The sequence below is a fragment of the Marinoscillum furvescens DSM 4134 genome (assembly GCF_003386095.1).
Taxonomy (GTDB): domain Bacteria; phylum Bacteroidota; class Bacteroidia; order Cytophagales; family Cyclobacteriaceae; genus Marinoscillum; species Marinoscillum furvescens.
In genome coordinates this window covers 288358-346028 of sequence record NZ_QREG01000003.1, presented here as the reverse complement: position 1 = coordinate 346028, position 57671 = coordinate 288358, and the positions used below count along the sequence as shown (strand labels likewise).

General features: G+C 46.3%; 58 protein-coding genes (2 of these 58 only partly in view). 40 read left to right on the top strand and 18 right to left on the bottom strand.

The annotated features are described in order from the left end of the window. Together C7460_RS05335 and C7460_RS05330 are read right to left on the bottom strand one after the other, a co-directional pair. Positions 1-344, bottom strand: partial view of a hypothetical protein gene (locus C7460_RS05335; RefSeq protein WP_147302861.1) — the start only. Its footprint begins 1780 nt before the window's first position; 344 of the gene's 2124 nt are visible here — the first part of the coding sequence; it begins with the start codon at positions 342-344; its stop codon lies beyond the left edge, outside the window. Between the two features lie 45 nt (positions 345-389). Next, positions 390-1607, bottom strand: coding sequence for a bifunctional alpha/beta hydrolase/OsmC family protein (locus tag C7460_RS05330; protein WP_115867044.1), 1218 nt, complete (start codon positions 1605-1607; stop codon positions 390-392). 152 nt (positions 1608-1759) lie between these two features. Between C7460_RS05330 and C7460_RS05325 the strand changes: the two genes are divergently transcribed. Together C7460_RS05325 and C7460_RS05320 are read left to right on the top strand one after the other, a co-directional pair. After that, positions 1760-2389: a DUF6134 family protein gene (locus C7460_RS05325; protein WP_147302860.1), complete on the top strand. Its 630-nt coding sequence runs from the start codon at positions 1760-1762 to the stop codon at positions 2387-2389. Then, positions 2386-3423: a DUF697 domain-containing protein gene (locus C7460_RS05320; RefSeq protein ID WP_115867042.1), complete on the top strand. Its 1038-nt coding sequence runs from the start codon at positions 2386-2388 to the stop codon at positions 3421-3423. Before C7460_RS05325 ends, C7460_RS05320 begins: the two co-directional genes overlap by 4 nt. Here C7460_RS05320 and C7460_RS05315 read toward each other — a convergent pair. The 7 genes from C7460_RS05315 to C7460_RS23630 form a co-directional block, all read right to left on the bottom strand. Next, positions 3420-3920, bottom strand: a complete 501-nt coding sequence (locus C7460_RS05315; protein WP_115867041.1) for a hypothetical protein — start codon at positions 3918-3920, stop codon at positions 3420-3422. The two genes, C7460_RS05320 and C7460_RS05315, sit on opposite strands and share 4 nt — an antisense overlap. Before the next feature lie 150 nt (positions 3921-4070). Further along, positions 4071-5024, bottom strand: coding sequence for a signal recognition particle-docking protein FtsY (gene ftsY, locus C7460_RS05310; protein ID WP_115867040.1), 954 nt, complete (start codon positions 5022-5024; stop codon positions 4071-4073). Positions 5025-5174: 150 nt separating this feature from the next. Beyond that, positions 5175-5330 (bottom strand): DUF4295 family protein, encoded by a 156-nt coding sequence (locus C7460_RS05305; protein ID WP_115867039.1) that lies wholly within the window; start codon positions 5328-5330, stop codon positions 5175-5177. Between the two features lie 2 nt (positions 5331-5332). Continuing rightward, positions 5333-5515, bottom strand: a complete 183-nt coding sequence (gene rpmG, locus C7460_RS05300; RefSeq protein WP_115867038.1) for a 50S ribosomal protein L33 — start codon at positions 5513-5515, stop codon at positions 5333-5335. 61 nt (positions 5516-5576) lie between these two features. Continuing rightward, complete coding sequence (locus C7460_RS05295) at positions 5577-7025, bottom strand: aminopeptidase P N-terminal domain-containing protein (RefSeq protein WP_115867079.1); 1449 nt, start codon at positions 7023-7025, stop codon at positions 5577-5579. 206 nt (positions 7026-7231) lie between these two features. After that, a complete protein-coding gene (rpmB, locus tag C7460_RS05290; protein ID WP_115867037.1) occupies positions 7232-7471 on the bottom strand; it encodes a 50S ribosomal protein L28 in 240 nt (79 codons plus the stop codon). Between the two features lie 67 nt (positions 7472-7538). Continuing rightward, the gene (locus C7460_RS23630; protein WP_170147896.1) at positions 7539-7694 is read right to left on the bottom strand and encodes a DUF5522 domain-containing protein; all 156 of its coding nucleotides are present in this window, start codon (positions 7692-7694) and stop codon (positions 7539-7541) included. A gap of 88 nt (positions 7695-7782) precedes the next feature. Between C7460_RS23630 and rocD the strand changes: the two genes are divergently transcribed. The 12 genes from rocD (at position 7783) to C7460_RS05230 (ending at position 19514) form a co-directional block, all read left to right on the top strand. After that, positions 7783-9069 (top strand): ornithine--oxo-acid transaminase, encoded by a 1287-nt coding sequence (gene rocD, locus C7460_RS05285; protein WP_115867036.1) that lies wholly within the window; start codon positions 7783-7785, stop codon positions 9067-9069. A gap of 14 nt (positions 9070-9083) precedes the next feature. After that, the gene (locus C7460_RS05280) at positions 9084-9332 is read left to right on the top strand and encodes a hypothetical protein (RefSeq protein WP_115867035.1); all 249 of its coding nucleotides are present in this window, start codon (positions 9084-9086) and stop codon (positions 9330-9332) included. A gap of 94 nt (positions 9333-9426) precedes the next feature. Beyond that, positions 9427-11178: a tetratricopeptide repeat-containing sensor histidine kinase gene (locus C7460_RS05275; RefSeq protein WP_115867034.1), complete on the top strand. Its 1752-nt coding sequence runs from the start codon at positions 9427-9429 to the stop codon at positions 11176-11178. A gap of 107 nt (positions 11179-11285) precedes the next feature. Then, the gene (locus C7460_RS05270) at positions 11286-13097 is read left to right on the top strand and encodes a tetratricopeptide repeat-containing sensor histidine kinase (protein WP_115867033.1); all 1812 of its coding nucleotides are present in this window, start codon (positions 11286-11288) and stop codon (positions 13095-13097) included. A 20-nt stretch (positions 13098-13117) separates the two neighbouring features. After that, positions 13118-13534: an antitoxin Xre/MbcA/ParS toxin-binding domain-containing protein gene (locus C7460_RS05265; RefSeq protein WP_115867032.1), complete on the top strand. Its 417-nt coding sequence runs from the start codon at positions 13118-13120 to the stop codon at positions 13532-13534. Then, positions 13531-13992, top strand: coding sequence for an RES family NAD+ phosphorylase (locus tag C7460_RS05260; RefSeq protein ID WP_115867031.1), 462 nt, complete (start codon positions 13531-13533; stop codon positions 13990-13992). Before C7460_RS05265 ends, C7460_RS05260 begins: the two co-directional genes overlap by 4 nt. 98 nt (positions 13993-14090) lie before the next feature. Next, positions 14091-14753, top strand: a complete 663-nt coding sequence (locus C7460_RS05255) for a response regulator (RefSeq protein ID WP_115867030.1) — start codon at positions 14091-14093, stop codon at positions 14751-14753. A gap of 6 nt (positions 14754-14759) precedes the next feature. Next, positions 14760-15512: a sulfite exporter TauE/SafE family protein gene (locus C7460_RS05250; protein WP_115867029.1), complete on the top strand. Its 753-nt coding sequence runs from the start codon at positions 14760-14762 to the stop codon at positions 15510-15512. 95 nt (positions 15513-15607) lie between these two features. Further along, the gene (locus C7460_RS05245) at positions 15608-16456 is read left to right on the top strand and encodes a hypothetical protein (RefSeq protein WP_115867028.1); all 849 of its coding nucleotides are present in this window, start codon (positions 15608-15610) and stop codon (positions 16454-16456) included. Between the two features lie 102 nt (positions 16457-16558). Beyond that, the gene (locus C7460_RS05240; protein WP_147302858.1) at positions 16559-17566 is read left to right on the top strand and encodes a hypothetical protein; all 1008 of its coding nucleotides are present in this window, start codon (positions 16559-16561) and stop codon (positions 17564-17566) included. A 107-nt stretch (positions 17567-17673) separates the two neighbouring features. Further along, on the top strand, positions 17674-18468 hold the full coding sequence (locus C7460_RS05235) for a glucosaminidase domain-containing protein (protein ID WP_147302857.1): 795 nt from the start codon (positions 17674-17676) through the stop codon (positions 18466-18468). A 2-nt stretch (positions 18469-18470) separates the two neighbouring features. Further along, the gene (locus tag C7460_RS05230; protein ID WP_115867025.1) at positions 18471-19514 is read left to right on the top strand and encodes a polysaccharide deacetylase family protein; all 1044 of its coding nucleotides are present in this window, start codon (positions 18471-18473) and stop codon (positions 19512-19514) included. On the opposite strand, the gene C7460_RS05225 is transcribed toward C7460_RS05230, so the two are convergent. Then, the gene (locus tag C7460_RS05225; protein ID WP_115867024.1) at positions 19515-20408 is read right to left on the bottom strand and encodes an EamA family transporter; all 894 of its coding nucleotides are present in this window, start codon (positions 20406-20408) and stop codon (positions 19515-19517) included. Positions 20409-20482: 74 nt separating this feature from the next. Here C7460_RS05225 and C7460_RS05220 point away from each other — a divergent pair, with 74 nt between their 5' ends. The 10 genes from C7460_RS05220 (at position 20483) to C7460_RS23625 (ending at position 26491) form a co-directional block, all read left to right on the top strand. Beyond that, positions 20483-20854, top strand: coding sequence for a hypothetical protein (locus C7460_RS05220; RefSeq protein WP_115867023.1), 372 nt, complete (start codon positions 20483-20485; stop codon positions 20852-20854). Further along, positions 20851-21393 carry an inosine/xanthosine triphosphatase gene (gene yjjX, locus C7460_RS05215; protein ID WP_115867022.1) on the top strand — a complete coding sequence of 181 codons (543 nt, stop codon included), beginning with the start codon at positions 20851-20853 and terminating at the stop codon, positions 21391-21393. The genes C7460_RS05220 and yjjX overlap by 4 nt, the downstream gene beginning before the upstream one ends. A gap of 124 nt (positions 21394-21517) precedes the next feature. Next, positions 21518-22369: a helix-turn-helix domain-containing protein gene (locus C7460_RS05210; RefSeq protein ID WP_170147895.1), complete on the top strand. Its 852-nt coding sequence runs from the start codon at positions 21518-21520 to the stop codon at positions 22367-22369. Between the two features lie 59 nt (positions 22370-22428). Continuing rightward, complete coding sequence (locus C7460_RS05205; RefSeq protein WP_147302856.1) at positions 22429-22980, top strand: hypothetical protein; 552 nt, start codon at positions 22429-22431, stop codon at positions 22978-22980. Between the two features lie 57 nt (positions 22981-23037). Further along, positions 23038-23628 (top strand): YdeI/OmpD-associated family protein, encoded by a 591-nt coding sequence (locus C7460_RS05200; RefSeq protein ID WP_115867019.1) that lies wholly within the window; start codon positions 23038-23040, stop codon positions 23626-23628. Between the two features lies 1 nt (position 23629). Next, positions 23630-24676 carry a beta propeller repeat protein gene (locus tag C7460_RS05195; RefSeq protein WP_115867018.1) on the top strand — a complete coding sequence of 349 codons (1047 nt, stop codon included), beginning with the start codon at positions 23630-23632 and terminating at the stop codon, positions 24674-24676. 43 nt (positions 24677-24719) lie between these two features. Further along, the gene (hemB, locus tag C7460_RS05190) at positions 24720-25691 is read left to right on the top strand and encodes a porphobilinogen synthase (RefSeq protein ID WP_115867017.1); all 972 of its coding nucleotides are present in this window, start codon (positions 24720-24722) and stop codon (positions 25689-25691) included. 122 nt (positions 25692-25813) lie between these two features. After that, on the top strand, positions 25814-26026 hold the full coding sequence (locus tag C7460_RS05185) for a hypothetical protein (protein ID WP_115867016.1): 213 nt from the start codon (positions 25814-25816) through the stop codon (positions 26024-26026). Positions 26027-26128: 102 nt separating this feature from the next. Continuing rightward, on the top strand, positions 26129-26311 hold the full coding sequence (locus tag C7460_RS05180) for a hypothetical protein (protein WP_147302855.1): 183 nt from the start codon (positions 26129-26131) through the stop codon (positions 26309-26311). Positions 26312-26329: 18 nt separating this feature from the next. Beyond that, a complete protein-coding gene (locus C7460_RS23625) occupies positions 26330-26491 on the top strand; it encodes a hypothetical protein (protein WP_170147894.1) in 162 nt (53 codons plus the stop codon). Here C7460_RS23625 and C7460_RS05175 read toward each other — a convergent pair. Both C7460_RS05175 and rmuC read right to left on the bottom strand, forming a co-directional pair. After that, complete coding sequence (locus tag C7460_RS05175; RefSeq protein WP_115867014.1) at positions 26488-26868, bottom strand: co-chaperone GroES; 381 nt, start codon at positions 26866-26868, stop codon at positions 26488-26490. The genes C7460_RS23625 and C7460_RS05175 overlap by 4 nt on opposite strands. Before the next feature lie 29 nt (positions 26869-26897). Further along, positions 26898-28268, bottom strand: a complete 1371-nt coding sequence (rmuC, locus tag C7460_RS05170) for a DNA recombination protein RmuC (protein ID WP_115867013.1) — start codon at positions 28266-28268, stop codon at positions 26898-26900. Between the two features lie 165 nt (positions 28269-28433). On the opposite strand from rmuC, the gene C7460_RS05165 reads away from it, so the two are divergent. Then, positions 28434-29207, top strand: a complete 774-nt coding sequence (locus C7460_RS05165) for an NRDE family protein (RefSeq protein ID WP_147302854.1) — start codon at positions 28434-28436, stop codon at positions 29205-29207. Next, positions 29191-29661 carry a hypothetical protein gene (locus C7460_RS05160; protein ID WP_115867011.1) on the top strand — a complete coding sequence of 157 codons (471 nt, stop codon included), beginning with the start codon at positions 29191-29193 and terminating at the stop codon, positions 29659-29661. The genes C7460_RS05165 and C7460_RS05160 overlap by 17 nt, the downstream gene beginning before the upstream one ends. A gap of 411 nt (positions 29662-30072) precedes the next feature. Here C7460_RS05160 and gcvP read toward each other — a convergent pair whose 3' ends face one another. Beyond that, positions 30073-32949 (bottom strand): aminomethyl-transferring glycine dehydrogenase, encoded by a 2877-nt coding sequence (gene gcvP, locus C7460_RS05155; RefSeq protein WP_115867010.1) that lies wholly within the window; start codon positions 32947-32949, stop codon positions 30073-30075. A gap of 128 nt (positions 32950-33077) precedes the next feature. On the opposite strand from gcvP, the gene C7460_RS05150 reads away from it, so the two are divergent. The 3 genes from C7460_RS05150 to C7460_RS05140 all read left to right on the top strand — a co-directional run bounded on the left by C7460_RS05150 (position 33078) and on the right by C7460_RS05140 (position 38603). After that, on the top strand, positions 33078-34547 hold the full coding sequence (locus tag C7460_RS05150; RefSeq protein WP_115867009.1) for a M28 family peptidase: 1470 nt from the start codon (positions 33078-33080) through the stop codon (positions 34545-34547). Positions 34548-34654: 107 nt separating this feature from the next. Beyond that, positions 34655-35998 (top strand): dihydroorotase, encoded by a 1344-nt coding sequence (locus C7460_RS05145; RefSeq protein ID WP_115867008.1) that lies wholly within the window; start codon positions 34655-34657, stop codon positions 35996-35998. Positions 35999-36458: 460 nt separating this feature from the next. Next, the gene (locus C7460_RS05140) at positions 36459-38603 is read left to right on the top strand and encodes a tetratricopeptide repeat-containing sensor histidine kinase (RefSeq protein ID WP_115867007.1); all 2145 of its coding nucleotides are present in this window, start codon (positions 36459-36461) and stop codon (positions 38601-38603) included. A gap of 8 nt (positions 38604-38611) precedes the next feature. Here the strand turns inward: C7460_RS05140 and C7460_RS05135 are convergent, their stop codons facing one another. Next, positions 38612-39307, bottom strand: coding sequence for a LytR/AlgR family response regulator transcription factor (locus C7460_RS05135; RefSeq protein ID WP_115867006.1), 696 nt, complete (start codon positions 39305-39307; stop codon positions 38612-38614). 232 nt (positions 39308-39539) lie between these two features. On the opposite strand from C7460_RS05135, the gene C7460_RS23470 reads away from it, so the two are divergent. The 7 genes from C7460_RS23470 (at position 39540) to C7460_RS05105 (ending at position 43679) form a co-directional block, all read left to right on the top strand. Continuing rightward, complete coding sequence (locus tag C7460_RS23470; protein ID WP_147302853.1) at positions 39540-39746, top strand: hypothetical protein; 207 nt, start codon at positions 39540-39542, stop codon at positions 39744-39746. After that, positions 39746-40198 (top strand): DUF2589 domain-containing protein, encoded by a 453-nt coding sequence (locus tag C7460_RS05130; protein ID WP_115867005.1) that lies wholly within the window; start codon positions 39746-39748, stop codon positions 40196-40198. Before C7460_RS23470 ends, C7460_RS05130 begins: the two co-directional genes overlap by 1 nt. A 5-nt stretch (positions 40199-40203) precedes the next feature. Then, entirely contained in the window at positions 40204-40653 is a 450-nt protein-coding gene (locus C7460_RS05125; protein WP_147302852.1) for a hypothetical protein, read from the top strand. Between the two features lie 2 nt (positions 40654-40655). Next, a complete protein-coding gene (locus tag C7460_RS05120) occupies positions 40656-41282 on the top strand; it encodes a DUF2589 domain-containing protein (RefSeq protein ID WP_115867003.1) in 627 nt (208 codons plus the stop codon). Beyond that, positions 41282-41509, top strand: a complete 228-nt coding sequence (locus tag C7460_RS05115) for a hypothetical protein (RefSeq protein ID WP_115867002.1) — start codon at positions 41282-41284, stop codon at positions 41507-41509. The genes C7460_RS05120 and C7460_RS05115 overlap by 1 nt, the downstream gene beginning before the upstream one ends. Continuing rightward, positions 41506-42300, top strand: coding sequence for a glycoside hydrolase family 25 protein (locus C7460_RS05110; RefSeq protein WP_115867001.1), 795 nt, complete (start codon positions 41506-41508; stop codon positions 42298-42300). The genes C7460_RS05115 and C7460_RS05110 overlap by 4 nt, the downstream gene beginning before the upstream one ends. Before the next feature lie 218 nt (positions 42301-42518). Continuing rightward, positions 42519-43679 (top strand): OTU domain-containing protein, encoded by a 1161-nt coding sequence (locus tag C7460_RS05105; RefSeq protein ID WP_115867000.1) that lies wholly within the window; start codon positions 42519-42521, stop codon positions 43677-43679. A gap of 25 nt (positions 43680-43704) precedes the next feature. Here C7460_RS05105 and C7460_RS05100 read toward each other — a convergent pair whose 3' ends face one another. Continuing rightward, complete coding sequence (locus C7460_RS05100; RefSeq protein WP_115866999.1) at positions 43705-44607, bottom strand: hypothetical protein; 903 nt, start codon at positions 44605-44607, stop codon at positions 43705-43707. Then, a complete protein-coding gene (locus C7460_RS05095; RefSeq protein WP_115866998.1) occupies positions 44604-45167 on the bottom strand; it encodes a hypothetical protein in 564 nt (187 codons plus the stop codon). The genes C7460_RS05100 and C7460_RS05095 overlap by 4 nt, the downstream gene beginning before the upstream one ends. A 176-nt stretch (positions 45168-45343) precedes the next feature. On the opposite strand from C7460_RS05095, the gene C7460_RS05090 reads away from it, so the two are divergent. Then, positions 45344-46219, top strand: coding sequence for a phytanoyl-CoA dioxygenase family protein (locus C7460_RS05090; RefSeq protein WP_115866997.1), 876 nt, complete (start codon positions 45344-45346; stop codon positions 46217-46219). Here C7460_RS05090 and C7460_RS05085 read toward each other — a convergent pair. Beyond that, a complete protein-coding gene (locus C7460_RS05085; RefSeq protein WP_115866996.1) occupies positions 46216-47169 on the bottom strand; it encodes an SAM-dependent methyltransferase in 954 nt (317 codons plus the stop codon). The two genes, C7460_RS05090 and C7460_RS05085, sit on opposite strands and share 4 nt — an antisense overlap. Positions 47170-47278: 109 nt before the next feature. After that, entirely contained in the window at positions 47279-48169 is an 891-nt protein-coding gene (locus C7460_RS05080; RefSeq protein WP_115866995.1) for a methionyl-tRNA formyltransferase, read from the bottom strand. A 76-nt stretch (positions 48170-48245) separates the two neighbouring features. Between C7460_RS05080 and C7460_RS05075 the strand changes: the two genes are divergently transcribed. The 3 genes from C7460_RS05075 to C7460_RS05065 form a co-directional block, all read left to right on the top strand. Next, complete coding sequence (locus C7460_RS05075) at positions 48246-49400, top strand: ABC transporter substrate-binding protein (RefSeq protein WP_170147893.1); 1155 nt, start codon at positions 48246-48248, stop codon at positions 49398-49400. An 89-nt stretch (positions 49401-49489) separates the two neighbouring features. Then, positions 49490-50155 (top strand): phage tail protein, encoded by a 666-nt coding sequence (locus C7460_RS05070; protein ID WP_115866993.1) that lies wholly within the window; start codon positions 49490-49492, stop codon positions 50153-50155. 472 nt (positions 50156-50627) lie between these two features. Beyond that, positions 50628-57671, top strand: partial view of a Calx-beta domain-containing protein gene (locus C7460_RS05065; RefSeq protein WP_170147892.1) — the 5' portion only. The gene runs 1140 nt beyond the window's last position; only the first 7044 of its 8184 coding nucleotides appear in the window; it begins with the start codon at positions 50628-50630; the stop codon falls past the right edge of the window.

Below are 57671 nucleotides of genomic sequence, written 5' to 3'. Positions count from 1 at the left end.
TTGGTAAGCCCATTAAATTTCACCTTGAAACGTGCGTATTTTTCAAAAATCAGCAGAGAATCTATCTGAAAAAAGTCACCGGAAGGAATCAGACGAATAGCTTTGGGAGCTTGTTCATCGAAGGTAAGGTAAACTTCGGCAACTTCTTCCTCGTCATTGTAGGCAAAGGCCAGTTGCTCTTTTCCTTGTCGGAAAATGGCATCTCTTTGGTAGGAGTACTCCATGGTGTCTACCAGTAGACGAGCATCTTTGAAGTAGCTTCCCGGAAAAACATTTTGTGCAAAAAGTGGCTGACAGGCAATGCAAACTATCAGCAGGCTAGCGCTTAAAAGTTTTTTCATCATGTGATCCCTTTGCCACAAAGATAGGGCCAGCATGCACACTACTCCTTAAAAATCTTTTACCTCCTGGGTTTCGATCTTAGGGCGGCCTTCCAATGTCTTGTGTACCGGGCATTTGTCAGCGATTTCGATCAGGCGTTTTCGCTGCTCATCTGTAAGCTCTCCTTCCAAAATAACTTTTCGCGCTATGCGGTCAATTTTGTTTTTTTTCTCCTCGGAGTTTTCACCATCCTGGGCGTGTATTTTTTTGTGGGTGAGCTTTACCCGCACTTCTTTTAGGTCTAATTTTTTATGATCGGCATACATGCGTAGGGTCATGGCGGTACAGGTGCCCAGTGCGGAGAGCAGGTAGTCATAGGGTGATGGCCCCAGGTCCGTTCCTCCGCTATTTTTAGGCTCGTCTGCAATGAGTGGGTGCTTGCCGGCAGAGATTTCGGTGAAGAACCCTTCGCTGCCTATACGCGTCCAAACTTCCCCTTCTGGTGCTACCTCCGGCGCTTGCTGGTCAGTAAGGTATCTGGAGGCCCAGGGTCCTACGATGCTGCCTACGTAGCGTGAGTTTTCCGGGTCACTCATCAGGTGATCTGAGCCATCTAGTGTAATGAAACTCTTGGGGTGCATAGCATTTTCGTAGATTTCGGCTGCATTGTCGATTCCCACTATTTCGTCCTGAGGCGAGTGCAGTATGAGGAGTGCTTTGTCCAGGTTGTGGATCACTTCTTTGGAATCCTGAGCTTCCAGGTCATCCAAAAACTGTTTTTTCATTTTGAATGGCCGTCCACCGATGTTTACTTCGGCTTCTCCATTTTCTTTTAGTTTTTCTTCATCTTCAGAAAAGAGCTTTTTGACATGTGTGGGGTCCGCCGGAGCGGCTATAGTCACCACAGCATTTACTGCTTCCATTTGGCCAGCTACATGTAGCACGGCAGCTCCTCCCAGCGAGTGTCCCATCAAAATTTGTGGAGCCTGATGATGCTCGTTTAGGTATTCGTAGGCTTTCACCAGATCGTTGAGGTTGGAGGAAAAGTTGGTGTCGGCAAATGCTCCTTCACTTTGGCCCAGGCCTGTAAAGTCAAATCGCAAGACGGCCATTCCATTTTGGGTGAGTGCATCGCAGATGTTGTCTACCGCTTTTAGGTTTTTGGAGCAGGTAAAACAATGGGCAAATAGCACAAAGGCCTTTGCCGGGCGGGCGAGCGGAAAATCAATCCTACCCGAAAGTTTTTCACCGTCGGCGTTTTCGAAAAATATTTTTTCAGACTTCATATGCGATAGTTAAGTGTCAGGTACTGTTTGTGTTCTTGTCTAAATCAAGTCTTCTGAATATTTGTGTAAAACTCAAAACATGCACTTCATATCCTAAGCTTCATTATATTCGTTAGGTCTTACAGAACATTAACTCATCAATTCGCCTAAAGTTGCTTAAGACTACTGCGCTGTTCATCGGTTTTATCCTAACTCTGACCTTATCTGGTCAGCGACTTACCTATGATGTCATTCGTAATGGCAGCTCCATGGGCGAAACTTTGGTGGAGCGAAAAATAACCGAAGGCCGTGTAAAGCATCACCTGAATACCAAAACGGAGTTTCGCATTTTGTTTTCCTTCAAAGTGGAATATGATCTGGAAGAGACTTTCGAAAACGGAGTGTTGATTTCCGGGACGAGTTTCAACACACTCAATGGCAGTGTGCAAAAAGAGACGAAAATGAAGAAGCTCGCCAACACCTATGAGTTGGTGGTCGATGGGATCACTACCACGGTAGATGAGCCACAAATTACCGAATCTGTTGGGGAGATTTATTTTGAGGAGCCTTTCGATGGTAAAGAGGTGTATTCCGCCTATTTTGCCAGGTATCTGACGTTTGAAAAGGAAGGTGATCATAAGTACTCCCTGACTTCTCCCGATGGCACCAATGTATATACGTATGAAAACGGTATCTGCACGCGGGTAGATATTACTCGTGATTTTGCATCGTTTAGTCAGGTTTTGCAACCTGAGCTGCTGGCAGCCGTGAGAAATAAGAAGATCCTAAACCAAACGAAATGATACAGACCCTGCGAAAAATAGTCTTGCCACTGGCACTTGTTGTGCTTATTGGGTTCGTGTTGTTTTTGGTCAACCAGGTGTCTGGCCTGTATATCCTGCTAGGTGGTATAAATGAATTGCTTGCGCTGGCTGTGGTAGGAGTAGTGAGTGCGGTGCTCCTGGGCTTGCTGCTTTGGCCTTTGGTAGTGTACCTAAAGCTGCCTGCTCCACTCAAACTACCCGGCAATGAGCAGGAACTGGTGCGATACCGCGAAAAGCTGCTTAAAAGGTTGCAAAAAAACACCTTGCTCAAAAGGGAAGATGCAGTGCCTCGTAACGTAGCAGGTCTGGAAAAATCGTTAGAAGTGCTGGATGCCAAAGCCGGCAAAGTCATTCGTGAAACCGCATCGGCTGTTTTTTTGACCACATCAGTATCTCAAAATGGCAAACTGGATGCTCTTACGATTTTGGCTACTCAGTCACAAATGGTCTGGAAAGTAGCGCATGTATACTATCAGCGTCCTACTTTGCGTGAGTTGGTGTATCTGTATGCCAATGTGGCCGGCGCTAGTTTTCTGGCATCAGAAATCGAAGATCTGGACATCTCCCAGCAGATAGAGCCAGTGGTGAAATCTTTTGTAAAAAACTCTGCCGGTCGGAGCCTGCCAGTGGTGGGTCCTACTGCTCATCTCGTGCTGGATTCTTTACTGGAAGGGAGCACTAATGCCTTTTTGACGCTTCGTGTGGGGCATATCGCCAAAAAGTATTGCAGCGCCAATGCAGTGACCCACAAAGGGAAGCTCAAGCGGGAGGCATTCACTGTTGCGGCCAAAGAGCTGAAAGTGATAGTGGTCAATTCCTCTGCGAGCATCATGGCTGGGCTGATGAAGGCCACGCGCAAAGCTGGTTTGGATACCCTCAAATCAGGTTTAGACAGCATCCGTCAAACCGGTGAAAAGGTGGCCGATGGGGTGTCTTCGCTAGGTAAAAAGGTGAATCCTTTCGGTAAAAAAGAAAAGAAGGTAATTGAGGAGAAAGCTTCTGATCCTTCCTAATTTTTTGGTTTATATAACCCATCAAAGCCTGGTGTCCATGTTTTGCCTTCATCTTTCGAGTCTTCGAAAAGCTGTCTTACTGTGCCATCGGCATTGGCAGTGAAAGTCAGTCTGGATCGGAGCAGCTCTCCTTTATTGTTGAGGTATTCACATTCAAACTGCAGCATTCCCGGGCCACTCTCAGTTTCCACATATTCCAATACTCCTCCGTTGCTATCTACCCATACCTGGTGCCATTTTTTGTCTTTTCGGGAGTAGTAGTTGATGCTTTGGCCAGAGTAGCCTGTGGGCGTGGTGTAGCTTTCGTGGAGGGCACATCCTCCTTCAGCTAGTGAGATGATGTTCACTCCTGCTTTTTTGCCTCGTGCAAAGACATCCCACTCGCCAATCCAAAAGTCAAAATGTCGGTAGTTGGAGTCTGCCTCGCAGGGTCGCTGCTGGCCATGCGTTGTGAAGAATGCCAGCAAGAGAATGGGAAGTAAGGTTAGCTGTTTCATAGGATAGGTTTTACTACGAAACAAAGAAGGGAAGAATTACCCTTAGTTTAGTGCTTGCTTTAAAATGATTTTCAGGGAATAGAATGACATTACCCCATGGTTTGCGCATAATTGGCTCCAGTACTTTGTAGGCAAGCCTTGATTGAATGCTTACTTCTTAAAAAACGAGTCAACGAACTCTACTTTGTTGAACACCTGAAGGTCTTCCACTTTTTCTCCCACACCGATGTAACGTACGGGGATTTTAAACTGGTCCGAGATACCGATCACCACACCACCTTTGGCTGTGCCGTCTAGCTTGGTGATGGCCAGAGAGGATACTTCGGTAGCTTTGGTAAACTCTGTAGCCTGAATAAAGGCATTTTGCCCGGTGCTGCCATCGAGCACGAGCATGACATCATGTGGTGCTTCAGGGATAAAGCGCTGAATGACTTTTTTAATTTTGGAGAGCTCATTCATCAGGTTGACCTTGGTGTGTAGCCGGCCAGCCGTATCGATGATCACTACGTCGGCGTTGTTGTCTACGCCATATTTGGCGGCATCAAAAGCTACGGATGCAGGGTCGGTATTCATGCCTTTAGATACTACGGGCACACCTACACGCTCGCCCCACATGATCAGCTGATCTACCGCCGCTGCCCGGAAGGTATCTGCCGCGCCGAGCACTACATTTTTACCAAGAGCTTTAAACTGCGCTGCTAGTTTGCCAATGGTAGTGGTTTTGCCTACGCCATTTACGCCTACTACGAGGATTACATAAGGCCCGTCTACTTTTGGCAGGTCGAAACTTTCGAGATCTGTGGTGTTGTTCTCGGCGAGAAGTGCCGCGATTTCATCTCGTAGAATCTGATTAAGCTCGCCAGCATTGAGGTACTTGTCCTTAGCTACGCGCTCTTCGATCCGGTTGATGATTTTTATGGTAGTATCTACGCCTACATCCGAGGTGATGAGCACTTCTTCTAGTTCGTCGAGCACTTCATCATCTACGGTGGACTTACCCACCACAGCTTTTCCAAGCTTGCTAAAGAAGTTTTCTTTGGTCTTTTCCAGACCTTTATCGAGTGACTCTTTTTTTTCTTTGGAGAAAAAGCTCTTTAAACCCATAATGGTAATGCGAAAAATGTAGACGGAAAATACTAAAACTGCGCTATCAACAACACTTCTGGTGAAGATACTGTTTTGGTCGCAGCTTTTTAAACAAAAAAGTCCCTGCATAGAGGGACTTTGTTTGAAAGAATATTTTTAAAGGCTGGCTTAGTTTTTCTTAGCCAAAACGTTTTTAACCTCTCCTTCAGGAACCATTTCCTCTCTGTAGGCATAATTGCCGTTTTCAGTCTTTACGGCTCTGATTACTTTTGCGAATTTCGCTCCGCCGGGCTGCTTTAGGGTTGCAACTACTTTCTTAGCCATGGTTATTTAATTTCTTTGTGTACAGTATATTTTCTCAAAATAGGGTTGTACTTCTTAAGCTCTATACGCTCAGGAGTGTTTTTCCTATTTTTTGTGGTGATGTAACGTGAAGTGCCTGGCTGGCCGCTGTTCTTATGCTCAGTGCATTCCAGGATTACTTGTATTCTGTTGCCTTTCTTTGCCATATTCTTGTGCCCAATTATTAAAAGGAGTGCAAATGTAGAAAAGAAATTTTATTCACACAACTTATTCTTCCCCCAAACTAGGTAAAATAAAGGCATCTAATGGGCTAGGCTCTTTCATAAGCGCCTCTATTTCATCACTTTTTCGTGGTGCTTTGTCAGAAAGCAGCTCATACCCGTCTTCGGTAATCAGGATGTCATCTTCGATTCGCACAGCTATTCCCCACCATTTTTTTGCACAAGGAGCGCCTTTGGGGATGTAGATGCCCGGCTCAATGGTGATGGCCATGTTGGGCTCCAGATATTCGTAGTTGCCTTTGTCATGAACATCCAGGCCGATATGGTGACCTAGTCCGTGAGGATAGTAAAGATGCTTTTGACTTACGCTATCTATGATGCCCAGCTCTACCAGTCCTTCGTTGATGATGCGGCGCGCGATGGCCATGTCCAGGTCTCTGGCGATGTTCATGCCAGGCTTGCAAGCCTCTATGGCTGCTTGCTGCGCTTTATAGACCAGGTCGTAAATAGCCTTTTCTTCTTTGGAAAATTTACCATCTACAGGAATGGTGCGTGTTACATCTGCCGTATATCCGTGATACTCGGCTCCCAGATCCATCAGGATCATTTCATCACTTTCTATTTCGGGTTTGTAGTTATCTATATAATGAAGGATGCATCCATTGTGTCCGGCGCCTACTATGGAAGGGTAGCCTTCATACTCTGCCTGATATTTTTTGAAGATAAATTCATGGATGCCTTGCACTTCGCGCTCACTCATGCCGGGCCTCATGGCTTTCATGACCTCACGCTGAGCGATGCAAGATATATCCACAGCTTTGCGTAGCAGGTCAATTTCTTCTTTGGTCTTGATGCCGCGCAGATCTTTCATGATTTGATCCAGAGTTTCCATGTCCAGGTTGTTGGCCTTGGGCTCTAGTTCCAAATCGGCTTGCGAGGGATAATTTACCTTTTGCTTGAAGGCTGCTATTAAGTCGTATAGGTCTGCTTTATTGTTAGTGTCGCGTACGTCATTGAAAAAGTCGTAGAACAGTACTTTGTCAAACTTGGTGAAATCAATGTTATAGTCGGCAAATTCGGTGTTGTTGAAAACCGTATTGAGAGCGAGCTGCTCTGATACTCCTGCGGTCCCTAGTCTGCGGCCTGTCCACATTTCAGCCATTTCGTTGCGCGGCTGTACAAAAATAATTTCATCGGTGTTGCCCTCGGGTGTTTCCTGAGGCTCTTTGAATATCAGTAAAACAGCATGTGGCTCGGTATAACCGGTGAGGTAGTAAAAGTTCGGGTCCTGATGGTATACATAGTCTACATCATTGGAGCGGTTGCGCACGGGGTTTGCAAACAATACTGCCACTGAATTGGCAGGCATTTTTTCTCGAACAAGCGCTCGACGCTCTTTATGAAACGCAGAGCTTAAAAAATCATCAGGTTTGTTCTGTGCATTCAGTGCGAATGTCAGTAGTATGAATCCTAAAAGTGCCGTGATGTTTTTCATGGTATGGGTCATTGTTAAATGTTCGTAATTACGTGTTCTAAGCGTTTTGCTAAGATAACGTGTCCGGCCTGGAGAGGGTGATAGTTTTTTATGAGTGGTAGGTGGTGAGGTGAAAAAAATGGACACCTACGATTATAAACTAAGAAAGCCCAATCTCGCTATAGCGAAACAGGGCTTTTCAAATATCTATTTAGGAAAGAGAGGAATTAAAGAGAGGTAGTCCCTTTAAGTCTTGCTTTTTTGATCTCGTTGTAGATTCCGTTTTTGTTGATCGTTCTCAACATAGAAGTAGACACACGGATGGTTACCCATCTATCTTCTTCAGGAATGTAGAATCTCTTTTTCTGAAGATTCGGGTTAAATCTTCTCTTTACTTTATTGTTAGCGTGAGAAACGTTGTTTCCTACTCTTGGTCTCTTTCCTGAAATTTCACAAACTTTCGACATGATTCCTCGATTTTTTAAAAACGGACTGCAAAGATCGTAAGAATGAGGAAATTAACAAACCTTAGTGTTATTTTCTTTTAAATCCATACGGACAGTGTCTGCACCCATTTTTACAGCAGTAGCCTCTTTTGAGGAGATACTTTTCTGTAAATACCATAAAGCCTTCAGGTGTAAAATAGAAATCTTCTTTTTCTAGCTGATTAACTTTCTTTTGCTCTTTCATGCAAGCGCTAAAATAGTACTTTTGAAACCTCAAAGCCGCGGCTTTGTTATGGAGATAAGAGAGCGATTAATTTAACCCGAATAACGAAATGGCAACAACGACAACTAAAAAAGCAACCAGCAAAGATTTTATCGAACTCGAAAATAAACACGGAGCGCACAACTACCACCCCTTACCAGTAGTGCTCGCTAAAGGTGAAGGTGTACACGTGTGGGATGTAGAAGGTAAGAAATATTATGATTTCCTATCGGCCTACTCTGCAGTAAATCAGGGGCACTGTCACCCGAAGATTGTCAATACACTAAAGGAACAGGCTGAGACACTGACACTCACTAGTAGAGCATTTTTCAATGATGTACTGGGGCCTTATGAGCAGTTTATTACCAGGTATTTTGGTTTTGATAAAGTACTGCCGATGAATACCGGTGCCGAGGCAGTGGAAACGGCCATCAAGATCGCTCGGAAGTGGGGCTATGAGAAAAAAGGAGTAGAGGAGAACAAAGGACAAATCGTGGTTTTTGACCAAAACTTCCACGGGCGCACCACCACCATTATTTCTTTTTCGTCCGATGGTGATGCCAAGCGCAATTTTGGTCCTTACACGCATGGGTTTATCAAAGTGACTTACAATGATGTGGATGCCCTTCGTGAGGTGTTTGAGGATAATGACAATATAGTAGGTGTACTAGTGGAGCCTATTCAAGGAGAAGCTGGGGTAATTGTCCCGAGTGAAAACTTCCTCGACAACATCCGCAAGCTCTGTAAGGAAAACAATGCGCTGTTCATGGCAGATGAGATACAGACAGGCATCGGTCGTACAGGAAGCTTACTGGCCGTATGTGGTGATTGTACCTGCAAGGGACACTGCGAAAAGCAATCCTCTTATGTGACGCCTGATATTTTGATATTAGGCAAGGCTCTTTCTGGAGGTGGCTACCCAGTATCCGCAGTGTTGGCCAATGATGAGGTGATGGAAGTAATCACTCCGGGTACGCATGGTTCTACCTTTGGGGGTAACCCACTAGGGGCTAAGGTGGCGATGACCGCTCTGGAAGTGATTCGTGATGAAAAGCTCACACAAAATGCCCGCAAACTGGGGCAAATCTTCCGTGATCGCATGGAAAAGCTCATCACTAAAACAGACCTGGTATGCCTTGTACGAGGAAAAGGCCTGCTCAATGCGGTAGTGATCAACGATCACCCGAGCAGCAGTACCGCATGGGACATCTGTGTGAAGCTGAGCGAGAATGGCTTGCTGGCCAAGCCAACACATGGCAACATCATTCGCTTTGCCCCTCCTTTGGTGATGAGCGAAGAGCAACTGCACGAATGCTGTGACATTATAGAGAAGACTATCTTGAATTTCAAGAAATAAAAATTTCAGGGTCCATGTTTGACGAAAACAAATCGCTGGATCAACTCCAATCTGAGCTGGCAGACAAAAAGGAAGACCTTTTTCTCTGTCAGCAGGATTTGGAAAAGCTACGCAATGAAAACATTGCGCTGAAAAACTTCATCCAAACCCTCTACGAAAGCTGTGAAGGGCTCGAAGGCACAGAGCTTTCCCTGGAGGAGGTGCTGGATAACCTCAAAGACAACATCCGTCGGTTTTCTAAAGACCATCAGATCTACCTGTGAAAATTCATTGGAAAAAATGAATTGATAATCGAATCCTTCTAGGTGAATTAAGGGCAAAGTTATATTTTCGTCACTCGCCGAATATTCGCCTATTATGAAACCTATTGCCTGCCTATTGGTATGCCTGATGCTTTCAGGCAACACTTTTTCTCAATCATTTTATGATCAGTTGGCTGCTGCCAAAAAAGTGTCTTGCCAGGAGACTCTGACTTTTCTACAAAAACAAGATACTGCCCAGCTAGAAGCTCCTGTCCTTGCAGACTGGTTCAAAGAGCTGGGGCTTGCTCACTACTGTCAGGGAGAATTTGCACCTGCGGTGGAGGCATATCAGCGTGCAGTGCTTGCCTATGAGCAAGTGGGTAACTCTGCCCTACAGTGCGAAACCATCAACCTGATCGGGACGCTGATCAAAAAGCAAGGGGATTACGATCAGGCCAGAACCTATTTTGAGGAGGGCTACCAGCTGGCCAGGGAATCGGGAGATGAAATTGGAATGGGAAATAGTCTCAATAACCTCGGGGAAAGTTTTTTACAGCAAAATCAACCTGAAAAGGCCCTGGAGTACTTTTTTCGATCCAACGAACACAAAGAAGCAGCGAAGGATACCTTTGGCTTGAGCTTTAACTACGACAACATTGCTCAGGCATACTCACAGCTTGAATCACATGATCAGGCCATTGTGTACTTTGAGCGAGCAGCTAAATTTAAACTTCTCAGTAAAGATTCTGTAGGCTATGCGATCGTGCAAAATAATATTGGTGAAGCACTCTATCAGCGTCAGCAACTGGAAGAAGCACTTTCTTACTTCCAGAAGGCGTTGCCTATAGCCGAGCGGGCAAACTTTCTGGATTTTGTCCAACATATCTATGGCCAAATGGCCAAAGTCAATGAAGACCTGGGTGATCACCGTGCCGCTCTGGCACACTTTAAGCAGCGTACGGCTGTGCGTGACTCCATTTTTAATATTGCCAAAAACAAGGAATTGCTAGAAATCAATACCCGGTACGAGACAGAAAAGAAAGAACGTCAAATAGCCGAACAAAAAGTGGCATTGCAGCAAAAAAATATACTCACTGCAGGATTGGTGGGGGGGCTGATTGTGCTGGTGGTGGTAGGTAGACTGATGCTGCAGCGCAGGAGACTTAGATACGAAAACCAACTAAAAGAGGAGCAAACACGAACCAAGGAAGCCCAAATAGCGGCATCAATAGCCTCTCAGGAAAAAGAGCGCTCACGGTTTGCCAAAGACCTCCATGATGGCTTTGGTCAGCTAATATCCATACTCAACATCAATTTGAAATCACTGGAAAACGGTGCCAACAACAGGCAAGAAGTCTTTGAGGAATCGGCCAAAGTGCTGGAAGAAATGTACGGCGAACTGAAAAACATTTGCTTTAACCTCATGCCTCAGACACTTATACAGAAGGGACTGCCGGCGGCTTTGAATGAATTTGCTGCACGAGTGTCTGTTGCTGGAAAACTGGTGGTAACCACTGATTTTTTCGGGGTGGAAGAGCGGCTTTCAGACCTCCAGGAAATCTCCCTTTACCGAATCACACAAGAATGGGTAAATAATATTGTGAAATATTCGGACGCCAAAAAAGTCTCCATTCAAATCACGAAAGATGAGCATGAACTAACGCTGATGGTGGAAGATGACGGCTCAGGATTCGATAAGCAAAAGCTAATCAGCGGTTCGGGCAATGGCTGGAAAAACATAAACTCCAGAACAAACCTGATTCACGGAGAACTGGAGTTGGAAACGGTAATTGGCAGGCGCGGTAATTCGCTCATATTGAATGTGCCGGTAGCTGTCCACACTCAGTCAGAATTACGTGAAGCTTAAGATTGCCTTGCTTCTCATTTTATTAGCCACTCTACCCGGAGTTTTTCAAGATGGCTATGAGGTAACTAATCCGTAGAAACCTCCTATCTTTCCTAAAATGTCAACACATGAAAGTTTGGATTTTAGGCCTGGGCGTGCTTTTGTGGTGCGCATGTGAGCAGTCTGGCATGCCACACACCATTACAGATGATGCCAAATGGGTGGATTCAGTGAATACGCACTTTTACAAAATATACAGCCGCAGCTTCGAAGAAGCCAAAGAGCTGACCTCACGGGCAGTGCGCTACTCCCAAAAAAATCAATGGCCAGAGCGTGAAGCCCTTGCCCAAAAGAATCATTCGGTGATTATGTATATGACCGGCCACTACGACCGGGCGCTGGCTGCCGGCCATAGAAGCTATGACCTGTACGACTCGCTCAAGGATATAAGTGGTATGGCCAGAATCTGCAATGAGTTGGGTAATTACTATCGAAAAGCTGGAGATCCATCTAAAGCATTGGCAATGTGGGATGAAGCAGAGCACCTAGCTAAAGAAGCCGGAGATCAAGAAGCATTAGGTACGGCATACGGTATGAAAGGGACATTTTACTGGATCCAGAAGGATTTCGAACGGTCTGATGCCTACTACCTCAAGTCCTATCAAATACGTGTGCAGGAGCAAGACAGTGTCGGGCTGGGCTACGCACTCATAGACCTGGCGGATATGGAGCAGCGGAAGGGAAATCTACAGGGTGCCGAAGACTACTTTCGTCAGTCTAACGATATCCGGTCTAAAATAGGTGACTACCAGGGTCTGGTGGACAACTACAAGATGATGGGAGATATGTACCGAAAAGAGCAGATGTGGCCTGAGGCTATACAAAATTATGAGCAATGCATTGAAGCTTGCAGTGCTTTGGGGTATCCGGATTTGGCCCGAAAATCATACGATTCTTTGGCAAGTATCCACCGTATTGTGGGTGACTATGATCAAGCGTTTTATCATTTGCAAAAAGCTGAAGCGCTGGAAGACAGCCTTTTTAACATTGAAAAATCAAAAGTTCTTGCAGAACTGCAAACCAAATACGAAACTGAGAAAAAAGAGCGTCTTCTCGCTGAGCAGCAGGTAAAAATCCAGCAGAAGGACATGATTACATTGGGTGTGCTGGCGTCTGCATTGATCTTACTCACGTTGGGCTTTCACTATTACAAGCGCAAAAAACTGGCTTTCCAAAACAAGCTAAAAGAAGAACAAAACAAGCTGCGTGAGGCCCAAATCACAGCGGCTATTACTTCTCAGGAAAAAGAGCGCTCTCGGTTTGCGAAAGACCTCCATGATGGCTTTGGTCAACTGATATCTATTCTTAACCTCAACTTACGTTCACTAGAAAACAATGGTGCTGACCGCCAGAGCATTTTTGCCGAATCTGAAAAGGTGCTGGAAGAAATGTATGGCGAACTGAAAAACATTTGCTTTAACCTCATGCCTCAGACACTTATCAAAAACGGGCTGCCAGCGGCTGTTCGGGAGTTTGCCGCACGAGTGTCTGCTTCTGGCAAGTTAAGTGTGCAGGTGGATTTTTTTGGCTTGGAGGAGCGCCTTAGTGATCTCCAGGAGATTTCGCTCTACCGCATCACACAAGAGTGGGTCAACAACATTCTGAAATATTCTGATGCGAGCCGAGTCACTATTCAGCTTACTCGCGATGAGCAGGAATTGACATTGCTCATAGAAGATAATGGCCAGGGATTTGAAAAGGGAAAACTACTAAATGGTAGCGGCAATGGCTGGAAAAACATGAATTCCCGTGCCAACCTGATCAATGGAGAACTGGAATTGGATACGGTGCCAGGCAGAATGGGTAACACGCTGATAGTCAATGCTACACTTGTCGAGGTAAGCGCTGAAAACTTAGAAAAAAGTGTAAAAATACAATGAGTATTGTGTAAATTTACACTATGGCAAAATACTCACAACAACCTGATCCAGTCAATATTCTCTCCGAGCCCACCGTGGCCTATGGCCAGGTGAGTTTCTACACATTGGCAGCCAAGGCCACTAGCAAGTCCTACATCAAATACCTGCTGGGCTTCACCAAAATGACTGTGGAGGAGCTCATTGAGTTGCTGCCTGTCTCTATAGATACCTACAAGCGCAAAAAAGTCTTTCAGCCACCTGTCACCGAGAAAATCCTCGAAATAGAAGAGGTATACCGTGAGGGGTTAGACGCATTTGGAGAAGGATTTTACCAATGGATGCAAACACCAAACATCACGTTTGGTAACGTGCCTCCCAAAAAGCTCTTACAGAATAGCTTTGGCATCCGCATGCTGCTTCAGCAGATAGGTCGTATGCAGCATGGCGTATTGGCATGAGGGAGGTTTATCGTATTTGTCACCAAAAGTATGCAGCCGATCTTAGCGGAAAAGGTGCCGGGCTTTTCGGTGGGCGTTGGAATCCTGTGGGCATGCCCATGCTTTACACTGCGGGTAGTATTGCTTTGGCGTGCCTGGAATATCTGGCGCACAACATGCACCTTTTTCAAGGCGGTGACCTATCGCTGATTACACTGGAGATTCCTGAGGATATCGTTCAACTAGCTTTGTCCGACCTGCCCGACCAGTGGCCGGCTTCCGATTCGGACCATCGAGTCAGTCAGCAAATGGGTGCAAATTTTCTTCAGCAAAATGAATGTCTGGCACTGGAGGTACCATCAGCTATCGTGCCTCAGGAGACGAATGTCTTGATCAACCCAATGCATCCTGAGGCTAGCGAGATAAAGATCACCAATCGAATAGCACCCTTTGTGCTGGACGAGCGCTTGTATCGCTAACAGCATTCACACCCAATATACCCTGCTCAGGGTATGGCAACCGACAAAAAGTTCAGCTTATTTAGCCAATGCGTGTACCCCTAAAGACGAAGCATGCTATGAATTTGCTATCTTTCTTCCAAAAAAACACTGCCTTATCTTATATGCGAATATTTCTGACTGATGATCATGCCGTACTCATTGGTGGCTTACAAAAAATCATTGAGGAACACTCAGAATTTCAGGTTGTGGGCACGGCGGGTACCGTGGCAGATACGCTCGATGCATTTACCCAGCAGCCGATAGACTTGCTCATTACTGACTACAACCTGCCCGACGATGATGGACTTTCGCTCGTGCGAAAAATCAAAAGAAAATATCCGGACACTAAAATACTGGTGCTTAGCATGCATGATGAGGCACACCTGGTAAAAGAAATACTCAAAGAGGGGGTAAATGGCTACCTGATCAAGAAGGACTCACACAAAGAGCTGATCGATGCGATCTATGCCATCAAGCAAGGAAAAACCTATCTCAGTTCTGATGTAAATGCCCTACTCATACATGGACTACACGGTGAAGGCGAGCAGCGCCTGCTCACCGAGCGAGAGCGCGAAGTGCTCAAGCTGATCTCTCAGGAGTTTACGAACAAGCAGATAGCTGAGGAGCTTTTCATTTCGGAGCGAACAGTGGAGACACATCGTAAAAACATCTTTCGAAAGACGAATACTAACAATCTTGTGGGCTTGATTAAGTTTGCCTACGCAAACAATCTCATCTAAGCGCACTTGATCGACCTTTTTTCTTTTCATCTGACTACCGCCGAGGTAGCTCTATTTTTCATTACCGCTTTGCTCATAGGCATGGCCAAAACCGGAGTGCATGGTGCCGGAATGGCTGCCGTTCCTCTGTTAGCTATCGTCTTCGGAGGCAAGCAGTCTAGCGGAATCCTTCTGCCCATTCTGTGCATCGCAGATGTATTTGCGGTGATTTACTATCATAGGCATACCAAATGGGGCCACTTGCTGCGGCTCTTTCCCTGGGCGGCTTTAGGCATTCTTATAGGTACTTATGTAGGCGAACAGATAGACGACCAGATGTTTCGGCTCATCATGGGTGTGATCATCATCGGGAGCCTGGGCATCATGCTGTGGCAGGAGCGCACTAAAAATCCCCATATCCCACAAGGACTATGGTTTGCTGCCTTGCTGGGAGTATTGGGTGGGTTTACTACTATGGTGGGTAATCTGGCGGGTTCTGTGATGGCGCTGTATCTACTGACCATGCGCTTGCCCAAAAACGAATACATCGGCACGGCTGCCTGGTTTTTTATGATCGTCAACTGGTTTAAGATCCCTTTTCATGTTTTTGCGTGGGAAACCATCACCTGGAATTCCTTCATGCTAGACCTGAGTACGATTCCCGCTGTAGCAATCGGTGCCTTTTTAGGAATTGTCGTGGTTCGGAAAATTCCCGAGATGTATTACCGGTGGTTTATTATTGGTACTACCGCACTGGCAGCAGTTATGATGGTTTTTTAGTCCGCATACCGTGCTCACGGTATATACAAATGCAGTGAAGATGGGATTACATCTGCACATGGTGAACGCGAATTTTGAAGAAAAAACGCCTAATCATGAAAACGATACTTTCTCTCATTCTATGCTTCATAATTTCATCAGCTATTGGTCAGCAGGTGACCTATCAGGTGCTCGAAGATCAGCCCGAAAAAGCCTATTCAAAATTTATAGCACCTGAGTTTGGGATGGACTACAATGCCACGGCACTCTGTATCTATGTGGGTGCCAATGCTCGCTATGGTTTGAGTGCGTTGGATCTGGAGGGCGCTTTTCGCTATGATGTGTACAATGGCATTGATGGACTTGGTGGCACTTTTTTGGTAGAAGGAGGAGGGTTTCTACCGCTAAAGTCTTTCAATAAGCAAAAGGACGTCCCTGTCATTCTGAGCTATAATCCCTATGCCGATACCAAGTACGAAAACGGCAAAAAATACAATATCGAAGAAACGAAGTACATCAAAGTACCGGATGGACAATACCTCAATCAGATAGGAGTGCGTGGTGGGGTGCACTACCGCAGGCTGGGGGCTCAGGACATGAGCTATACCACCACCTCCGACATCAATTTGGCCGGTGTTTACCTCGGTGGGCAGTTCACCTCGCAGGCTTATGTCAAAACTCGCGTAAACAATGATGTAGAGCGCATCGGAGCAGGGTTTTCGCGCTTTTATGGCGATGTATTGTTGCTGCCCGTTTCAGATATTGCCAACCCCGCTGCCAATGAGGGGCTCACGGCCGATGGTGTTTTTGGCTGGCGTGTAGGCTTTCAGTGGTATGTCAGCCCTCACGATGGAGATTATCGCTTTTTGGGGCCCTCGGTCTTTACTACAGAGATCGGTAAAAAACCACTCACCGGGTTCAATTTTAACCTCTCCTGGGGCTTTGCGTTCATGAGTAAAAGATAAGCGCTCCTCCGTGTTTCAGGGTATATGCATTTGCCCCCACGAGGGTATGTTTTTGGAGCCAGATGTTGAGGACCTTTGGATATCACCAAAATTTTAAAAATCATGAAAAAGCTCGCTTACACCTTACTATTCGTCGCAGCGATCTCATTTGCCGGCAATGCCCAGGAGCTATCGGAGGTATTTTCTACCAAAGGTGGCTATGGAGAAAAGAAGTTTAAAAAGGCACCCAAAAAGGCCTATATCGCTAATTTCAAAGTTTTCTTTCACGTGACTGCTTCGGCTACTGCCAAATCTCAAGGTGGCCGCCAGCTAGGTGGTGGATCTTATCGTGGCAATACCTCTACAACTATGACCGTAGCAGTAGATGGAGTAGATATTCCGGATTTTCAAAAAATCACCGATGAGGTCTACCAGCGCTTTGTGGAAGACCTCAAAAGCAACGGATACGAACTAATTACCACAGCAGAAGCAGCAGGGATTCCATTTTACGAAGATTGGGAGCTCAAAGACGGTGGAGAGGTAAACTACGCCAATCTACCGGGCTATGTATCGGTAACACCCACTGGCACGCAGTACCTGGTGAAGAAAGAAACCAAAAAGGGCCGTGAGAAAAAGACATTTATTGATCGCACGCCTCGCATATCTAAAGAGTTGGATGATGCGGTAGTCATAGAGGCGTCTTTCGCCTTTCCCTTCATCGAAATGAAAACAAACTCCTCCAATATGATTGGTTTTTCGTCGGTCAAAGCCAAAACTGATTTTCAAATGGGGTCTGCATTTGGTATGGATGGCATGACGTCACTCTACGAGCACTCGAGGGTCAAGTTTACCTCCGGCAGTGGACCGGGCGCCTCGGCCAATGCCTACCTGGTGGCGACACTGAAAAAGCCTGTTCCGATAGAAGGCGTGTTCAAAGACGAGAAGTTTAAGGAAGTATCAGCGGCATCTACCACACCAGCCTATTATGGAGTTGTATTTGTTACCAACAAAGTAGACCAGGTAACCAACACTGCCTCCTGTGACGGTGATCAGTATGTAGCCAGGACCACAGGGCTCATGAATGATTTTATTGATAAAACACTGACAGAGTTTTATGGGTACGCCCAGTAGCGATCGCTGATGTGTTTAAGATTGATGAAAAGGCTTGCAATCCATTGCAGGCCTTTTTTGATCAGCCCTGCCAAAACTCTTGGCAGGGCTTGGGCGTTAAGCAAGCAATGAAATTTTTAAAACTTGGTGTCATCCTGCTATTGGTAGGTTGCCGGGAGTACGTCACGGTGTTAGAAACAGAAACGGTAATCCCCAATTCTCCTAAAGAAATAGTGTCAGTTACGGATTCTTTGGTGAAACCAGTACTGTATCAGCAGCTTCCGTCATTCGAAAGCCTACCGGTAGATGAAAGCAAAGAAAAATTTATCAGTGCGGTGTTACCCGCTGTGCTGATCGCCAGGTACCGGATTGCCGCGGAGCGTGAGCGTGTGCTGGGCTTGCTGGCACAAGATAAGTGGTCTCCGTCAGATTCTACCTACCTCAGCCAATTGCAGGAGCGCTTTGGAGGAGCGCACCCTTCGGAGCTTCCAGATAGGATGCTTACCCACCCCAGCAGTATTGTGCTGGCTCAGGCGGCCGTAGAAAGCGGCTGGGGGTCCTCTCGTTTTTTTCGGGAAGGCAACAATCTCTTTGGTATCTGGTCCTACGATGCTGATGAGCCGCGTATGCCTGCTTCACTGGCGCGTGAAGACCAAAATGTGTATTTGCGCAAATACGAAGATGTGGCAGCTTCCATTCAGGACTACTTCGAGACCATGGCCCGCGCACGTCCCTACAGGCACTTTAGAGCAGCCAGAGCTGAGACTCAGCAAGTGCAGCAGCTGTTGCCTCACCTCAAGTATTACTCTGAGCGGCGTATGGCCTATGTAGATCAGCTGCAAACAATCATTCGCCAAAATGATTTGACCAGGTACGATGCCTTTCGTATCGACCCAAAATACTTTGTGAAGAAACCCAAATAGCTATGAAATTTTCACTGTTTTCGGTAGTTGTCTTACTCATGATCGCTTGTGGAACGGCAAAATCGGATGGAAACCCTGAAGAGACTATTGCCCAGGGCAAAGAAGTTGTTTGCTTTGTGTATCACCGGTTTGGTGACGATCGCTTTGCGTCTACTAACGTCTCCATAGACCACTTTAAGGCCCACCTTCAATACCTAAAAGATCACAACTATCAGGTGCTCACGTTTGCGGAGGCTATCCAATACCTCAAAGGAGATGGGCCGGCTCAGAAAACAGCGGTAATTACGATTGATGATGGTTACAAGAGCTTTTTCGAAAACGGATTGCCGGTACTCCGTGAGTATGGTTTTCCGGCGTCACTCTACATCAACACCGAGACTGTAGGCGGAAGTGATTACATGACCTGGGCGCAGATCAAGCAAACGAAAGATGCTGGTATAGAAATTGGCAATCACACGCACAGCCATGCTTACTTTCTGAATCAACCGGCGAGCAGTCGCTACAAAAATTTTGAGGCAGAGCTTCAAAAAAGTCAGGACCTGATCAAAGAGCAATTGGGAGAGGCGCCAGTTACATTTGCCTACCCCTATGGCGAGCTAGACGCCAAAATGAAAGCCATCGTCTCGGAGTATTTTGAAGCCGCCGCGGCACAAAACTCAGGTGTCATTGGCGCCTCCACGGACCTGATGCGGTGTCCTCGTTTTCCCATGTCGGAGTACTATTCAGACCCCAAAAAATTTGCCGAAAAGGCACGCATGCATGTGCCTGAGGTGACTGTGGACCAGAAAAGTTTCATGCTGCCTGCCGGCCAAGAGACGCCCTCACTTAAGGTTACTTTTCACAATGACGACTTACAACTCGATCAGCTGCAGTGCTTCGTGCAGGGTGGCGACTGTGCCATCAGCCGAGATGGCAACAAGGTGTCTGTAAAGAGCGAAACCAGTATCGCTAACCGCAGACGAACACTCTATACGCTCACAGTTCCAGACAAATCAGGAAACTGGTACTGGTACAGCCACCTCTGGATCAACCCTGAGGTGAACTAGCTATCGGCCGAGTACCAGCAAGACCAACCCTACGAGTATTCCTATAAGGTAAAATCCTTTTTTACGGATGTTATGCTCTTTGAAAATCAGTGCTCCGAAGATGAAAACGATCACCACATTGGAGCGGCGTACCAAAGCAATGATAGAAATGAGCGAGTCGGGCAGCGAGATGCTATAGAAGTACAGGTAATCCCCGATGAGTAGAAAAAGCCCAATAAATGGAATGCTCCACCGCCAGCTAAATGGCGTGCTTTTCGCGCGATTGGGATACCAAAAGATGGCCAGTACGGGAATGAGCAAAAGGGTCTGGTAAAAGGTAAAGTAGGCCTCTACTGCCATTACGTTGATTTCGCGCAGTAGGTAGCGATCGTATAGTGCACTCACAGATCCTAGTAGCGTACCAGTGATCATCAGCCAGACATATTTGTTGGTGCGGAACGAAAAGCCCTCCAGCTTGCCGGCAGTAGAAAACAGGTAGAAAAAAATGAAAATCAGTGCACCGCCAGCAAACTGCATGGGAGTGAGCCGTTCGGCAAAAATCACAAAGGCTCCCAGTGTAGTCCACAAGGGTCCTGTAGACCTAATCGGGGCGAAGATGGTAAGTGGCAGGTGCTTCAGAGCAAAATAGGTGCAAATCCAGCTGCTGAGCACGATCAACGTTTTGAGTACGAGCAGCCAATGCTCCTGAGCAGTAAGTGTGGGTACAAAAGCCAGGTGATCTGCTGGTATCAGCCCGGTGCGGGAGCTAAGCACAAACCCCAACATAATGATAGAGCCAGCTACGGTGGATAGAAACAAAATGGGGAGTACCGCATTTCGGTCTAGCGCCAGCTTTTTGAAAATGTCATAAAACCCTAAGAAGAATGCTGAGGCAATAGCCAGGAGTAACCACATAGGCCGGCAAAGGTAAGTGCATGACCGGTCTCTCTTTCGGTCAAACCATTATTTTTACCGCTTACCATACGAAAATGATTACCACTTTAGACGAAATTCGCTCGGCCCTCCAAAACTGCCTGAAGGCCCATGTGCCACCGATGCAGGTGCGCAAAGACAATCCCAACGTGTTTGAAGTAGCAGGAACAAAACCTGCCATGCAGGGGCGGCAAAAGGTAGATGGCTTTTACTTTGCCAGTGTAGTGCCCAAGCCGAAAGACATCCGCTTGTACTTTTTTCCGATCTACACGCACCCCGACAGTTTTTCGCTCAGCGATGACTTGAAAAAATTCCTCAAGGGAAAAAGCTGCTTTCATATCAAAAAATTGAGTGATGAAATGACCAATGAGCTTGTGGACATGGTAGCTTTGGGTGCTAAACTTTACCAAGAAGACGATCTGATATGAAAAAACGAATCATCGTTGCTTCCGAAAACCCAGTAAAAATCAATGCGACCAAACAAGGCTTTCAACGGCTGTACCCAGAGTATGAGCTAGAGGTGCAGGGGGTGAGTGTACCTTCTGACGTGTCTGCTCAGCCGATGACGGATGGCGAAACCCTCCACGGAGCCGTAAACCGTGCATGCAATGCAGAGCGGGAAATGCCAGATGCGGACTACTGGGTAGGGATCGAAGGAGGCATTCATCACACCATGGAAGGATACATAGCTTTTGCCTGGGTGGTGATCCAAACCAAAGCGGGTGATGGCAAAGCGCGTACGGGGACCTTTTTGCTGCCGCCAAAAGTCACGCAGTTGATCGATAAGGGAGTAGAATTAGGCCATGCCAATGATCAGGTGTTTGCGGAGCACAACTCTAAACAGGCGGGTGGTGCCGTAGGCTCACTCACGGGTGGAGTGCTGGGGCGTACCGAGTATTACGAGCAGGCCGTAGTGCTTGCGTTGGTTCCACTTTTCAATTCGGAGATGTATAAGCTTAAAATGTAGCTCTATTCGCTGCAATCGCATGTGTCAGGCGAATGACGGGCGAATGACGGGCGTATTTTTTGGTGGGAAGAAATGGGCGCTGCTACCTTGCCAGCGTCGAAAGTCATATCCAAACAGAATACCAATGATGAATCAACCACAGCTAGGTCAGCGCCTGGCAGCCATCCGAAAAGAAAAAAACTGGACGCAAGAGGAACTTGTAGCGCAGAGCAATGTAAGCGTGCGTACCATTCAGCGGATAGAAGCTGGAGAAGTCACACCTCGCTTTGCTACCGTGAAAATCTTGCTGGCTGCATTGGAGTATGATTTGGATGACTGGAATCGGCTCAGCCTGCAGGCTGATGAACCAAAACCAAACTTCATCCAAAAAATGACACTTTCCAAAACATCACTCACACAGCAGCAAGAAAGCCTCAACACCAGCTGGATTGCTGGCATTGTCTATCTCATCATGCTCATGCTCGAAATCGGTGCTGATGCGCTCATTTTATCAGACGGCATAGAAAGCTCCATGATTCCTTTTTATGCCACGCTCAAGTTGCTGGTAGCCATTTCGTTTTTCCTGTTCATGCGAGGATTTGTAGGTGTTGGCAGCCTTTTCGAAAACCATCAGATTCGCATTGCGGCCTACGTCTATGCTTTTGTGATCGCTGCGATTTCTTTTTCCGATGTGGTTTTGGCCATTTATTATCCCGATCATGTAGAGCTCAATAGCATCAGCATGATGGTTATGATCATTCTCATCGGTGCAGCAGAGGTGGTGTTTGGTGTGTCGCTCATGAAGCTCCAGGACAGCCTCGGACAAAGTGCCAAAGTGGCCGGTATTCTCGAGATTATCACGGGGATTTGCTTCATGACGGTGGTTTTTGTATTCGTAGGTATGGTCACGATGTTTCCGGCTATGATCCTGGAGATATTGGTGCTGTACAAGGCTTATGACTTCATCATGCGGCAAAAAACCAACCCCGCAGCCTAATTCTCTGCGGAGGAATCGGTATCTTGTAGGAAAGGCCACTGGCCCAAATTCTTACGCGTATGTTCCGACTCCTCTGCATTTCTTTGATATCTATGTTGCTTTTCACCTCCTGCCTGGAGTACGAAGAGGAAATTTCGGAGGTGAGCTATGGCCGCAAAGGCTATATATTTTCGGACGTGCTATTAGAAGATTGGGGAAATCATGCTGAGTCTCATTACAATGTTGACATGACCTTCATCGGCGAGTCTTCCATGTTTGAGCGCCATGTTACCGATCGGGGAAACACTATTTTCACCCTTACTGAGCAGTATGATGTCTACATCTTTTTGGAGCTGTTTGCTGCCGGGCAAAAAGGGCTGAAGCCCGGAGTATATACCATGCTTGGAGAAGATGAACTGGAAGATGTGCCTGAGCAGGATGTTTTTCGCAGGTTCTTTTTTGGTAGAAGCAGTCAGGAAGGCATCCCCGCTGAGTCTGGAGAAATCCGGCTTATCATTACTCACGATGGCACCTACAGGCTAACCTTCGATGTGGAGCTAGCTTCAGGGCGGGAGCTTTCGGGCACATTTGCGGGCATACCTCACTACCTGGACCAGCGCCAAAATCAGTAGGAAATTGGTTATCTTGGGCTCAATTTTTTGACAACCCAAAAAACCATTTTTCAACCCATGGAAAAGAACAAAACGGTAGAAGAATACCTCTCCAAACATACCGAATACGCCGCTGAGCTCACCAAGCTTCGTGAAATCCTCAATAGCACCGAGCTGGTAGAAACCGTGAAATGGGGCATCCCCACCTACACCATCAACGGAAAAAATGTGGTAGGCATCGGGGCATTCAAGTCCTACACTGGACTGTGGTTTTTCAACGGGTCATTTCTTTCAGATCCTAAAGGGATACTCATCAATGCACAGGAAGGAAAAACCAGGGGCATGCGCCAAATGCGGTTTGAAAACCTGGAAGCGATAGACGAGGAGGTAGTACGGGCGTATGCTTTGGAAGCCATCGAAAACCAAAAGCAGGGCAAGGAAATCAAGCCCGAAAAGAAGCCGCTGGTCATCCCCGACGAGCTAAAGGAGGTCCTGAGCCAGGACGCCAAACTCTCCGAGCAGTTTGACAGCCTCACCCCCGGAAAACAAAAAGAATATGCCGAGTACATCGCAGATGCCAAGCGTGCCGATACCAAACAAAAGCGCCTGGAGAAGATTACTCCTATGATCCTCGCCGGTGTGGGACTCAACGATAAATACAAAAAATAGCATGACAAAGCCCCTTCAATTGCTCGTAGTACTAGCCCTCTGCTGGGGCTGCCAGCCCAAACAACTCGTACTCGAAAAAGACTCGCTCACGAGCCCTACAGGCGCCTTGCTGCAGGCCATCAGCCATGTAGACCAGCAAACCACCTGGGTGAGTGGGCATGAGGCCACCTTTCTTCGTACTACCGATGGTGGTCAAAACTGGGAGGCATTCGTATATGAGCAGGGCGACACGCTGCAGTTTCGTGACCTTCATGCGTTTTCCAAAGACAAGGTACTCTTGATGAGTGCCGGGCCTGGTGAGCTCAGCCAGATCATCATGTATGAGGCGGGCGCGGGCTTTCGGCAAGTTTATCAGATGCCATATGTACGGGGTTTTTTAAACACCATTGAGTTTTGGGATGATCAAAAAGGGCTTGCCTTTGGTGATAGCTTCGATGGGGAGCTGTTTGTGCTCAAGACCGAAGACGGTGGTGAAACCTGGAGCCGGATAGATCCAGCCACGCTGCCTGCGGCAGGCGAGGGTGAGGGCGGTTTTGCTGCCAGTGGCACGTGTATAGCTGTACAGCCAGAAGGTAAAGCATGGATCGCTACGGGTGCTGGTGGCAATGCTCGTGTGCTTATGACACAAGATTTTGGCAACAGCTGGACCTACACAGAGGCGCCGCTCATCCGTGGTGATGCGGCAGGGGTTACTTCCATACGGATGCTCGATGCGCAGCAGGGCACCATAGTGGGTGGCGACCTGGCATTGACCGACGGCTACTCGGCAAACATAGCGCAGACCACAGATGGTGGCAAAAACTGGACACTGCAAGGCCCTCCCGTGACGAAAGGAGCATTTTATGGTAGCGACCTGTTTCAGGCAGGTGCCCACCAGGTGCTGGTGGTATGTGGACCAAATGGGCTAGACTATGCCGTAGACAACTTTACCAGCTTTAGCAACCTGGACAGTGCCAACTACTGGGCCGTAGACTTCAATGCTGCCGGTGTGGGCTATGCCGTGGGTACCGAAGGAAAAATCCTCCGACTGAAGACTGCTCTCCAATAAGACTTGCTTGGGCACTAGGCGTGGGTAGTTTACCTTTGCACGCATGCAGAGAAGACCCAGACGAAACCGACAGAGTGCCGCTATACGATCACTGGCACAAGAAACCCATGTGACAGCCAACGACCTGATTTTGCCACTTTTCCTACTGGAAGGAACCAACCAAAAATCAGAGGTGGCTTCCATGCCCGGAATCTTTCGACTCAGTCTGGATCTGATGCTCAAGGAAATAGAAAGCTGTCTGAAGCTGGGCATCAAAGCCTTTGACGTATTTCCCGTAGTGGAGGAGACCTATAAAGACCAGATGGCTACCCGCAGCTATGATGAGAATTTCTTTTACCTACAGGCACTCACCACGATCAAGCGCGAGTTTCCCGAAGCGCTGATCATCACGGATGTGGCCATGGACCCCTATAGCTCTGATGGACACGATGGTATAGTGAGGGATGGAGAGATCATCAATGATGAGACGCTAGACGTGCTGGGCAAAATGGCCCTGGCACAAGCTGCAACGGGTATCGACATGATCGGGCCATCAGATATGATGGACGGACGTGTGGGCTACCTGCGTGACATCCTGGATGATGCAGGCTACAGCCAGGTGGGCATCATGTCTTATACTGCGAAATATGCCAGTGCATTTTATGGGCCATTTAGGGATGCTCTGGACTCTGCGCCAAAGTTTGGCGACAAGAAGACCTACCAGATGAATCCTGCAAACCGCAGTGAAGCACTCATAGAGGCCGAGCTGGACTACATAGAAGGAGCCGACGTACTCATGGTGAAGCCTGCACTGGCTTACCTGGACATTATTGCTGACCTAAAGGCCAACTACGACCTGCCCATCGCCGCCTATAATGTATCTGGTGAGTATGCCATGATCAAAGCTGCTGGCGAAAAAGGATGGCTGGATGCAGACCGGGCCAGAGACGAGTCGCTCATGGCTATCAAACGAGCAGGAGCGGATATGATCCTTACCTACTTTGCCAAAGAATACCTTGCTGACCGTCAGGTTTAAATCTCACCGATATATCGTGGAGCGTTCGACGAGTAAAACTGAGCTCTCAACTAAGTAACTTAAAACGGGGCATGTTCTGGTGCATCTTTGATCTATCTAAGAACCCGGAAAATGTACTCGTTATGGAAGCGAACAATGAGCTCAAGCTGATAGCTGAAAAAATCATCTGCCACCTGGAAGTAAACGCCCTGATGAACTTTGAAGAACGCACGGTCTCTCAGCGTATGATTGGCATGAAGAAGTTTATACATGGCACTTATGTGAAACCACAAAGTGCCCAGGCAGCACTGGCACTCCACTATATGATGTCAGCTCCAAAGTTTGATCAGCTTTAGTAGCATTCATCTTTAAATTCAATCCTTTAGACGAATAATACCATGTGTCCTGCGATAGTCTCGCCAACTTCGTATCACTCAGACAACACCCAAAATACCCCAATGATGAAGATGGAGAATATCGCCCTATTGCAAAAGTCCTGTGCGGCCCGGATCATAGATCACATAGATAGAAACATCATCAGGTACCGCGAAGACTTACGCATGACCAGCAAGCTGCTGGTCATGAAAAAATACATCCACTATGAATTTGTGGAGGAAGGCACCGGGTTTGAAGGTTTTTAATCACAAACGACATCTAAAATGAAAGCAACTGTAGCCTCCCGTATCATCTACCACCTACAGCGACACCATAGCGCCGCGACGGACACATCATATCTCCACGAACTAGAGGATATGATCGCTTTCATCCGGTCACGCTATTTGTCAGAAGTAGCCATACAGGCGGTTTCTTTTACCGCTTAGTCAAACAAACCCTCCTCACGCTCCAGCATCAAAATGGAGTTTTGGGGAACGATGTAGTATTTCTCTCCTTCGTACATCACTTCATAGGCGCCTTTCTGAAGAAATATTGCCAGGTCACCTTCCCTGGCCTGCAGCGGGATGTATTTTACCTGCTCTTCTTCTGGCTTCCATTTATCGTCTTCGTCCATAGGGATGGGCATGGGGTAGCCAGGGCCTGCTTTTACGATGTAGCCGCTCTGTACCTTTTCTTTTTCCTGCACTCCCGGTGGTAGGTAGATCCCGCTAGATGTTTTCTCGGTTTCTTTCTTAGGGCGGATCAGTACGCGATCACCCACGATCACCAGGTTTTTCAATTTGTTGTCTGCTGTCAACTGCATCTTTCTTCTAAAAATCCTCTATTTATTGCTTAACCAAATAATTCGTTGGTGGCAGGGGGCTCACTTTCTTGCTGCTCTGGCGTAGCTCCTGCGCGCTCCAGTATTTTTTCATTCATGCTTTTACTGGTTTTGGCACCCAGCTCCTTCAGGCGCTCGGTTCTGCTGATCAGGTTGCCCTTGCCATCCACCAGCTTTTTCATCGCCTCGCCATATTGCGCTTTGGATTTCTCCAGCGACTTGCCCACTTCCGTGAGGTCGTCTACAAACGACTTAAACTTATCGTACAAAGCACCTCCCTGACGAGCAATTTCCAGTGCATTGCGGTTTTGGTACTCGTGTTTCCAGATACTGGATACGGTACGTAGTGTGGCAATCAATGTTGCCGGGCTTACGATGATGATGTTTTTGTCATGCGCTTCGTTGTAGAGCTCTCCGCCCTGCTGTACCATCAGCGCAAAGGCCGACTCTATAGGCACAAACATCAGCACATAGTCTAGTGTGCCGGTATCAAATAGCTTGTGGTAGTTTTTTTCGCTGAGTCCTTTGATGTGTGCACGGAGCGAAAGCAGGTGCTCTTTGAGGTACTGATCACGCTCAGTTTCTGAGTCGGCATTCACGTATTTTTCATAAGCTACCAGCGAAGCCTTAGCATCGATCACCAGGTTTTTGTTGTCCGGCAGCTTGATGATCACATCCGGTCGCAGGCGGCGGCCTTCTTCACTGGTAAAAGACTCTTGCAGGAAGTACTCCCGGTCTTTTTCCAGTCCTGATTTTTCCAGTATGCGCTCCAGGATCACTTCACCCCAGTTGCCCTGTACTTTGGTGTCTCCCTTGAGTGCCTTGGTCAGGTTTTCGGCTTCTTTGGTGATCTTTTGGTTGAGTTCTTTGAGGTGAGACAGCTCGGTTTTCAGGGAGGTGTTCCACTGTAGGGACTCTTTGCTGTTTTGCTCCACGCGCTTCTCAAAGTTCATGAGCTTTTCGCCCAGAGGCTTGAGGAGGTCATCCAGGTTGGACTTGTTTTGGTCGGTAAATTTTTTAGATTTCTCTTCAAAAATCTCGTTGGCGAGGTTTTTAAACTCCGCCGCAAAGCGTTTTTGCAGCTGCTCCAGTTCTTCTTTTTGCTCACCCAGGCGCTCCTGCAGGTTTTTGTAGTTGGCCTGGAGGCTGGAGTTGTCACTGCTGAGAGCCATTACCTTTTCGCGCTCGGCTTTGAGCTCCTGATTGACCTGGGCAAAATCCTGGCTGAGGCGGGTATGGCGCTCCTGCTCCATCTGGAGTTCTACACGCAGGTCTGCCGATGGGTCTTCTACGGGTTTGGTTTTTGTTTTGGCTACCAAATACCCAATGGCTCCTCCTGCCAGTAGCCCCACCAGCAATACAATGATCGATTCGAACTCCATATATTAAATTTAACGCTTTATGTTTAGATAAATTGGCAGCAATTCCCTGCAGGGTTTTTGGTCCGTGAACTCTCCTGCCAAAGCGTCGCTTATATAGAAATATTGCTTTTCTTTGGCCTCTGCTCAGTAGAGTGGGCTACAAAAACCCAAAACTTCCGCAAAGATATGTGTCTGATCGTTTTTGCATGGGATGTGCATCCAAAATATAAGCTGGTGATGGCTGCCAACCGTGATGAGTTTTACAACCGCCCTACGGCAAAAGCGGCCTTTTGGGAGGACCACCCGGAGATATTTGGTGGCAGAGACCTGAAAGCCGGCGGCACGTGGATGGCTGCCAGTACTCTGGGGAAGTTTGCGGCGGTGACCAACTACCGGGACCTGGCCAATATACAGGATGATGCCCGCTCGCGTGGAGAGCTGCCCACGGGTTTTTTGCAGCATGAGGGCACGCCAGTGGATTATGTAAAGCAGGTGCACCCCAATGCGGAGGCATACAATGGCTTCAACCTACTGGCGGCAGACTTTCACCACATGGTGCACTACAGCAACTATGAGCGCAAAATCAATGAACTGGCCCCGGGAATATACGGGCTGAGCAATGCCCTGCTGGATACTCCATGGCCCAAGGTGACGAAGGCCCGGGGGATGTTTGAGGAGGTGCTGGCTACGGACTTCTCGCACGAAGACCTGCTCAGTATGATGGGTGACACGGCCATAGCAGCAGATCAGGTGCTGCCAGACACCGGGCTGTCCAAAGACATGGAAAAGGCCCTTTCGGCCATGTGCATACGCACGCCCAACTACGGCACGTGCTGCTCTACAGTGCTGACCATGGACCGGGACGGCACTGTTGCCCTTACCGAAAAATCCTATCCCGTAGGAGACAGAATAGAAGATTTGGTTCGTTTAGAAATAAAAGTAGATGTCGTTGTACAGTAAATGGATGGTATGGATCATCGGCCTGGTGGTGCTGGGCTGTGGTGAGAAAATTCAGGATTTTGACCCTAACAAAGACCGACTGGAAGGCAAAATAGCCGGTGAAGCGTGGGCCTACCGCACGGGCAATCTTCGCTACTCTACTTCTATCAATGCGCTCACGGGTTTGATTGTGGATTTTGATGTGCAGGAGCCGTGTGGCGTACGGCTCACCAGCCAGCCACACGTGGAGCTGCGCATACCCGCCCAGCGAGGCAACTACGACCTCAATTCGTTTACTGACAACCGGCTGTACCTAAAGCTCCACCACGAAAACAGCACCAAGATCTACACGGCCACAGCGGGCTTTGTGGAGGTGCTGGCCATCAGCCAGCTGGAGGCTATGGGTTTTATCAGTGCCGAGTTTGACGAAAACAATAAGGTGCAGGGCTCCTTTTTGCTGCGCATCTGCAACTAGGTAGTTGTGCTTGTAGCCATGCTGCGAAAGGCGCCGTGGCAAATCCCCTTTTTTACCTGGTAGCTGTCATTTTTTCGTGGTAGCTGCGACTTTTTAGGCGGTAGCTGTCGTTTTTGCTTGGTAGCTATGACTTTTTAGGTGGTAGCTGTCGTTTTTCACCTGGTAGCTGTGATTTTTATCCCGTAGCTGGCACTTATTGGGTGGTAGCTGCAAGTCTGGCCTGGTAGCTGACATTCTTGGTCTGGTAGCTGTGGTTTTCGTGTGGTAGGAAATGCTTGCTACCCCGTAGAAGTTCGCTATAGGCCAGTGTGTGTCGGATTTGAGTCCAGTCAGTAAAAAAAGGGTGCCTCAAAGGTGCTTAAACGCAGCTCTGAAGACACCCTTTTTGTGTGTTGTTTTAATCTGGAGTGATTAGCTCACCAGCTCGCCGGTCTCCATGTACTCTTCTACCGGAGCGCAGCTACACATCAGGTTTCTATCACCAAATGCACTGTCTATACGGCTTACCGACGGCCAAAACTTGTTGTGCTTAAGCTCAGCAAGTGGGAAGGCTGCTTTTTCTCTCGTATATGGATAGCTCCACTCCTCGGCAATTACCGTGCGGTAGGTATGCGGAGCATTCTTTAGCACATTGTTTTCTTTGTCGGCCTGTCCGCTGATTACCTCCTCTATTTCCTCACGGATAGATACCATCACATCGCAGAAGCGATCGATTTCTGCTTTGGTTTCGCTCTCGGTAGGCTCTATCATCATGGTGCCCGGTACGGGAAACGATACCGTAGGAGCGTGGTAACCATAGTCCATTAGTCGCTTGGCAATGTCCTCCACCTCTACACCGTACTGTTTAAAACCACGGCAGTCAATGATCAACTCGTGAGCATTTCTGCCTTTTTCGTTGGCGTATAAAATAGGGAAGTGCTCTTTGAGTCTGTGGCCAATGTAGTTGGCATTGAGGATAGCTACTTCAGTAGCCTTTTTCAGTCCACTGGCGCCCATCATCGCGATATAAGCGTGGGAGATGGGCAAGATGCTGGCGCTACCATACGGAGCGCTGGATACATTTACATCATCCACACCTTCGTGGTGGCTGCCCGGCAGGTATGGAGCCAGATGCTCCGCTACACCGATAGGGCCCATGCCTGGTCCACCCCCTCCATGAGGGATGCAAAACGTCTTGTGGAGGTTGAGGTGGCATACATCTGCGCCGATCATAGCAGGAGACGTCAGCCCCACCTGAGCGTTCATATTGGCACCGTCCATGTATACCTGGCCACCGTGCTGGTGGATCACCGCACAGATTTCCATGATGCTCTCTTCAAACACCCCGTGTGTAGACGGATAGGTCACCATCAGGGCAGAGAGGTTTTCGCTATGCTGCTCGGCTTTGGCTTTCAGGTCGTCCACGTCTATGTTGCCATGGTCGTCACATTTTACAATCACTACCTTCATGCCGGCCATTACGGCACTGGCAGGGTTGGTGCCGTGTGCAGACGAAGGGATCAGCGTGATGTTGCGGTGGTGGTCACCATTGGCCTGGTGGTAAGACCGGATGGCCATGAGGCCTGCAAACTCGCCCTGTGCTCCAGAGTTTGGCTGGAAAGACACAGCGGCAAAGCCCGTGATCTCCGCGAGCCAGTCGTGCAGTTCATCGATCAGTTCTTTGTAGCCTTCGGTCTGGCTAGCTGGCGCAAAAGGGTGGATGCTTCCAAACTCCGGCCAGGTAACGGGGATCATTTCCGTGGTGGCGTTGAGCTTCATGGTGCAGGAGCCCAGCGATATCATGCTGTGTGCCAGCGAAAGGTCTTTGTTTTCCAGACGCTTCATATAGCGCAGGATTTCGTGCTCGCTTTGGTAGATCTGAAAGACGTCATGTTCCAGGAAGGCAGACGTTCTAGCGAGCCCTTCCGGGAAATTGATTTCCACAGTAGTGAAGATCGCTTCTGTATCTTGCTGAAGGGCCGAGCTGAAAATATCGACTACTTCCTGGGCATCTACTGGCTGATGTGTTTCATCAAAAGAGATGAGCACCTCATTTTCGATATACCGGAAGTTTACGCCTTTGGCTTCTGATGCTGCTTTTACGGCCTCTTTTTGGTTAGCGCTGAGCGCAAAGCGTAGGGTATCAAAGTAAGTCTCGTTTTTGTTGGTTAGTCCTAGCTTATCCAACGAGCGAACAGTGGTCTGAGCCAGGCCATGCACACGTGATGCTATTCTTTTGAGGCCTTCAGGGCCATGATATACGGCATACATCGAAGACATCACAGCCAGCAGTACCTGTGCGGTACAGATGTTGGAAGTAGCTCGTTCGCGTTTGATGTGCTGCTCACGGGTTTGTAGTGCCATACGATAGGCTGGCTGTCCTTCAGCATCTTTAGATACCCCGATGATTCGTCCTGGGATGTGGCGCTTGTTGGCTTCCAGTGTAGCGAAAAATCCGGCGTGAGGTCCACCGTAACCCATGGGTACTCCAAATCGCTGGGCGGTGCCTACCACTACGTCTGCTCCCCATTCACCCGGAGGTGTGAGCAGGCAGAGGCTCAGTAGGTCTGAAGCCACCGCAATGGATACATTGTTTTCTTTGGCTGCTGCCACAAAGGCTGCACGGTCGGTTACCTCCCCGAAGTTGTCAGGGTATTGGAAAAACACCCCGAAAAGCTCAGGGTCCGACAGGTCTATGGTGTTGATGTCTGCCACTACCAGGTCGATACCCAGTGGAGTGGTGCGGGTTTTGAGTACTTCCAGCGTCTGTGGGAATGTACGCTCGTCTACTATAAATTTCTGTGCTTTTTTCTTGTCACGCGGGCGGGTGGCATGCAGCATAGACACGGCTTCTGCTGCGGCGGTACCTTCGTCCAGGAGGCTGGCATTGGCTATTTCCATGCCGGTAAGGTCTATGACCAGCGTCTGAAAGTTGATCAGCGCCTCTAGTCGTCCCTGAGCAATCTCTGCCTGATAAGGGGTGTAGGCCGTGTACCATCCGGGGTTTTCCAGGATGTTTCGCTGGATTACCGTAGGCACCACGCAGTTGTAATACCCCTGGCCGATGTACGACTTAAATACCTTGTTTTTGCTGGCCGTCAGCTTCAGCTTGTTGAGGTATTCGTATTCGTTGAGTGGCTCGGAGAGCTTCAATGGGTTTTGAAGCCTGATTTTTTGGGGTATGGTTTGGTCTATGAGCTCATCGAGAGACGCCACGTTGAGCGCTCGCATCATCTCACTTTCTTCAGAGGGAGTGGGGCCATTGTGTCGTGTTTCAAAGGCTACCCGCTCGTTCAGGTCAACTGTCATATCAAAGAGATTCTCAGGTAATTTTTAAACCGCAAATCTAAAAGGTTTTAGACATTTTAGTCGTTGATTTGTAGGTATATAGACATAGAAAATTTGTTTAGTTTTAAGGTTTTCAAAATAAATAACAGATGAAAAATTTATTAATCGCAATAGTCGGAATATTGTTTGCTTTTTCCGCTACAGCGCAAAATAAAAGAGCACCGAAATACGAAAAAACAATCACCTCCAAAGACCTGCGCAGCTACCTCTCTGTGCTGGCTTCAGATTCTCTGGAAGGCCGAGAGACCGGAGAGCCTGGCCAAAAGAAAGCTGCGGCCTTTATCGCAGGTAAATTTGCGGAGTTTGGATTGGAGCCAGGTGTGAATGTGGATGGAGAAGAATCGTATTTCCAGAGCTACCCACTCAACAAGATCAACTACCGCACGGCTTACCTCAAAAAAGGGGATGAAGTAAAAAGTAATTTTGAAGATTTTATCTACTACTCCAGAGCTGAAACCACCGGCGAGGAGTTTGTGGATGTGCTATTTGTAGGAGACGCTTCGCTGGAAGACCTGCAGGCTCTGGATCTGGATGGCAGATATGTGGCCATCACCAACAAGGACCTGGCAGGCTGGCGCACACTCATTGCCGGGTTGAAAGAGCTGGATGCAGCGGGCGTTATGATGTTTGTAGAGGCTGAGGAACGTTACAACTTTATCGTAGATCGTTTTTCTTCTTACCTGGCGCGTCCTCGTATGGCACTTGCCAAAGGCGATGGTGCCAAGCCCGAAACCAAAATCCTGATTGGCAACCCTGAGCTGGCGAGTTGGATATTTGATGCGGAGTATAAAGACCTGAAGAAAGCGGCTGGTGAAAAAGTGGCTCGCGTGATTTTCAATGCCGACATGCTGCCCGAGGAGGTAACTTCAGAAAATGTGCTTGGCTTTTTGGAAGGATCAGAAAAGCCTGACGAGATTTTGGTGATCACCTCTCACTATGACCACATCGGTGTAAATGATGACGGCCAGATCAACAACGGAGCGGATGACGATGGCTCAGGTACCTCAGTAGTACTGGAGCTGGCGGAGGCTTTTGCTACGGCGGCCAAAAAAGGCGACCGACCCAAGCGCAGCATCCTCTTCATGACGGTGTCTGGAGAAGAAAAAGGATTGCTAGGCAGTAAATACTATACCAACAACCCCGTGTATCCGCTGGAAAATACCGTGACCAACCTCAACGTGGACATGGTAGGCCGGGTAGATGCTGCACACGAGGACAATCCAAACTACGTGTATGTGATCGGTGCGGATAAGCTATCGCAAGAGCTGCATGACCTGTCGGAGGCGGCCAACAAGCGCTCGGTAAATCTGGAGCTGGACTATACTTATAATGACGAAAACGATCCGAACCGCTACTACTACCGGTCCGACCACTACAACTTTGCAAAAAATGACATTCCGATCATTTTTTATTTCAACGGAACCCATGCCGACTATCACAAGCCTACGGATACGATTGAAAAAATTGAGTTTGACGTGATGACTGAGCGTGCCAAGCTGGTATTTCATACTGCATGGGAGCTAGCCAACCGCGAGGAGCGGGTAAAGCTCAATGACTAACGAAAGAATCAGATAAAATGAAAAACAAAGGGTCGGTATTTAGCTGGCCCTTTGTTGTATTGAGGCATCTGTGCCATTTTTGCAGCTCGCACTAAAACCAAAGCATCATGAGCACATCCAGATACCTGATCAAAAACATTCAAATCGTAAACGAAGGCAAAATCACTGCGGGTGACGTCTTGATAGAAGGGCAGCGCATCGCAAAAATAGCCCCGGAGATCAGTGTGGATGGAAACGTGCTCGAGATAGATGGAGAAGGCAAGCACCTGCTGCCTGGCCTGATCGATGATCAGGTGCACTTTCGTGAGCCCGGCCTTACGCACAAGGCGGAGATATATACCGAAGCTAAATCCGCTGTAGCCGGCGGGGTGACGTCTTTTATGGAAATGCCCAATGTGGTACCCCAGACCGTAACACAAGAGCTGCTAGAGTCCAAGTATCAGCTGGGAAGGGAAAAGTCGCTAGCCAACTACTCCTTTTTTATGGGTGCCACCAATGACAACCTGGACGAGGTGCTCAAAACAGACCCGAAGACCGTCTGCGGTATCAAGGTATTTATGGGCTCGTCTACAGGCAATATGCTGGTGGATGATGAGTCTACTTTGGAAAAGCTCTATGCCAATGCGCCCATATTGCTGGCTACACACTGTGAGGACGAAGGCACCATCCGCAAAAACATGGAAGCGCACATTGCGGAATATGGAGACGATATTCCTTTTCATCTACACCCGGTAATCCGCAGTGAGGAGGCGTGCTACTTGAGCTCCTCCATGGCGGTGGCATTGGCCAAAAAGCACAATACTCGTTTGCATATCCTACACATTTCTACAGGAAAGGAAACCAACCTGTTTGGAAATGACCGGCCACTTATTGAGAAACGCATCACCTCGGAGGCCTGCATCCACCACCTTTGGTTTACGGATGCAGACTATGCCGAGAAGGCACAGTGGATCAAATGGAACCCTGCGGTGAAGTCTGCCAATGATCGCAGCCAGATATGGGAAGCCCTGCTGGATGACCGCATAGATGTGATCGCTACAGACCATGCGCCTCATACCATCGCTGAAAAAGAAAATCCATACACCAAGGCACCGTCTGGTGGACCACTTGTACAGCATTCGCTGGTGGCGCTGCTGGACTTTTACCATGAGGGTAAAATTAGTCTGGAGCGAATTGTAGAAAAGGCTTGTCATGCTCCGGCGCAGTGTTTTGAAGTGGCAGAGCGTGGCTACCTGCGGGAGGGCTACTTTGCGGATTTGGCACTGGTAGACCTCAACAAACCCTGGACAGTATCTAAGGCAAACGTGTTGAGCAAGTGTGGCTGGTCGCCGTTTGAGGGGCACACCTTTAAGTCTTCTGTAGAAAAAGTATGGGTCAGCGGACATCTAGCCTATGCCGACGGTCAGTTTGATGAATCCAAAAAAGGCGAGCGTTTGGCGTTTGAAAGGTAAGAGCAGAGCTCATCGGCATTCACTTTTGTTTTCCGCACCGGATCAGGCAGTTTGAGTGCCGCATATTTTCATTAGTTGGATTTTAGGTACTCTTTGGGTGAAACCACACTAGATGATCGGGTTAGTGTTCAATATCGTGTGCGTGGTGTTTGGTTTTCATGCTAAGAACTTGAATTTTGAGGAGCACCTTCAGCGTTTGTGAAAGCCCTTCGGTACGATGAGGTTTTGGTATAGGAAATCCGGCTATTTGGGAGGGTTAATCTTATACCGGATAATCTGGCGTGTTGCCTTATTCAATTTTTTAGCAAGGGTAATGATAGTTGAGTGTGTGCTGGAAACGGTAGAGATTTGATTTGCACAAAATCACAAAGCCGTTGGTGATAATGCCTAAAATCTGTCTTATCATTGTCGAGATGTACCATATAATGAGCATCGGATCACCTACCACCAAGAAAGCCTAATGAAACAAAAACTAACATTCGTGCACCTATTCAACTTTCCGTTGAAGAAATTCCTTTTCTCATTTTGCATGGTGTTCATTTCGTCCGGATCGTTATCCGCTCAGCGAACTGAATTTTTGGATAGCCTGCACGAGGCTACAAGAAGTGAGGACTCACACGTTCGACTTAATGCATATGCCCGACTCATTCAGGAATATGCCATGAAGGGCAACATGGAGCGTGCCCTTGAGTTTGGCGATTCAGTAATTCGCAAAACTAGTACTGACGAAACTTCATTGGGGTATGCCAAGCTACTTTCTAATCTGGGTATTTGCTATCGCATTGTAGGTAAGTTCGACTCCTCTGCCCATTATTTTTATCAAAGCTATATGCTGGCGGAGCAGGAAGGTTACAGGCAAAGTCAGGCACTCACCATGACCAACCTTTCCAGCCTTTTATCAGATTTCAATCAATATGATTCGTCTATTGCCTTGCTGAAGCGGGCCATCCCCATCCTGACTGAATTGCAAGACAGTCTGGGAATGGCTAATGCCTACAATAACCTGGGCAATAAGTACAGCACACTAGGTGATCATGCTGCTGCCCTCCGCAATCAGTTTGTAGCCCTGAACATCTACGAGGGACTGGCTGCGTGGCGCAATTATCTGGTTTGTCTGATCTCTTTGGGTAATACCTATAAGAATATGAACGACCTGGAAAATTCGGTCGTGTACTACCAGCAAGCGCTCTCAGGTGACAGTTTGCTGACAGATGAGTACCTGGGAAATATCTACGTCAACTGGGCTGAGTCGTTGCTGAAAATGCAGAAGCCTGAGGAGGCTATAGGAAAGCTGAATTTATGCATGCAGCACTGGTCAGAGAGTAATTGCTTTCTAATGTATCCTTTAGCCCACAAGGCTCAAGCTTACTTAGACCTGGGTGTATTGGACTCTACAAGGTACTATGCTGAGAAAAGTATGAAAGAGGCTCAGTCTTGCAAAGAGCGATCCGTAGTAAGCGCGAATCAAATAGTGTTGGGGAATTATTACGCTGAACTTGGCAGGAAGGCAAAAGCTCAGCGATTGTGGGAAAAAGCTTATTCGATAGCGGATTCTGTAGGGCGTACTGATCTTAAGCGCGATGCTTCGAGAGCACTTTATGAGTACTACAAGGAGGGGAAAGATTGGGAAAAATCACTTGTCTACCTGGAGAAATTTAAGTCGGCCAGTGATAGCCTGCTGAACAAAGAGCAAATACAGAATACGGCTAAACTAGAAACGGAATTTGCTTTTCAGCAGGATAAAAAGGAGATGGAATTTGCCATTGCCTCGGAGCAAGCCAGAGCTGACCGGGCTGAAAGTGAACGCAGGAACCTCTTTGTTTTAGTGCTTGTGATTGTGGTGTTTCTCATTGTGGTGGTCTATTTGATCAATCGAAACAGGCTGAATGAGCGAAGGTCTAAAATCATCCTCAATGAGCAGAATGCCCAACTAGAGGCGCTTAATAATGCAAAAGAAAAGATGATATCCTTGCTGTCTCATGATATTCGCAATCCGCTTTTTGGGTTGGAAGGCAGCCTCAACATGCTGCTCGAAGGTGGGCTGGATGAAGAGCGTTTTAGGCAAAGCGTAATACAGACGAGGCATCGTTTGAGAAGTGTTAGCGAATTCCTTGACAATATGCTCAAATGGGCCAAAAGTCAGTTGTCAGGTATTAACCCACAGTTTAGAAACGTAGATGCTTCTCAATTAATGAAGGATACTATCGAACTGCTACACACGAGCATTGCGGCTAAGGAGCTGAAAGTAGAGAACAATTTGAATGAGAAAGTATTTGTACGGGCAGATGCGGAAATGATCCAGACAGTCATTCGAAATGTGCTCAGCAATGCGGTAAAGTATACTCCTCGTGGAAACAAGATTACATTGAATCTGGAAGAAATGCCGGGGGAATTTTTATTCTCTATTGAAGATGAAGGGATCGGGCTACCAGATGAGGATATTTTTGACCTGGGAGCCACGTTTGACTCAGGCACGGAAGGAGAGGCAGGTACAGGTCTTGGTTTATCGCTTTCGCGTGAATTTGTAGAGACACACCAGGGCAAAATATGGGCTGAGCCTCATGGAAATGGGACCGTGGTGAAATTTACCCTGCCAAGAAATTAAACTCGCGACTATAAGTTGAACCGCGACTTAATGAGCTCATAACCACTTTTGCTTAGTGGAAGTGTGATGTCATTCAAGTCTACTTCATTTGTTCGGATGTTGACCACCTGGCATTCATTGATAATATATGAGCGGTGAATTCTGATAAAATCATTTGAATTCACCAGTTCTTCGGATTCCTTCAGGTTTTTACGGATTACATACTTTCGGTCTGCATGGATGTTGGTGTAGCTGCCGTCTGCTTCCATATATCTAATTTCCTTTTTGTCCAGCCTTATGAAGCCACTTTTCTGACGAATAAAAAATGATTGATTGGAGGCAAGACTTTGCTGATTTGAAGCAGGTGTGGCTAGTTCGATTGCAGCCAGAAGATCGTCATCTTTAAAGGGCTTACTTAAAAACCCTTTCACATTGGGAAGTTTGATTTCTGAAAGAACGTCTGTGATAGCCACTGATGTGATAAATATCACTGGTATCCCAGTAGTGTCAGCAACGTATTTGGCTATATCTACACCTGTTTTTTCGCCTTTTAGCTTAATGTCTATCAAAAGAAGCTCTGGATGACAGCTTTCAATCTTTTCGATAGAGTCATAGTAGTTTTTTGTGATTCCTAAAGATTGGTACTTCAGTTTATTTAGGAGGAACTGAAGGTAGAGGCTAATTTCGTCATCGTCTTCTATGATCAGTATCTTCTTTGAACGCATGGGTTGGTATATCCAGTATTGACAGTTTGAATAATCGAAAATAGCTAGACAAACCCAGAAACCTGAGACTCAGCTTAGGATTTATTGATGATAGTGTGGAAGGAATTGGTGATGAACGGGAAGTATGGATGCGTTTCCTTTACAACAAAGAATGAGGTGTTTACAACAAAACGTTGTGTGCTCTCCTAAAAGTTAATGATCATTATTCTAATGTTTTAAACGTAATAGAATCATGTATCAAGGATCTTCTCCAAAAATTTCTTGCCCGCATTGCCAGACCCCTATAGTGGTTTCTTTGGATGTACTCTTCGGTGCTGCGCAGGCGCTGTGCAATGGCTGTGGCTCTACGCTCAAAGTGAATCAGGAAAAGAACAGAGAACCTCTCCAGCTACTGGAAGAATTTATGACTGAGGTCAATAAAATAAAAGGTATAAACTGATGTCTGTCCTAACCTTAAATGACCTGTTGAAGTCATTCATGTCTGCCGCAAAGGCTGCCAACAAAGAGCTTCATGATCATGAAATGAATGCCTTCAAAGACCACCTGGCTTATAACAAGGATAATCAAACCTACGAGCCTAAAACACTAAAAGTAAAGCTCCCTCAGCAGCACATTGCAGAAGGTGAAGACACAGAGCAGCCGGTAGATATTCCCACGGGTGCCTTGGCCTCTCATCAATCGATGAGGATAGAAGAGCTTGAAATGGGTTTTCAATGCTATTACAACCGTATTGGTCTTCTAAAATCGGGAGAGAAAAAGTTGATCGTGGATATGGATGAAGCTAAAGACAGCTCTCATTCCCCTATAAAAATCAACATGAAGATATCGTCAGGTAATCCTTCTGAAGGAGTGGCTCGCATGCATGATGCACTGAATCGCAAAATTCACTAATCTGCATGTATTGCTTCACCGATCATATCACCAATCAAGTACGGATAGCTCAAAAGGTGCAGTCCGAACTTTGTAAAATGGAAATGAAGGAGTTTGTGCGGTTTTCATTTTCTGAGGGCCCGGAGCGTACACTTGATACCGTGAAAATAGCTATACCACCGAGTTATCGAACAGATGGAAAATCTTCGGTACTTCATTTTCCAAAAGGGCTATTGCAGCCATGGCATCCATTGGGTATTCACCAGGTAAAGATCAAGTCACATTTTAAGCTCCATCAATCGGTGAAAATAAAGGATGGGCATGCACTGAAAGGCATGCTGGATACACCCAGATCCAGGCGTCAAAATGTCAAAATGCACTTAAAAATAAAACAGGATATCCCAGCAGAGGGGATGTCCAGGATTGTAGACCGCTTAAATCAAAAACTAAATCACTGTAAAATACAAACGAGATAATTATGAATGGAGATCAAAGCAGTAGTCCGTTTTCCGCACTACAGGGAGTACCCATCGATTACCTGATATCTACGCCGCTGATGGCAGCCGCACGATCCAATCAGGCACTGGCAACCGTACTGGTGGAGTTCATCAACAAAATCGGTTTTAAGGACAGTAAAACCAATCTGGTAGAGTTTGAACTAACGCGCCCATATCAGAATCCTACCACCATGCAAATGGAATCACAGAGTATTTCTGTGCAGGCACCTTTGCTTGGGTTGGTGCCAATACCGGCTCTCCTGATTCAGAGCGTGAATATTGACCTTACCGTAAAAGTCAGCACACAACTTTCAAAGTCCACTACCAATGATGATGATGCCAAAGTGAAAGCCGATGATAGCTGGGGCTTTGGGAAAGTAAGTATGAGTGGTAGTGTGGATGTGAAAACCAATAACAAACGTCAATCCGATCAGTCGGCTACCTATGATGTGCATGTACAAGCCCTACAGCAGCCTATACCAGAGGGTATGAATAAGCTCATGGACGTGATGGCTAGCTGTGTGGAGCCTATCCCATCGGGAGGTAGCAATAGCCAGCAGAGTAACAACAAAAGCGGAGCAAATCAAGGGAGCAAAGGCAATAGCTAATGTCGGATTCGATGACACTCAGTGAGCTATTTGGATTGCTTCAGGATGCTTTGAATGATGCGCAATCGAGCGTTGACGCTTCAGTCACGAACCATCCGGTGCTCACCGAGTCATCATTTAGGTTTTCGATGAGCCTCAGCTCAGATACTGGAGAACTGAATGGAGCAATAGGCGAAACAGAAGGCGATTTGCCAGTAGAAATGAACGTTTGCTTTAGAAGGAGATGAGAATAGTCGGTCTTTATGGCTTGTTGCTGTTGATCTTGCTAATCCATACCGCACACCTATCCCTGGATCTGTTCGATCGGGTGGTGAAACTAGTGGCTAAGCATGAAGAAAATCGGCTGGTGGAAAAGGTCAAAGATCATGTTCATTTTTCAGAGAGGAGGCGGAAGGTAGAAGCTCATCATCCCGTTCGTGGAGTAGACATTAGCCACTGGGATGGTGAGTTAGACTGGGGGGCTTTGAAGCGGTCGGGTATCACCTTTGTGTACATCAAAGCGACCCAGGGGCTGACCGATGTGGATCCCCGGTTTCATCAAAATTGGGAAAATGCTCGGAAACACGGCTTTCATCGTGGGGCTTATCACTTCTTTGATCCGGATGAAGATGGTGAACGTCAGGCCAGGCACTTCCTGAAAACCGTGAAACTGAAAAAGGAGGACATGATCAGCGCAGTGGATGTGGAGGTTGCTGCTTCTGGAGGGAGCGAGCAACTGGTCAATGAGCTAGAAAAATGGCTAAAGACCGTAGAGCAGCAAGTCAATCATAAGCCCATGATCTACTGTGACGTACCCTTTTGGAACGAGCACGTAAAAGCGGACATGGGCGAATATCCGCTGTGGCTGGCTCAGTGGGAAGATGGAGAAAAACCCAATGAGCTCCCAATGGGCTGGAAGGATTATGCAATGTGGCAGTATTCAGCTACCGGCACAGTTCAAGGCATCAATCATTCAAGTGTTGATTTGGATGTGTGGAATGGAGGGATGCGGGAGCTAAGAAGGATGCAGGTGAGGTGAGTAGAAACTAAGCTTCCACTCTTGTATAACGTAAACCTTATGATAATTACCATTCTGATGGTATGATTTGGGATCCATGTTCTCAATACTTGAAGACCGGGTTACTTTAACTTATGAAAAACCTTGTAACGTTATTAATCTTCGGAAGGTGAATAACAAAATGTCCTTAAACTGATATTTTCAGAATCCTAGACCAATTACAACTTACACTACAGATTATGAATAATATTCGAATAGTTTCATGGAATACAAGAGGCAATGTAGAGTTAAATGCAATTATCGCATATTTTGATGCTGAAGACTGGGATTTAATCTTTGTTTTGGAGCCGAGTGTTCTGATGTTGAAAGAATACCAATCCGGAATCTATGCAAAGTTTATGAAAGAGAATGGTATACGATTAGGACATATAACTACTACAGGGAGCAAGAAGCCTGAAAAGATATTTTATATTTATAATGAAAAGAGGATCACTAATATACGCTTCTCTAGTAAAGATATATTGGTAGGAGCGAACTCTGCATTGATGTTAGAGATTAAAACTCCGGGGGGTAAGTTTTACAAAATATTGTCCTGTCATGCCATATGGGGCAATGGAAAAGAGGACTCAGCTGATTATCAAAATTCAATTCTAAAAATAGGAAAACAAGAGAGTGTTGACCTTATAATTGGAGATCTTAATACAGGTGGGAATGCCTTAGGTTCTAGAACAAGATCAAATGGATCTTATTCTCTCTTGCAAAATCCAGGTACTTCTAGAGCAAGTAATCCACTTGATAAAATATTCATTTCAAAAGAGAATGATTCTTTGAGACATGGGAAATATGACTTGAAGGACTTTGAGCCAATAGATATTAAGCGAAGAAATGTTATAGTAAGTAATACAACTAGAGTATTGCGTGACAAGACCAAAAACTCTTCTGATAAGAACCAACCTGATCATTGTCCGATTTATGTCGATTTGCCCTATGTACAGGTTAGTAAAAAGAAAGTTTCCGGTAAAAGGAATTCTAGTTGTGATCCAAATTCTATCCGTAAGGACGGTAACTGTCTATACAGATGTGTTGCCCAACATATATATGGAGATCAAAACTTATATCTTAGAGTAAGAACAGAGCTTGCCAATTATTTTAGAAATCACTATGGCCAGTATGGAATGATCGACTTTTTGCAGAATAGAAACGACAGAAATCTATATGTAATTAATCTAGAAACTACAAACTCATGGGGCGGTGAATTAGAAATTCTTGGGTTAGCTAATTGTTATAATTTGAAGATTAGATTAATTTCATCGGAAACTTTTGATGGGGCTGAATATGGAAATCCCAACACAAATAATAATCTTATAATTTATCATCAAGATTATCATTATTTCTTATAATTAGAGTCCAATTTCCGACTCTTTATCACCCCACCTTCACCCTCCGATGCAATCTCCTGAGATGCCGATTGGTGATAATCGGATGGAATTGTCTCTCCAGCCAGCTAGTGGCCGGGGGCAAGGAGAGTGTGTGAGGCACGTAGTGGATTGTATGCACGGAAACTGCTGAATCTGTCTTTTCCTGACCGACCACCTCTATTTGAAAATCTTCCTGGAAAGTGAGCTTCAGTTCCGAGTGCTTGCCAGCGGCGTTTATGCCACCAAGGACGATCGTTCGGCTGTCGGGTATTTCATAATTGAAGACCACCCAACTCGGCTGCCTGAGCAATTCTTCATCGGTAACGAAATAAATGATAGCCGGTTGGCCGTTATCCAGTAGTGTTTTGACCTGCATCCAGGCTTGCTGTGCATAGGTCAGGTACCAGTTCTTTTGGATCGGCAGCTCTATGGTCAGTTTTGTAGAGAGATACGGGTGTGTTTCCAGCTGCACATTTACGGCTTGCTGATCGATGCGAATGCGGGGTAGAGCCTGAGCTATGTAAATGGCATCCAGCACCGACAGTAGCTCATCCGTCACCCGATGGATCACATAGCTGCGATAAGTCGGATGACCCAGCTTTTTCTCAAATCGCTTTGTAGAAGGGAGGTCGAGATTGCAGGTATAATAGTCGAGCAGTAGCAGATTAAAGAAACCCTGAAACGTATTAGGAACGGCTAATTGTTGCAATTCATTGATCACTTCATCAAACTGGCAGAAGCTGGCCGATGGGCCAAGCAAGTCATAGAGTTTGCCCGGAATGCGCTGAATGGCTTCCGAAAGTTTTTCCTCCATTTGCGTTTGTTCCTGCTCATTAAATACCAGAGAAGGCAGATGCCGAAAGACATCTTTGCGCAGGTGAAAATCGGTCTTGTGGCCTGTATGCCTCATTTGGTGGTGATAGCGATATTTAGTTGAACGCAATTAGCTGTAATCGCTCGCGTAGTGGCCATTTCAAGTGGTTGATGCCAATGGGAATTTCGAAAGAGCTGAATAAATCCTATCAGGATCAGTGGTACTGTCTCTTTTCTTACTGGTATGTTCAAAGACTTGCATTGAATGGTATATTCGATCTGAAGCAATTCCATGAATTGCTCAAGAAACGAATCTTCAAGCCATCTTCCGCGACCACTAGCTAAAAATGCTGATAGCTGATGGTGTAGTTTTGTTTCAGACTTTTCCAGTTGTAGCTGTATGGAAGTAGGGATGGTGTGCCCATAGCTGATAAGCAGGTCATGCCGAATGATATCTAGCAGATGTCTAGCCACCTTTTCTGACCATTTGACTATCAGGTCGGAGTTATACATGCCATTGGAGGGCAATAGATCCACAGCAGTATTTGCCTCCAACTCATCCAACACGTAGTACCCTTGGCTGTTGGTGTTGCTTGCCAATTGATTCGTGCGTAAAACCGAATCGAGCATTTGCTTTATAAAGGATCTAATAGTCATCGGTGATTGAAAAGTCGTTATCTAAAATGAATTAATTACCTCAATGACAAAAGAAATGTTGTGAAGAGCAAGAAATATGCTGTGGATAAGGTGAAAATGTTGAAAATTGCCAGATAACATTGCTGAAAAAAGGAAGGTAGATTTTATGCCATTTGCTTTCCATCTTATTCAATTAAATGCCAATTACCTCCGAACAAATAGATCAGTATAAGAAAACTGGGTTTTTGCATATACCCAACGCCATACCTGTGAACGTCCTACGGCAATGGCAACAGCTGGCCTATGATCTGGAGCAGAAGGTACGGCAGGCGCCTGAAGTTCATTCCAATGTACATGCCAGCTCCGAAAAGGAAAAGTTGATTCTAAGACAAAATCATTTGCTGCCAGTCTACCCCGATGCATTGTTGGAATTATTGGCATTGCCTGCTATACTAGAGATAGCTAGTAAGTTTTGTGGTCGTGGTGCAGTGCCTTTGTCGTGTGATTTGATGTACAAACGAGCTGGTAGGGATTCCACGGTTTTGTGGCATCAGGATGCTCCCCACAACCGACGTTTTCCTTACCTGAATATAGGTATTTATCTGGATGATTCACCTGCCGGAGATGGCTGCCTGAGGTATGTTCCGGGTAGTCAGAAAAAACTTCAGGACATTTGTAGTCTGACCAAACAGTATGGGTGGAGCATACCCGGATATATGGAGTGTACGGCAAAAGCCGGAGATATCATCATACATGATATCATGGTGCTTCACTGCTCAAAGGCTAAGGTAACCAATGACGTAAGGCGCACTATCTATTTGGAAATGAGGCCTTATGATGCCATCGTAGAGGAAGGTCATCATTCTTTGTACTGGGCTGAACTTCGCCAAAAATGGATGGCGATGGTTCAGAGGAGGGTGAGAGATACTGCTGCGTTTGGCGAGTTGTTCGATGGACTTCCTAATGATGTGGAAAATGAAGCAAAAGAAATTGAGCAATTGATAAACCACAGAGAACCATTATTACCCGCATCCTATTGTCATGAAAAAATAATGCGATCAGATTACCCTTAGCTATTTTCAGGCAGGTACTCAAATTTCAGTTTAGGCCTTTCATTTTCTTCGTACCAAAACCTTATTGATCTACCCGCTTTCTTTAAGGGTCTATCTAGAATCAGTGGCATGGTGAGACTACATTGGTAGGCTTTTAAGCATTCCTCTCCGAATAAGTGAATATTTGTGTATAGTTTGAGGTATTCAAGGGCGCTTTTTGGAATAGTGAGAATGGTTTCAGAGTCTTTTGCTGGAAGGTTGTTGATATCAAAATCAAAGGCTGTACCTACGAATTCCTTTTCGTCAGAGTCCGGTACAAGTGGGTCTTTTTTTCTCCCTACGAGATAAACGTCCAAAGCAATGCGCTCGGGAATAAAAGTGCCTTCTTTTGTCAAGAACCGAACCATATTTCGAGTGATAGGTACCTGGCACTCGTTGTTGAGTGCCATTTGCATAGTCTCACTAATTATGATGTCGAATGATCCTGCCAAAGAGAGTTCAGGATCAGTAGCATCACACAGATGGGTGGATTCTAAATATTCACTGATGCTCAATTCTGTGTAAAGAGATTTTACTGAGTTAACTGATTCTTCTTCTATTTCGAGGAAGGTGAATTGGATTTGATCAGCCGAATAAATTGAGGAAAATGGAGTCAACAACGTTCCGTAAGGACCACAGCCTGCATAAAGTATTCTGATGGATTTCTTATACTTCAGGTGATGTTCTATGGCCAGGTGAATGGCTCTCAGGAAATGGGTAGTTCTTGCCAGTTCTTTAAGACAGTGCGCAGCATGAATAGGAGTAACTACCTTGCCATTTGCAGTTTCCTTCATGTGCTCATTTGTGAGGTTACCCGCATAGATGTTGGTGGTCTCACTGAACCTTTCATACAGATAGTTGATACCTCGGCTTATCAGGGAGAAGTCTTGATTACTGAAAAGTATATCTTCTAGTGCTGATTTAAGGTTCATATGTTGGGTTGAATTTCAGGATTATTTCTTCGGCCTGCCTGAGCGAAAGTTACAGTAGTTGCAGGTAAACAGAGCACGGTCGAATTCAATCGTAATCGATGACAGCTATTCATTGGCCCAAAATTGTACCGGTCTGAACGCCCATATTTGATAACGTGTTGCCAGTCAAAAATCCCTCGGTTACCGATGCTATATTAAGTTTGATGAATAGTCCATCAGCGCATGCCACAGCTATTCCGTGTGCATTGCTCGAGTGAACGATCATTCCCGGTTTTGGTATTTCTCCAGGCTTCATGTTGATGTTTATCGGAGAAATTTCAAGTATCCTGAGAACTACACCATTCAATGTGGTGATGGCACCCCCATATTTTGGATTGCATGCACGCACCAGGCAGTTGATTTCAGATGATGACATTGTCTTCCAATCTATAGTCAGATCGGGTTCTTTTGGGAGCTTATTGGTTATAGCATCGTTTTCATTCTGAGCAGTTGTACTCTTGAATCCATGCTTCATCAATTCTTCAATCATGGGTATCGTCAGATAGACGAGCCGGGAATACATGCCTCCATACGTTTCTTCTGGCCTTACTTGAAAACTCCTTTTTATTACAACAGCTCCGGTATCAAACACTGGAGCTATTTCATGTATCGTTACAAAACATAATTCTTGGTTATTTCTAATTGTCCAAAAAACAGGGTCAGGTCCTCTGTTTTCTGGTAATGCACCAAAATGTATGTTCAAGATTGGAATGTCCGTTTTAGGCAGTTTATGGGGATATGAAAGCGCAAAAACCAACTTACAATTCTTATCAATAGGGAATTCAGAATCTTTACGAATTAGTCTGATTTTATGGTCTGGAATAAAGTTAAATGCTGGTTTGATGTAGTCATAATTTTCTTCGATTAGAAGCTTATCGAGAAGATCATTTGCATAAAGGGTTTTTACAATTGGAGCAGAGAGTCCTACGCAGGTTAGGAAAGATACTTTGTTAAATCTCATCAGTTTGTGTTTCTAAGTAAGTCTTGTTTTTTACTTTAGAAAAAGATAATTCTTGAATTATAAATAGAGTATTGCTTTGCGCCAAATTAAAGTTGGATTTCTGAGTCCTTTTTCCACCATTTACCCAAACATAGGTCATGAAATTATGGATGGGATATTATCTGGAATTCCTGAGAGATTACATAATCAATTTCAGTTCTTCCCAGAGTTTATACATCAAGGACAACCCGGGGCGCTTAGGCCAGCAATCGAAAAGCTTGTTGCTTTTCACAATGTTGATATTATCACCGGAATGGTCAATTACAGGTCTATTCGTGATGTTTATTCCCTGATAAATAGATTTAAAAAGCCATGTCTTTTTATTGATTTAGGCGAATACCTACCCCTGCGTAGTGAGCACTCTCCATATGTCTTTTACAATAGCTATGAAATGTGGCAGGTAGAATTCGCTCTTGGTTATTGGGCACAATCAGAATTTGGAGGTAGTGGTGCGGTGATCATGCCTTCCTACGAAGCAGGGTATCACCTTCCCAGCGCGTTTCGACTGGGAACACAATATAGGAGGCCATCAGAAATGCAGTGGGCATTAATTCCATTTCGTGGCGGCCAAAATAACATTAAGGAATCGGTCAGGGAATATGTTCGGGTCATTAAAATGGAGCAACCTGATTTTTTGCACGCCATGTTTTCGGGTACAGAGGCTTTGGATTTTTTTGAGGCGTATAAGGAAGAAGGCTTAGCAGGTGAAATTCCTTTAGTGGCAACACCCCATATGATTTCTTTTGAAGTGCTCAACAAGATTAAGAGCCTTAACTTAACTATGTATGGAGCTTCCGTTTGGCACTATGAAACTGATAGTGTTGAAAATCAGGCATTCAAAAAAGTACATCTTACACAAACAGGAGGTATGGCCAATCACTTTTCTTTGTTGGGCTATGAAGTAGGAAGAGCATTGGAAAACCTTTATCCTTTTTTAATCAAAGGCAGTCAAGACACATTGAGCCAACTTCATTCACTGCAAATCTCATCTCCGAGAGGAGAGCGGAAGTTTATCAATCATAGTTCTTTTCCAAATCCAAACATTGATATTGAGAAAATTCATCTTTCAGGTAATGACATCAAGAGGGTTATAATTGGGAAGGGTGAAGGAATTCGTTCTAGTCATAGCATATTTGAATCGGTCTATTCAGAGAACATTTCTGGATGGTATAACAACTACCTATGTGTTTAAATATAATGCATAGTGCATACGGAAGGATTTATAATGTGGTGGGAAAATTTACTAATATTGAGCAAGTTTAGTTTTATAATCTTAATGCTATGACTGATCCATTTCTCGGGCAGATATCAATTTTGAGTTATGATTGGGCTCCAAATTACTGGGCATTGTGTAATGGCGAAATTGTGTCAATTGTGGACAATTCAGCATTGTACTCTTTAGTAGGTACTGCTTTTGGAGGCGATGGTCGAACTAGTTTTGGTCTTCCAGACTTAAGGGGACGTGCTCCTATCCATTATGCTGCTGCTCCACCTCCAGGGTTCACATATGCCTATCCGTTTGGCTATTTTGGAGGGAAAGAACTAAATACCTTAACGGTGGATAATTTACCAGCTCATTCTCATGCCATTAATTCGGCATCTGTGAATGCTACTATCACCACAACGGCTTCTGCTGATACCTCCGGCCTTATAGGAACTGTTAAATCATTTGGAGGCCCACCATCAACCAATAATCCAACGGATGCCTATAATGCGTTTACCTTAGGGGGGAATTCCTATGCTGCTACTTCAAACGAAAAGATGGCTGATGGTAATGTGGAAATTTCTGGATCAGTAGAGGTTACTGTGAATTCGCAGCTTACTAACGGTGTAGTGACCGGATCAACAGAATTTTCAGGAGCAGGGGAGGCAATATCCAATAGACAACCTTTCTTAGCGCTTAATTTTGTGATTGCCATGGATGGTACCTACCCTTCTCGACCATAGCATGTATACCATTTTACCCCCTTATTAGAATAGATATCTAACGCATAACAGTTCTCTCGATTTAGAATGGTTTGGGTGTTCGCATTACAAACGTATCCGCATGATGATTAGTGAATTGGACCTTGCCTCGTATATTTTGGCGCTTATGAGCTAGGCACTTTTACCACAAAAATCCACCTCTTCACAACAAAACCAAAATCTAGTTGTAGACCAGGAATTATTTTAGCCTTGAGTAATTGGAAATTTTTCCCAGTTATATGAAATGTTGATTAATCGGAAGAAAACTTTTGTTAATCGAATAATGGCTTACGACTGCTTTAAGGTCTCATGAATTTTATGGTTCCCTACTTCTGTTTGAGATAGCTTTGAACAGACTAAATTTTTTTCACCAGACATGATCAAAACCTACATCCATAGCTGGCTTGCAGCTATCACCAGAATTGACTGCCGAGATACGTATCATTCACCTAATATGAAACGGTTACTGTTAGGTCTCCTATTTACTTGTTACTCAATTTTAGCCTGGGCTCAGACGACTGTCACTTTTAATGGTGACGGCTTTACGAATGACAACAATACGGGGTCTACTACTTTTATTAGCTCTGATAATTCTAACATCAGGTTTACAACAATAGGAGGTAATATTGTTCAGCACAGCTGGAAAGGGATGGGCTCTTCAGCATGTATTGGTCATCAGGGCTTTTCTTCCGGAAACATACTGAGGGTAGAGACAATAGATGGTTCCAATCTGGATTTTCAGTCCTTTTATATAAACAATGAACATGGTGCTTTTGGAGTGGAGACAGTTGAGGCATATGATAATGGAGTTTCTCAAGGAGTTTTTACATCTCCAAGTCCCACAGAAACCGGCACTATTATCTTGGATGATCAATTTAACAACATTGATAGAATAGATATCATTGCTGGCATTAACGGATTCTTTACCTGGTTTGATGAGTTTGTTTTTGCTGCCGCCGTAGCCTCCAACAACGCACCCGTAATCGGAGGAACAGTGGCCGGTCAGACAGTCAATGACAATGCCACCATCTCTCCCTTCTCCGGAATCACCATCACAGATGCAGATGGTGATAATGTATCAGCCACCATTACCCTGGATAACAATGCCAAGGGTGTCCTTTCAGGTGGAAGTATTTCGGGTACTGGTCCATATACTATTGCCAGTACTACCACGGCGGATCTACAGTCCAGACTGAGAGCAATATCCTTCAATCCTACGGATAATCGAGCATCCTCTTCGGAGACTACTACGTTTACAGTGGAGGTCAGCGATGGTATAGATTCTGACACTGACAATACAACCACTGTTATTTCCAGTGCCGTAGCACCCACTGTGACCAACGTGACAGCTAGTACGGCAGACGGAACTTATAGAGTGGGTGATGCTATATCCGTTCAGATAGCTTTTAACGAAGCGGTGGTCGTCTCAGGCACTCCTCAGCTTACGCTGGAAACGGGTACTACTGATCGTGTGATCAATTATCTAAGTGGCTCAGCCTCTTTTACTCTTACATTTAGCTACACCGTACTGCCAGGAGATATAAGTGCAGACCTGGATTATGTTTCCATCAGTGCACTTACATTGAATGGAGGTACCATACAAGATGGAGGAGGTGCAGGAGCTGTACTTACGCTACCGAGTCCAGGCGCTGCAGGTTCCCTCGGTGCAAACAAAGCATTGATAGTGGATGGTGCCGACCCTACGCTGAGCAGCAGCACACCATCTGATAACGCGACTGGTGTATCAGTCTCGGCAAACTTGGTGCTTACGTTCAACGAAAACATCCAATTTGGCACTGGCTTCATTCAGCTAAAACAATCTAGCGATGATGCTGCGATATTTTCAATAGATGCCGCTAATCCTACGGCTACTAGCAATGTAGCATCCATATCGGGCTCAGTTTTGACGATTAACCCGGGGTCCGATTTGAGCGCTTCCACGGGTTACTACTTATCTATCCCTGCTTCATCCATAGACGATCTGGCTGGCAATAGTTATGCAGGTTTTACGGATAATGCTACCCTAAACTTCACTACTGAAGATTCTCCACGTTTTTCAATCAATGACCCATCTGTAAGTGAAGGAGCCAGTGGTTCGAGTACACTTACGTTTACTGTATCATTAAGCAGTCCCGCTCCGGCTGGTGGAGCTACGGTAGACTATGCTACTTCTAACGGCACAGCTGCTGCAGGTTCAGATTACACTGCTGCCTCAGGTACGCTAAGCTTTGCCTCAGGCGAGTCTAGCAAAACCATCGATGTGACAGTATCAGGTGACGAAATAGTAGAGAATGATGAGACGCTGACGGTAACGTTGACAAGCGCTACCGGTACAAATACAAGCATTTCTGATGCCACCGGCACAGGCACCATTACCAATGATGACCAGGCGACGGTGACCATTGCTAATGTTAGTGGTAATGAAAATGATGGTGCGATTACGGTTACGGTTACATTGGACAAAGCAGTGGATGGCGGATTTGATGTAGATGTGAGCACATCAGATGGCACAGCCACCGCAGCAGACAGTGATTATACCCCTGTAACGAGTCAATCCTTGACTTTTTCGGGGACAGCTGGTGAATCGGAGACGTTTACAGTCACTCCGGGAAGTGACACCAAAGTAGAAGCTAATGAAACGGTATCTATTAGTATGAGCAACCTGTCACCCGCTACAGTGGCAGCTAGTGATATAGACATTACGGATGGCGCCTCAATTACTATTAATAACGATGATCAGGCTACAGTGACTATTGCCAATGTGAGTGGCAATGAGGATGATGGTGCGATCACAGTGACTGTAACGGTTGACAATGCAGTTGATGGCGGTTTTGACGTGGATGTGAGCACTTCAGACGGTACGGCTACTACAGTAGATAGTGACTATGCAGCGGTGGTGAATCATACACTGACTTTTGCCGGTACCGCAAGTGAGACCGAAATGTTTACAATCACTCCTTTTGCTGATGGCACGTCAGAACCAGATGAGACGATCAACATATCTATGAGCAATCTGACGACTGTAACGGTGACGGGTAGTGCTATAGATATCACAGACGGAGCCACAGCGACCATACTAAATGACGATCCTGTATCTATATCCATCGATGACCCCTCAGTGAATGAAGGAGCAAGTGGCACAAGCACCCTTACATTTACCGTAAGTCTTTCTGATGTAGCTCCGACCGGAGGAGTGACAGTGGATTACGCTACTTCTGATGGTACTGCCACAGCAGGTTCAGACTATACAGCAGCTTCTGGCACGTTGAGTTTTGCTGCTGGCGAGTCCAGTAAAACCATCGATGTGACCCTGGCGGGGGATGTGCTGGTAGAGGCAGATGAAACCATTACAGTTACCCTTTCAAACAATACTGGAGACTCTCAGATAGATGATTTTACGGGCACGGGTACCATCACCAATGACGATACTCCAGGCTTTACAGTGGTGGAAAGTGACGGGAGCACTAGTATAAGTGAAACTGGATCCAGTGATAGTTTTACCGTAGTACTAGATGCTCAGCCGCAAAGTGATGTAGTGATCTCTGTTTCTAGTGGAGATACAGGAGAAGGAACAGTGGACCTGTCCTCCCTTACGTTTACAACTTCCAATTGGAACTCGGCTCAGACGGTAAATGTCACAGGGGTAGACGATGACATCATAGATGGTACAATCAGCTTTAATGTCACTTTGACCGTAAGTGATGCAAGTAGCGATGATTTCTTTGACCCGCTCGGTGACCAAATGGTCAGTGTGAGCAATACTGATGATGATGTAGCAGGATTTACGATCATTGAAAGTGGAAGAAGTACCACCACATCGGAACAAGGTACTACGGATGATTTTACTGTAGTATTAGATGCCCAGCCTGCAAGTAATGTGGTAATTGATGTGCTAAGTAATAACACTGGTGAAGGCACTGTTGATCAGTCTAGCCTGACATTTACTACTGCGAATTGGGACTTTCCTCAAACTGTAAATGTAACAGGAGTGGATGATGCGGTAATTGATGGTGATGTGGTTTATACCATTACGCTGGCGATAAACGATGCCAGTAGTGATGATAATTTCGACCCTTTGGCCAATCAAACCATCACAGCAACGAATACAGATGATGATGTTGTGCTTATTTCTATCGATGACCCCTCGGTGAATGAAGGAGCAAGTGGCACAAGCACTCTAACTTTTACAGTGAGCCTTTCTAAAGTAGCTCCTGCCGGAGGTGTGACCGTTGATTATGCTACTTCTGATGGTACTGCCACAGCAGGTGCAGACTATACAGCAGCGTCTGGCACATTGAGTTTTGCTGCTGGCGAGTCCAGTAAAACGATAGACGTTACAGTATCAGGAGATGCCATTGTGGAGTCTAATGAAACCATTACAGTTACCCTTTCAAACAATACAGGAATTTCAGCAATTGGGGATGCGACAGGTACGGGCACTATCATCAACGACGATGCTGCTGCTGTGACCATTGCCGATGTATCGGAAAGTGAAGACAATGGCACAATTACGTTTGCAGCTACATTAGACAATGGGGTTCAAGGAGGTTTTACTGTGGACGTAAGTACCGCAGACGGTACTGCTCAGGTAGGAGATGGAGATTTTACACCACTGTCTGGGGAGACGCTAACTTTTGTAGGTACGGCTGGAGAGTCGCAGACTTTTACAGTAAGCCTTGGAGCAGACACTAAGCTCGAAGCAAATGAGACACTAAGTGTATCTCAAAGCAACTTGTCTGGTACCACATTGTCAGTAGATATTTCAGATGGTGCTACTGGTACTATCACTAACGACGATGCTGCAGCTGTGACCATTGCCGATGTGTCGGAAAATGAGGACAATGGTACAATCACATTTACAGCCACATTGGACAATGGGGTGCAGGGAGGTTTTTCTGTAGACGCGAGTACTGCAGACGGTACCGCTCAGGTAGGAGATGGAGATTTTACACCACTGATAGGTGAGACGCTAACCTTTGTAGGTACGGCTGGAGAGACGCAGACTTTTACAGTAAACCTTGGAGCTGACACAAAACTGGAAGCAAATGAAACGCTTAGTGTTTCTCAGAACAATCTGTCCGGAACTTCACTGTCAGTAGACATTACAGATGGGGCTACTGGTACCATTACCAACGATGATGCTGCTGCGGTAACTATTGCAGATGTATCTGGAAATGAAAGTGATGGTGCTGTAACCATCACTGCCACGCTGGACAATGCTGTTCAGGGAGGCTTTACGGTGGATGTAAGTACGGCAGATGGTACTGCCACTGTAGGAGATGGTGATTATACGGCGCTATCTGGTGAGACGTTGACATTCGCTGGCGCTGCAGGCGAGACGCAGACCACTACAGTTACTTTTGGTGCAGACACAAAAGTGGAAGCCAACGAGACTTTCACAATAACACAAAGCAACTTGTCCGGGACTACTTTGGGGGTAGATATCACTAACGTAGCTACAGGCACTATTTTGAATGACGATGCGGCAGCAGTAACGATTGCTGATGTTTCAGGTCAGGAAGATGCTGGTGCCATCACCTTCACAGCCACTCTTGACAATGCTGTTCAGGGAGGTTTTTCTGTAGATATAAGTACTGTGAATGGAACTGCCGAGGTAGGAGATGGAGATTTTACATCCCTATCAGGAGAGACGCTCACTTTTGCTGGTACGGCAGGCGAGACACAAAATTTTTCAGTGATGCTGGGTGCTGATACCAAGGTGGAGTCCAATGAGACCTTTACCATTGCTCAAGGCAATCTATCCGGTACATCACTTTCTGTAGATATTTCAGATGAAGCCACCGCTACTATTCTCAATGATGATTCGGCTTCTTTAAGTATTGAAGATGTATCAGGTAATGAGGATGACGGTGCCATTTCGGTTACAGTGACCTTGGATAACGCCGTTCAGGGTGGGTTTACTGTGGATGCAAACACTACTGATGGTACCGCTATCGCTGGTACCGATTATACTCCGGTATCTGGTGAAACATTAACTTTTACGGGTTTATCTGGAGAGACTCAAACGTTTTTGGTTACACCTATAGTGGACTCAGATCCTGAGCCTAACGAAACTCTTAGCGTTGCGCTAAGTAATCTGGCCGCTACATCGCTAAATGTGGATATTACTGACGATGCTACAGTAACGCTCATTGATGATGATGCCTCTTCGATATCCATAGATGACCCGTCAGTGAAAGAAGGTACTGGAGGAACTACAGACGTGGTATTCACCATTAGTCTTGACAAGGCACCAACTGCAGAAATCACCGTGGATTATACGGTGTCTGGTGGTACGGCTACTTCCGGGGTAGACTTTAATGCACTGGCAGACGGCACACTTACTTTTGCTCCTGGCGAAACCTCAAAAACACTGACTGTAGTGCTCATCGCAGATAGTCAACTAGAACCTACAGAAACCTTAGAAATAACACTGTCAAACCCTACGGGTATGGCCCTGATGGCAGATGATACTGGGCTGGCGGCAATTACTGATGACGATACAGCCGCTGTGACGATCCAAGATGTTTCTGCAAATGAAAACGACGGAACCATGACGGTGACCGCAACACTGGACAATGCAGTGCAAGGCGGGTTTGCGGTAGATGTGTCCACTACAGACGGCACTGCTACTTCCACAGAGGACTACACGGCAGTTTCGGGAGAGACCCTGACTTTCGCGGGTACTGCGGGAGAGCAGCAGACATTTACAGTAACTCTTACCAGCGATAGTAAATTAGAGGCTGATGAAACCTTGACCGTGGCCATGTCCAACCTGGCTGCTACTTCACTTGCCGTAGACATTACAGACGGTGCTACGCTTATCATTACCAATGACGATGCAGCAGCGCTTTCCATAGCAGATGTGTCGGGCAACGAAGATGAGGGAGCGATCACAGTGACGGTGACTTTGGACAATGCTGTACAGGGCGGGTTTACGGTAGATGCTAGTACGACAGATGGAACGGCAACTGCAGGCACCGACTACACAGCGCTGACTGGTCAGACGTTGACTTTTGCAGGTGTCGCTGGTGAGACTCAAACTTTTACCGTGATACCACAGGTAGATACTCAGGATGAATCCGATGAAACTGTAACGGTGAGTCTGTCAGCAATAAGTGGAACTACGCTGGATGTAGCTATTTCTGCTCAGGGAGTGGTGACCATTTTAGATGATGACAGTACTCCTGTAATAGCTGCGGGCCAGGAGTTTTTCCTCGATGAGCAAGCCGAAAATGGAGCGACCGTAGGTACTGCCATTGCCACGGATGGTGATGCCAATACCAGTTTTACCTGGGATATAATCGCTGGAAATGCCGAAGGTATTTTCGCTCTTGATCAAGCTACTGGAAAACTCACTGTAGCAGACGCGTCAAAACTCGATTTTGGTGCCACGCCTCAATACACGCTCACCCTTACCGTAAGTGATGGGACCAATACGAGTGAGGAAGAGCAATTAGTCATTCGACTACAGGACAATATTGCTCCTAAAGTGACC

What these genes read in the sequence shown, in the direction of transcription:
- C7460_RS05330 (WP_115867044.1), bottom strand. Translation starts at nt 1,607, where the DNA reads ATGAAGTCTGAAAAAATATTTTTCGAAAACGCCGACGGTGAAAAACTT.
- C7460_RS05320 (WP_115867042.1), top strand. Translation starts at nt 2,386, where the DNA reads ATGATACAGACCCTGCGAAAAATAGTCTTGCCACTGGCACTTGTTGTG.
- C7460_RS05315 (WP_115867041.1), bottom strand. Translation starts at nt 3,920, where the DNA reads ATGAAACAGCTAACCTTACTTCCCATTCTCTTGCTGGCATTCTTCACA.
- ftsY (WP_115867040.1), bottom strand. Translation starts at nt 5,024, where the DNA reads ATGGGTTTAAAGAGCTTTTTCTCCAAAGAAAAAAAAGAGTCACTCGAT.
- C7460_RS05305 (WP_115867039.1), bottom strand. Translation starts at nt 5,330, where the DNA reads ATGGCTAAGAAAGTAGTTGCAACCCTAAAGCAGCCCGGCGGAGCGAAA.
- rpmG (WP_115867038.1), bottom strand. Translation starts at nt 5,515, where the DNA reads ATGGCAAAGAAAGGCAACAGAATACAAGTAATCCTGGAATGCACTGAG.
- C7460_RS05295 (WP_115867079.1), bottom strand. Translation starts at nt 7,025, where the DNA reads ATGAAAAACATCACGGCACTTTTAGGATTCATACTACTGACATTCGCA.
- rpmB (WP_115867037.1), bottom strand. Translation starts at nt 7,471, where the DNA reads ATGTCGAAAGTTTGTGAAATTTCAGGAAAGAGACCAAGAGTAGGAAAC.
- C7460_RS23630 (WP_170147896.1), bottom strand. Translation starts at nt 7,694, where the DNA reads ATGAAAGAGCAAAAGAAAGTTAATCAGCTAGAAAAAGAAGATTTCTAT.
- rocD (WP_115867036.1), top strand. Translation starts at nt 7,783, where the DNA reads ATGGCAACAACGACAACTAAAAAAGCAACCAGCAAAGATTTTATCGAA.
- C7460_RS05280 (WP_115867035.1), top strand. Translation starts at nt 9,084, where the DNA reads ATGTTTGACGAAAACAAATCGCTGGATCAACTCCAATCTGAGCTGGCA.
- C7460_RS05275 (WP_115867034.1), top strand. Translation starts at nt 9,427, where the DNA reads ATGAAACCTATTGCCTGCCTATTGGTATGCCTGATGCTTTCAGGCAAC.
- C7460_RS05270 (WP_115867033.1), top strand. Translation starts at nt 11,286, where the DNA reads ATGAAAGTTTGGATTTTAGGCCTGGGCGTGCTTTTGTGGTGCGCATGT.
- C7460_RS05265 (WP_115867032.1), top strand. Translation starts at nt 13,118, where the DNA reads ATGGCAAAATACTCACAACAACCTGATCCAGTCAATATTCTCTCCGAG.
- C7460_RS05260 (WP_115867031.1), top strand. Translation starts at nt 13,531, where the DNA reads ATGAGGGAGGTTTATCGTATTTGTCACCAAAAGTATGCAGCCGATCTT.
- C7460_RS05255 (WP_115867030.1), top strand. Translation starts at nt 14,091, where the DNA reads ATGAATTTGCTATCTTTCTTCCAAAAAAACACTGCCTTATCTTATATG.
- C7460_RS05245 (WP_115867028.1), top strand. Translation starts at nt 15,608, where the DNA reads ATGAAAACGATACTTTCTCTCATTCTATGCTTCATAATTTCATCAGCT.
- C7460_RS05240 (WP_147302858.1), top strand. Translation starts at nt 16,559, where the DNA reads ATGAAAAAGCTCGCTTACACCTTACTATTCGTCGCAGCGATCTCATTT.
- C7460_RS05235 (WP_147302857.1), top strand. Translation starts at nt 17,674, where the DNA reads ATGAAATTTTTAAAACTTGGTGTCATCCTGCTATTGGTAGGTTGCCGG.
- C7460_RS05230 (WP_115867025.1), top strand. Translation starts at nt 18,471, where the DNA reads ATGAAATTTTCACTGTTTTCGGTAGTTGTCTTACTCATGATCGCTTGT.
- C7460_RS05225 (WP_115867024.1), bottom strand. Translation starts at nt 20,408, where the DNA reads ATGTGGTTACTCCTGGCTATTGCCTCAGCATTCTTCTTAGGGTTTTAT.
- C7460_RS05220 (WP_115867023.1), top strand. Translation starts at nt 20,483, where the DNA reads ATGATTACCACTTTAGACGAAATTCGCTCGGCCCTCCAAAACTGCCTG.
- yjjX (WP_115867022.1), top strand. Translation starts at nt 20,851, where the DNA reads ATGAAAAAACGAATCATCGTTGCTTCCGAAAACCCAGTAAAAATCAAT.
- C7460_RS05210 (WP_170147895.1), top strand. Translation starts at nt 21,518, where the DNA reads ATGATGAATCAACCACAGCTAGGTCAGCGCCTGGCAGCCATCCGAAAA.
- C7460_RS05205 (WP_147302856.1), top strand. Translation starts at nt 22,429, where the DNA reads ATGTTCCGACTCCTCTGCATTTCTTTGATATCTATGTTGCTTTTCACC.
- C7460_RS05200 (WP_115867019.1), top strand. Translation starts at nt 23,038, where the DNA reads ATGGAAAAGAACAAAACGGTAGAAGAATACCTCTCCAAACATACCGAA.
- C7460_RS05195 (WP_115867018.1), top strand. Translation starts at nt 23,630, where the DNA reads ATGACAAAGCCCCTTCAATTGCTCGTAGTACTAGCCCTCTGCTGGGGC.
- hemB (WP_115867017.1), top strand. Translation starts at nt 24,720, where the DNA reads ATGCAGAGAAGACCCAGACGAAACCGACAGAGTGCCGCTATACGATCA.
- C7460_RS05185 (WP_115867016.1), top strand. Translation starts at nt 25,814, where the DNA reads ATGGAAGCGAACAATGAGCTCAAGCTGATAGCTGAAAAAATCATCTGC.
- C7460_RS05180 (WP_147302855.1), top strand. Translation starts at nt 26,129, where the DNA reads ATGATGAAGATGGAGAATATCGCCCTATTGCAAAAGTCCTGTGCGGCC.
- C7460_RS23625 (WP_170147894.1), top strand. Translation starts at nt 26,330, where the DNA reads ATGAAAGCAACTGTAGCCTCCCGTATCATCTACCACCTACAGCGACAC.
- C7460_RS05175 (WP_115867014.1), bottom strand. Translation starts at nt 26,868, where the DNA reads ATGCAGTTGACAGCAGACAACAAATTGAAAAACCTGGTGATCGTGGGT.
- rmuC (WP_115867013.1), bottom strand. Translation starts at nt 28,268, where the DNA reads ATGGAGTTCGAATCGATCATTGTATTGCTGGTGGGGCTACTGGCAGGA.
- C7460_RS05165 (WP_147302854.1), top strand. Translation starts at nt 28,434, where the DNA reads ATGTGTCTGATCGTTTTTGCATGGGATGTGCATCCAAAATATAAGCTG.
- C7460_RS05160 (WP_115867011.1), top strand. Translation starts at nt 29,191, where the DNA reads ATGTCGTTGTACAGTAAATGGATGGTATGGATCATCGGCCTGGTGGTG.
- gcvP (WP_115867010.1), bottom strand. Translation starts at nt 32,949, where the DNA reads ATGACAGTTGACCTGAACGAGCGGGTAGCCTTTGAAACACGACACAAT.
- C7460_RS05150 (WP_115867009.1), top strand. Translation starts at nt 33,078, where the DNA reads ATGAAAAATTTATTAATCGCAATAGTCGGAATATTGTTTGCTTTTTCC.
- C7460_RS05145 (WP_115867008.1), top strand. Translation starts at nt 34,655, where the DNA reads ATGAGCACATCCAGATACCTGATCAAAAACATTCAAATCGTAAACGAA.
- C7460_RS05140 (WP_115867007.1), top strand. Translation starts at nt 36,459, where the DNA reads ATGAAACAAAAACTAACATTCGTGCACCTATTCAACTTTCCGTTGAAG.
- C7460_RS05135 (WP_115867006.1), bottom strand. Translation starts at nt 39,307, where the DNA reads ATGCGTTCAAAGAAGATACTGATCATAGAAGACGATGACGAAATTAGC.
- C7460_RS23470 (WP_147302853.1), top strand. Translation starts at nt 39,540, where the DNA reads ATGTATCAAGGATCTTCTCCAAAAATTTCTTGCCCGCATTGCCAGACC.
- C7460_RS05130 (WP_115867005.1), top strand. Translation starts at nt 39,746, where the DNA reads ATGTCTGTCCTAACCTTAAATGACCTGTTGAAGTCATTCATGTCTGCC.
- C7460_RS05125 (WP_147302852.1), top strand. Translation starts at nt 40,204, where the DNA reads ATGTATTGCTTCACCGATCATATCACCAATCAAGTACGGATAGCTCAA.
- C7460_RS05120 (WP_115867003.1), top strand. Translation starts at nt 40,656, where the DNA reads ATGAATGGAGATCAAAGCAGTAGTCCGTTTTCCGCACTACAGGGAGTA.
- C7460_RS05115 (WP_115867002.1), top strand. Translation starts at nt 41,282, where the DNA reads ATGTCGGATTCGATGACACTCAGTGAGCTATTTGGATTGCTTCAGGAT.
- C7460_RS05110 (WP_115867001.1), top strand. Translation starts at nt 41,506, where the DNA reads ATGAGAATAGTCGGTCTTTATGGCTTGTTGCTGTTGATCTTGCTAATC.
- C7460_RS05105 (WP_115867000.1), top strand. Translation starts at nt 42,519, where the DNA reads ATGAATAATATTCGAATAGTTTCATGGAATACAAGAGGCAATGTAGAG.
- C7460_RS05100 (WP_115866999.1), bottom strand. Translation starts at nt 44,607, where the DNA reads ATGAGGCATACAGGCCACAAGACCGATTTTCACCTGCGCAAAGATGTC.
- C7460_RS05095 (WP_115866998.1), bottom strand. Translation starts at nt 45,167, where the DNA reads ATGACTATTAGATCCTTTATAAAGCAAATGCTCGATTCGGTTTTACGC.
- C7460_RS05090 (WP_115866997.1), top strand. Translation starts at nt 45,344, where the DNA reads ATGCCAATTACCTCCGAACAAATAGATCAGTATAAGAAAACTGGGTTT.
- C7460_RS05085 (WP_115866996.1), bottom strand. Translation starts at nt 47,169, where the DNA reads ATGAACCTTAAATCAGCACTAGAAGATATACTTTTCAGTAATCAAGAC.
- C7460_RS05080 (WP_115866995.1), bottom strand. Translation starts at nt 48,169, where the DNA reads ATGAGATTTAACAAAGTATCTTTCCTAACCTGCGTAGGACTCTCTGCT.
- C7460_RS05070 (WP_115866993.1), top strand. Translation starts at nt 49,490, where the DNA reads ATGACTGATCCATTTCTCGGGCAGATATCAATTTTGAGTTATGATTGG.